The organism is Leptolyngbya sp. FACHB-671, assembly GCF_014695745.1.
In the GTDB taxonomy this organism is placed as follows: Bacteria; Cyanobacteriota; Cyanobacteriia; order Elainellales; family Elainellaceae; genus JAAUTN01.
On sequence record NZ_JACJOV010000170.1, the window covers coordinates 1 to 56,908 of the forward strand.

Consider the following 56,908-nt stretch of genomic DNA (forward strand, 5'->3'; position numbering starts at 1 on the left):
ACTCAAGAGCAGACTGTTATCCCACTATTTGATTGGGCAACTCAAATCACCCACTCTTGCTATGAAATTGGGCTAAGCTGACCACCACATTTAGTACATCTGCGTAAGTCCTGTTGAGAATGTTGCAGATGTGGATAGGAACGCACCGCAGTGGGCCCTTACAGAAATTGATGTGTCGCTTTTTCTAAACGTGCATAGGTGTGCGGCGAAGCCGCACACCTATGCGCGCAGAAGGTCTTATGAGTTGCCACTTTTTCTGATTGATGTCAACGTTAATTAAAAGGTGTTTTAACTCCGTTAGACCCATGCAGACTCAAAGTGACACACCCAAAGTTGGCGATCGTCCCTCCCTAGCTGACTCCCTTCGACAGCGGCGACAAAAACTGGCGGCATTAGTTAATTTTCCGGTGGTGTTGTGGTCGGGGCGCAGCAGTTCTCGCAACTTTCCGGCTAATGTATTTCCGTTTCGGGCGAGTAGTCACTTTCTCTACTTTGCTGGGTTGCCGTTAGAAAATGCTGCTATTCGTCTAGAGGGTGGCAAGTTAGAGCTGTTCATGGATGACGGCACGCCCGAAAGCGCTCTTTGGCATGGGGAAACGCCAAGCCGTGCTCAGGTCGCTGAGCAAATTGGGGCAGATGCCGCTTATCCGTTGGCAGCGTTAAAGTCGCGGACCGAAGAGGCGGCGACGATCGCCGTTCAGGATGCCGCCACTCAGCTGCAACAGTCCCACTGTCTGAACCGAATGCTATCACCCGCCAATCAGCCGCAGGGAATTGATCTTGAGTTGGTAAAGGCGATCGCCAGCCTTCGCCTCACCCACGACGAAGCAGCCCTGACAGAAATGCGTCAGTCCGCAGCCGTCACTGTTCAAGCCCATCAAGCAGGAATGGCTGCAACTGCCAACGCCACAACTGAAGCTGAAGTGCGGGCTGCAATGGAAGGCGTGATTATGGCGAATGGCATGACTTGCGCCTACGCCAGCATTGTTACCGTACAGGGAGAAGTGCTGCACAACAATCACTATCACCATGCCCTGAACCCAGGCGATTTGCTGCTAGCAGACGTGGGCGCAGAGACAGCATCCGGTTGGGCAGCGGATGTGACGCGCACCTGGCCAGTTTCGGGCAAGTTTTCCTCAACTCAACGCGATCTGTATGATGTGGTGCTGGCGGCTCATGATGCCTGTATTGAGCAGGTGTGCCCCGGTGTGGAATATCGCGAAATTCACCTGCTGGCTGCTAAGGTAATTGCCGCTGGACTGGTTGATTTAGGTATTTTGCGCGGACAGGCTGAGGATTTAGTAGACATGGATGCCCACGCGCTATTCTTTCCGCATGGAGTTGGGCACTTGCTTGGCTTAGATGTGCATGATATGGAGGATTTTGGCGATTTAGCAGGGTACGAGGCGGGTAGAGTCAGGAGCGATCGCTTTGGACTGGGCTATTTGCGGCTTGATCGTCCCCTGCGACCCGGTATGGTCGTCACGATTGAACCCGGTTTCTATCAGGTTCCAGCGATTCTCAATGACCCAAAGCGACGAGAAAAGTATCGGCAAGTGGTGAACTGGGAACGGTTAGCTCAATTTGCTGATGTGCGAGGCATTCGCATTGAGGATGATGTATTGGTGACAGAGACAGGTCATGAAGTGCTGACTGCGGCTTTGCCCACGGATGACTACTCATGCGATTAGGCGTAATGCACTAATTCTGTTCTCTATTCACCACTACTTCCCTAATCAACTGACGGTGCTGAGAGACCGAAGCTAGAGTGTTTGCTGCAATCATGCCGCTGGCAGCAACCGCTGGCACCCCAATTCCCGGAAAAGTGGTATCGCCACAGCACAGTAGGTTCTTGAAGGGTGTCTTAGAGCCGGGAAACAATCCTTGTCCTGCCGCTATCGCTGGACCATAGCTGCCTCGATCTCGCCGCAGGAAGCGTTCATGGGTTAACGGGGTTCCCACTAATGTCACGTCGCTGCGATCGTGAATATCAGGAATGACTCGCTCTAATGCTTTCCAGAGAACCTCAGCCCGTTCCTGCTTCAATTGCTGGTAGCGATCGCTGTTGCGATTCACTCCGGACCACAGCTCATAGGGTTCTGTAGCTGGAGTATAGGCATGAATGCAGTGCTTACCAGGTGGTGCAAGGTCAGGGTCGAGCACCGATGGAATGGATACGACAACCACATTTTGAGGTGCATCCACTCCACTCTCCCAATCATTGACAATCAGATAGTGACACTCTAAGTCTGATGGCAGATCAGTGGCATCAATACCCAGATGGAGGTGCATGAAGCTAGGGCAGGCAGGCAAATTTTGCCGTTTTTGTAGAGAGGATGAGCGAGATCCTTCCGGTATTAGCTTGAATGTATCCCAGCTAGACGCGTTCGATACAACGGCATGACGGGCAAGAATCTGCTCTCCCGTTTTCAACTGCACACCCACTGCCTGCTGACGTTCGATTAAAATCTGTTGTACGGTCGTGCTCAAGCGTAGCTGTCCTCCATAGCGCTGCAATCCTCTGATCAGCGCATCGACTAATGCCCCTCCGCCGCCCTTGGGATAGTCCAACCTGACATCAGGGCGATACCAGTCTGCAAACATAAAAGCCATTTCAGCCGCCAGAGTGCCTTTAGCGGGTAAGCCAGAGAGCAAGAAGCAAAGCAAATCCATCCAGTGACGAATGAATGGGTCTTGAACCACTCCCTCTAGCAGTTTGGAGAAAGGTCCTGTTAATTGGAAGATACTTCCAGCTTGTTTAAGCGCATTCGGCAGAAAAGGAGAAAGGGTGTTGAACACGCCCCAGTCCGATCGCACTGCAATAGGAGGAATGGCAGTAGAAGCCGCCTTCAGGGGAGCCATTACCTGTTGCAACCGTTGCCACTCTACGACTGCCTCTGCTCCCCGCCATTCTTGCAAAATCTGCTTAAACGGTTCTGCTCCTACTACTGCCCGAAAGAATCCTTCGGGTAAAAAACAGCCCCAAGCGTTATAGGTTAACCAAGGAATATCTTCTCCAGTCGCATCTAAGACTTGGCGCAGCGGATTGGCAGAGGGGCTATAGGAAAGCCCTGAATAGAGAGAGGGACCAGAATCAAAGTAGAACCCTTGCCGTTCAAACGTATGGGCAGCTCCGCCTGGAATGTTGTGGCTTTCACAAACCACTACCCGAAAGCCGTATCGAGCGAGTAACGCTGCACAACAAAGACCACCGATACCACTGCCAACGACCACGACATCTACAGTTTCCATAACTGGTTAACCCGGCTACCTCAATCACCTTTGTGATTCTATCTCTCCCTCATTGATCAGGTTAATGAAGCGATCGAGTGAGTGCTGGATTACAGATATCTCACGTTTACGGCTTTCCAGTTGGCAAGTTCTCAGTGTTAACTGATAATTCCGTTGCTAAACCTGCCCTTACAGGTATTGTGTTTTCTAACAATCTTCTTAGTCAGTATTGTTTCTCTCAGAACTGGCTTGCAACACAGTTAGAACTGCCTTGGGCGATAGTTTATCCTTAAACCAAATCACCTTAGCGGGAGTCTCGCTGACCTTAACGCCTGCTTTCTCCAGGTTAAGCCGTTCTGAGATTGCCAAAATCAAGTTATCCCGTTCAGATTGGCGCACCTGAGAAAACTTTTTACGCAGATATTCGGGTCGCCAGTAGCCAACAATTTCTAACAGAAAGTCGCGTCCGTCAGGGTGAACCAGCCGAAAGTCAGGAATCATGACGCTACCAGGAATTGGGATCAAATCTACTTCGCGTTCCAAAAGCCACTCCGATTTGAGCGCAGCCCAGCGATCGGCAAAAGATTCCTCTAACATGCTGTCGTAGGTTTTCCCAGGTGGATAGTGAGTTACTAAACCACAGTCTGAGTTGAGGCTGAAGCGACGAGTTTTTTTAGCGTTGGTGTAGCTGTCGCGGATTTGCAGTTCTGCGGTGAGGCTCCACTTCGTGACGTGCAGCAAAGCGGGAATCAATTTGGCAATATCTAATCCATAGCGAGTGCTAGGTTTGAACAGGCTAGTTGGCCCATCAATGGTGATTGTGAAACCGTGATCGGCATCGCCCTCAATGTAAGCCATCAAGCCAAACAGCTTGAGGTAGCGAAACAGCAACTTATATTCACCCGGATCGTTGCGATGGGCGGTAATGATGATGTGGCTGGCTTTGTAGAAAATGCCCTGAACCTGAGACAAGTTGTAGCGATGCAGCAATGCCTCTGATGTGGGAGCTTCAAACTGGGTCAGAATGCGATTTTCTGCCAGGTCAGCATAAAGTCCAGCGCGAATTTGGTCGGGGAGCACTTCGCGGTCTAGCTCTTGAGTAAGGTGATCTGCCAGTTTGGTTAGAGTTGCCTGAGCCGTTTGGGGAAGGGGGGCAGCTTGGGCGGAGAGCGCAAAAACCCGCTGGCGCAAAAGCTGCGGTTCAAGCGGACTGACGACTTCAAAGGTGCTAAAGCTGCTTTTGAGAATGTGGGCTAAGCCGCGCTTAATCCGGTAGTCGGTATCTTCGCCTTCTAACTCCTGAAGCTGGCGATTCAGTTCGCCCTGAGTTTTGCCCTGCATCTGTTGGAAGAGGTTGATCAGGTCAGTGGCGATCGCCCCATACTTTTGCCCGATCCCCAATCGCTTCGGCGTGATTTCTTCTCCGTTTTGCCGACTAATTAAGAGATCGCTGGGCAACATGATGCTTTCTGGCTAACAGCCTTTATCCTAATACTCCTCATCGCTGTAAAGATCGTCGAAACTGTAGCCTCGATTGACCCAATAGTGCCAGTCGGCGATCGCCTCTTGAGTTTGCTCGTTGGCTGCGAGTGGCTCAATGTCATACAACCGCGCCGTAAAAGTATCTTCGCTTTCCCCGTCCTGGTAAAGCACCTCAACATACATTTCAGTCGAGCATTCCTCCTCTGAAGCCATGCCTACAACGCTGACTTTTTCACTTTGGCTGGGCGATTGATGCCCTCCAGTCAGCCATTTCGCCTCAAACGGAAAACCAAGTGCATCTTCCAGGTAGCAATACCAGCCCATTGCTTGCTCTTCTGAGCTATACGCATCTACGACTATTTCCATCTCAATTCGATGCTCCCGCTCGTTGTCTCTCTCAACGGTAGACATAGGACACCGCCTAGCAGGTGAATTAAATGCTGATTATAGTAAGCCAAGACTCAATTCAATTCGCATCTTGAACAAAACTTTGTGACTGAACCTCTTGCCTGAGTCAGTCTTTGGAAGTGTGAATCATTGCGCGGCGAGTCACGCAACGATTCACACAACAGATCGGCGAGGTTGCCGTTTGGGTGTGCTAAAAAAAATGCAGTGGTGAAAGGGTGAGATAAAGATGAGAATCGGTGCAGCAAAATTCCCATTTCTGCTAGGGTTAGGTGCCTTGTTGGCTGTGTTGAGTCAAGGGGCGAGCGCTTCCCCTCCGCCTTCTCCTCATTCTTCATCCCTCCTCCCTGATTCTTTCGGCAGCGATCGCTGGCAGGTTGAGCTTCAAACGCCTGACTTGCCTACTTTAGGAGAACAGACAGAATATTTACCCGAAGAGTTGGCTGTTGTTCACCTGGTTCTAAAACTAGGACAGCGGCGCGTCTACGTGCATCGCGGGGAAGAAATTTTGGCAAGCTACCCCGTAGCGATTGGAACGGCAAATACGCCCACGCCGACAGGCGAATTTGAAGTGTTTCAGATGATTGAAAACCCAGTCTGGCAAAACCCCTGGACAGGTGAAGTGCGATCGCCCGGAGCCAACAGCGCTTTGGGATTGAGATGGATTGCTTTCAACGAGATGCCCCACGGTATTATCGGCTTTCACGGTACGCCAACCATCTCCTCAATCGGTCGAGCCGCCTCTAACGGTTGCGTCAGAATGCACAATGCCGATGTAGTTGCCCTGTTTGAACAAGTAGAAATCGGCACAACCGTCATCGTTGAACCTTGAATAGTCGATCAGTTGACATTCATACCTACAAGTGTGCTACAAATACTACAGGTCCTGAGCGAACCTAATTTGCATGAATGCAAAAGGAGGAACATATGGCTGAGTCGGTCGCAAATTTGATCTCTACAAAAATTCCGGCACAGTCCACAGAGGTTCCTGCCTACTCATTCCTTTCTGCCGAATGATCGTCAGATTTCCTTTGTGAGACTTGCCCCCACACAAGATTTCACATTCAGGAAACTTCAATGAACCTATCAGAATTAGGCTGGAGTGACTTTTTCACTCACAGCTTTGAGGCTTACCGCGTACAGGGCTACACGGTGGGCAGAGTTGCTTTGGAACACAAGCAGGCTTACACGCTTTATGCCGAACAAGGAGAACTCTCAGCCACCGTTTCCGGCAAGCTGAGGCATCAGGCTACCGCAGCAGAAGACTTTCCGGCTGTCGGGGATTGGGTTGTCATTCGCATTCGAGATGAAGGGCAAGCGACCATTCACGCCATCCTGCCGCGAAAGAGTAAATTCTCCCGCAAAACGGTAGGGGGTAAAACTCAGGAACAGATTGTTGCTGCCAACATTGACACCGTGTTTCTGATGGCAGGTTTAGACCACGACTTTAATCTGCGCCGGATTGAGCGCTATCTAGTGCTGGCATGGGAGAGCGGAGCTATTCCAGTGATTTTGCTCAACAAGGCAGACCTTTGTGATGCCGTTGAAGAGCGGGTCTTGGAAGTGGAAGAAGTGGCGATCGCCGTTCCCATTGTGGTGCTGAGTGCTGCCCAAAATCAGGGATTAGACGCTCTCCAGCCCTACCTCAAACCCGGTCAAACCTCAGCCTTACTGGGGTCATCAGGCGTGGGCAAATCCACCTTAACAAATCAGCTTGTCGGCACTGCCCAGCAGTCCGTTCAACCCGTGCGTCAGGGAGATAGCCGAGGTAGACACACGACGACCCATCGAGAGTTGCTTCTGTTGCCTTCCGGTGGCTGCATCATTGATACGCCAGGAATGCGCGAAATCCAGATCTGGTCAGAGGGAGCAGGCTTAGAGGAAACCTTTACCGACATTGAAGCGTTGGCAGAGGAGTGTCGATTTCGAGACTGTCAGCACCAACAAGAACCAGGCTGTGCGGTGCGGCAAGCCCTCGAAGCAGGTGCGCTCGACGAGCAGCGATTTGCCAGTTTCCAAAAACTCCAAAAGGAGTTGAACTATCTGATTCGCAAGCAAGATCAGAGAGCAACCCTGGCAGAAAAGGAGAAGTGGAAGCAAATTACTAAATCTTTGCGGAAAATGAATAACCGCTAAGAGTAGTTTTGCTTATTGCCTGGGTCTCAAGTTCCAGCTTTCTGCTATTTACGCAGGAGGACTACTGAACTGGGGCTTGAGAACCAGGAGCATCCTTTTGTTGTGCAGTTTCTTGAGGAGCTGTATTTTGAACCTGGCGGTTTTCCCCTGTACTTTGCTGGGACTGCTCTGATCCGGCTTCTGCTTCGGGTCCAACTTCTGGTGGGGGAGCAGGCTCAGTTAGGGGGTCAGGGGCAGCAGGTGCTACTGGCTCTTCAGGAGTCGCCGGGGCTGGAGTTGGATCAGTTGGTTCTGCTGTCTCTTGAGACTCTGCTTCTGGAGAAGTTTCCTCGGGAGCGGGTGAGGGCGGCAAGCTATCGGCATCTTCAGGCAAAGTGTCCAAAACTGGCTCATCCGGGGAAACTTCTTCCAGAGGCTCTTCTTCTGAAAGCTGTGGCGTATCTGGCTGCGCCTGAGCAGGTGCTTCAAAGGTGGGGGAAGGAGCCTGCTGGGTAGGCTCAGAGGGGGCGATCGTATCGGGTTCAGATTCAGAGCCTGAAGGCGACAACGCCTGCAAGACACCTACGACTACCGCAGCCGGAACGATTAACGCCATTGCGATTAAACCTGCTGCAAACCACCTGCCTCTTGAATGACTGTTCTCTTTGCCAGGAAGGTTATGAATAGTACGTTGAGGAGTCGCATATTCTGTTGCAACCGAGCGACGACGCTGAGGAATCACCGCCTGAGTTGCCATGTGGCTGATGGTTGCGCTCGCTGCTGCAAGGGTTGAGTTGCCCGACGCAGCCGGAAATAGCGCTAACCAGCGATCGACATTGGCAGGACGGTGCTGTGGCTCAACAGCCATGCCGCGCATCACAGCTTGACTTACTGCTGCACTTAACTCCGGGCGAACGACACGTGGAGCGGGCAGATCAACCCGATCGCGCAAGGCGGCAGCAACAGGGATGCGGGCAGTTAGCAGGGTGTAAAGCGTAGCGGCAAGCCCATAGACATCCGTGGCGGGCGATCGCCGCTCCTGAGAAATGTATTGCTCAATCGGTGCATACCCTGCCGAAATCAGACTCGTGTGCGTCTGAGTAATCCCTGGCGTAAATTCGCGGGCAATGCCAAAGTCAATCAGCACTACCTGGTCAGTGCCCTGGCGCAAAATGATGTTTTGCGGCTTAATGTCTCGATGCAGCAAACCGCTCTGGTGAACAACTTTTAGCGCTTCGCCCACCTGCCGAATGTAGTGAATTGCGGTCTCCTCAGGCAGCGGCTTATCTGGCATTACCAGCGTATCCAGAGTTTGACCGGGAATGTAATCCATGACGATGTTGGGCAAGCCTTCTTCGATGAAGAAGTCTGTCACCCGAACGATATTGGGATGGGAACAGACCGCTAGCCGCCTTGCTTCATCCTGAAACTGACGATAAAAATAAGCAAAATTAGGATCTTGTCGCAGAGATTCATTAATTGTTTTAATCACTACGACTTGAGCCAACGCATGGTTCGTGGCTCTGTAGGTAATGCCAAAACCACCCCGCCCTAGCTCCTGGTCGAGCGTGTATTTGCCATTCTGTAGCGTTTTCTGAATCGGGATAGTCATAAGCGATCGCAGTTTAGATGCAGTTCCTTCACAGGTGTCAAGGGAGGAGCTTAAGTGCAGGTTGGGCAATCATGTAGTCTGAACGGGCTGAACAGGACGTGAAGAGTACAGTCTAACGGCAAACCAGTCGACTGAAAACTGGGGCATTTTGCTCCAGCATATCAGGAAGGCTCAAGGATCGATTGTACTGACAGATAACATCCTGTCTATAGCTTCTTGAATCAGTTGTAGGAGCAGGTTGTGACAGGCGCATCCCTCTCATAACCTTTTTAGGATTGCTATGTCTGTCTATTTATCTACCGACCGGGTTTTAGGAGATGTATAGGTCAAGACATTCCTCACAACAGAGCTTGAGATGAGTCAGACCCATTAGAGGCGATTCATTTTGAGCCAATCGACTCGGTACTCGCTTTTAACTATCTCGACCGCTACTGCGATCTCGACCGCTTTTACAGTGAGCAAGGAATTTTTTCCAGGGCGATCGCCCCTTGCTTGGGAACGGCGCTAGCTAAAGTGCATCGCAGCACATTGAGCGCCAGGACTACAAGCAATTTCTTAGCCACAAGCTCAACTTGGGCGACGATGAAAGGCTTGGACAGGTTCCCGATCTGAGTCAAAATTTGCGGCAAGTTTCTCCTGAGATATTTAGCACAACCGCTGCGGATGGGCTGCAATTTTACGAAACAGAAACTTTATCCGTTAGTGTTCAAAACTCAGTTCACACAAGCTTCTTGATAGGGAGATGAGGCTAGTAGTGAGGCGATCACCCTTCACTCCAAAAGTCTACGGTTCTCCTCACTGTCGATCCAGGTAAGTTTATCTAAAGTGGAACTATCAGCTCCAGTAGAAGTCTGATCTTTGGAGCGAGTTCTAAAATCGTCTCAGCATTCAATGCTGAAAGTACCACTATGTCCAAAACCCTGGAAATGCTTCAACCGCCAGCTTCTCAAGCAGGCGTAGCGCAAAGGCTAGAGGGTGCAATTCAAGCTGCGATCGCCGAAGCTCGTGCAACTTGTGATCTCAAAGGTGCTACCTCAGGTGATTGTGCTGTTGCTTGGGATATTGTCGAAGAGTTGCAGGCTGAATGTTCTCACCGGAAAGCAAAGAAAAATTCCCTGGAACGCTACTGTGATGAGAATCCTGATGCGGTTGAATGTCGAGTTTACGACATTTAAGCTAAACATCAACAGTTTTGAATAGGTAAGCCTGAGCCTACCTTACATCTCAAAGGGCTATTGTTTTGGCAGTAAAATGTTGTCAAAACAGTAGCCTTTTTACGTGAAATACATTGCCCTGGTGCTAGTACTGGTTTTAGCTTTTGCAGTTGCTTTGCCTGCCCAGGCTGCTTTTTGCCGCACGGTGAATGGACATGATATTTGCATTCTGAGCATTAAACGCAGTGCCAAAAATTATTGGGAATACAGAGCGTCTGTGAGCATGGATGGGATTGCAAGACCGATTGAAGTTTATAACTGTCGCGATCGCCAGCGAACTCAAAAAGATGGAACAGTGGCACCTTTTATCGAGAACGGTCCAGGCGAGCTAATTTGCTCCATGCTGAAGTGAACCGTGCTGAAGTGAACTGTTGAAAATTTTGTAGGAAACGGATTTAGGTTGGCGAGGCATATCAGATTTACCGGACGAGTAGAGCCGATCGCTGAAGACTATTGTGAATTTTGATCTCGCTTTAATGGCGATCGCCACCTACCATGCTGAAAATTGTTACCTCTATCGCTTTGTTGACCATCCCGCTGTTGAGCGTTGCTGCAAACGCTGAAGATACTGCCATTCCTGAACTAGACTCAGCGCTGCAAACAAGTATTTGTCAAAACAGCTGGAGTTCATCTATTCGAGCAGTTAGCTTGCTGATTGGCAGCTCAGAAACATCACCCGATTATCGGGAAGACCTGGTTGCATTCCGTTACCAGCTTCAAGATTGGCGGGCAACTGGGGCGATCGCCGCTGAAGTCATTCCGGCCTGTGAAGGCGTTGCAGTCCTTGAAGAAGACGGCATCTCCATTCCTGTCAGCGTTTCATCGCCACCGCTTAACTTTGAGGCAGCCATTCAGTCTGTCGAAGAGATGAACTCTCCCTACAGCAGCTTCGTTCCCTACACAGCACCGGAACCCACCACTTTCAGCCGTGAGTGCTGGGTCGTTGATCAGTCCGGACAGCGATTTGATCTCGCCATGATGTGTAATGGTCAGTAGTTTAACGTCGGAACTGATCTAACGGAACTGATCTAACGCAGCCAAGTCAATAAAGCCAGGACGACAAATCACCTATCTACGATATCCATAGGATTTCACACGATGGCACTCCTGGCTAAAGTTGTTTGCATAACTGGAACTGTGTTTGGCTTGATGACTGTTGGAGCCTTGTCTACCTCAAGCATGGTGCTGGACAGGGGCGAAGCGATGAGCAACAGTGCCTCATCCCACCCCTCAACTTCCCAAGCCGAAATTTTGGTGGCGCAACGTTCCATGCCGGAGGAAATTTTAGAGGCGCACAACAAATATCGTGCAGAGGTAAACGTCGCACCGCTGACCTGGTCAGACACGTTGGCTAGCAATGCTCAAGAGTGGGCAAACCATCTTGCCTCCCTGGGTGGAAATACGTTGCAGCACAGCCCAAACTCAGGTGAGGGGGAAAACCTTTGGCTTGGTACTTCTGGAGCATTCACCTATACCCAGATGGTTGATATGTGGGGCGAGGAAAAGCAATATTTTGTTGATGGCACTTTCCCTGACGTGAGTTCTACGGGAAACTGGTTTGATGTTGGTCACTACACGCAAATGGTGTGGGGAGATACCACAGAAGTCGGGTGTGCGATCGCCAACGCAGGCGGAAATGATATTCTAGTGTGTCGCTACAATCCACCAGGCAACTATTTGGGACAGCCTGTTTTTTAGCGTTGGATAATTCCTAACTATGGAAGTTCGGGTTAGAGAAGGGAATGAGGCTGATGTAGAAGCGCTTGTACTCGTTGCAGCACGCACTTTTGCATTAGCCTGTCCTGCAAACACACCCCAAGAAGACATAGAGAACTATATTGCAACAGAATTTACTCCTGAGAAATTCAAGCAATATATCAATGACCCAAACTTTACTATCTATGTAGCAGAGGTCGCTGGAGAAGCAATAGGATACTGTCTGTTATGCCGCTCCGATCCACCCTTAGAAGAACTGCTTTCAGAGGAATGTGGGAACACCATTGAACTAAAACGTTTGTACATTCTGCCGGAATTTCATGGACTTGGAGTCGCTCAAGGATTAATGCATGCTGCGCTCAACTTTGCTGTGTCCAACGCCTGTACGCAAGTTTGGTTGAGCGTTTCCAACCAAAACATGAGAGCCATCTCCTTTTACAAAAAATCGGGCTTTATCAAAGTCGGTGAACAGAAATTTTACGTCGGCAATGATATTCATGATGATGACATCATGCTCAACTGTCTCATCTAAAGACCGTTGGGGCAGGAGAACCTGTTGAATTAGGGGAAACGGTTGGAGCAGAGGCAAGACCAACACACCCTTCAGACGGTGAGTTTTCATCTACCAAGGGAGTATACCAGCGCAGCGCCAAATCATTGAGTTGGTCAAGGATAACAACGAGTTCTTGTCCTCGCTCTGTTAACCCATAAGTCACCTGGGGCGGCACGGTTGGCTCATAGTGGCGATAGAGAATTTCCTCTTGCTCCAGCATTCGCAACCGCTCAGTCAAGACTTTTGTGGAAATTCCTTCAATTCGGCGTTTTAACGCACCAAATCGGGTCGGGCCATTGGTAGAAAGCACCCACAGCAGATACATCGTCCAGGGTCCAGATAGAACCTCCATCAACATGCTGACTGGACATGGGCTGGGATAGCGAGAACGTGACATAGCTGGTTACCTGAAAGTGCCTATTAGTTACTTTAAAGTGTCTACTTTACTTTAGTAAGTAGTTACTTTTAGCATCTATTCAGTTAACAGAACATTTGCTGAGGTTCCTATGTCAACAGTTGCTATCGTGTATTTTTCCGGTTCCGGCCATACTCACTTGATGGCTGAGGCGATCGCAGCAGGAGCTAGATCCAAGAACGTTGGGGTTGAATTGCTGCAAATCACGGGTGAGCAAATTGAGCAGGGACGCTGGCAAGATGCAGAAATCTTGGAGAAGCTGCATCAGGCAGACGCAATTGTGTTTGGTTCTCCAACTTATATGGGTGGGGTTGCTGCCCAATTCAAGGCATTTTTAGACGCAGGCGGTTCAGTTTGGTTTGCCCAGCAGTGGAAAGACAAGATTGCGGGAGGCTTTACTCACTCCAGTTCTCTGAGCGGAGACAAGCAGGGAACGCTGCTCTACCTGTCGATTAACGCCGCTCAACACGGCATGATTTGGGTGAGTGCAGGTGATTTGCCTAGTCCATACCTTGGCAAAACCGATGGGGTCAATCGGCTAGGTTCATTTCTAGGTGTGATGGGGCAAAGCCCGTTAAATAGGGGCGGAGAAGAGGCAGCTTTGGACGAGGGCGATCGCCTCACTGCTGAAAAATACGGACAGCGGATTGCTGAAGCCGCTCTACGCTGGAGCCGTCAACTTGTAGCTGCTTGATGGCACTCAGAATTGCGAGATAGCTGTCGCTACACAAGTTAGGACAAAAAGGGAGGTATGGCTTCGTCGTACCTCCCTTTTTGTCCTAACTAAGTGACTAGCGCTATATCTAAGATAGGAAACTTATTTTTCGGTGCCATGAAGCTCAAGCGACTCGGACACGTAGCCATTTGTGTCAAAGATCTCGACCAGGCGGCTCAGTTCTACCAGAACTTAGGAATGGATCTAGTGTGGAAAGATCCTGACTGGGCTTATCTCAAAGCCGGTGATGATGGTCTGGCTTTGCTTAGCCCTAGCTATGGTCAGGCTGGTCCTCACTTTGGATTTATTTTTAGCGATCGCTCTGAAGTCAACGCTGCCTACGAGCGACTCAAAACAGAAGGGGTTCACCTCACTCCCATTCACGAACATCGGGATGGCACTGCCTCTTTTTATGGCAAAGACCCAGACGGCAATTGGTTTGAATACCTTTACGAACCCGCCCCTGTTGCTAGTACAGTCTGAATGACGCAATTATTCGCAGTGTTGCAGAAATAAGAGACTGACGCTAATCAAGAATTCAAACCGGATTCGGTAGGGGCGATTGGCAAATCGCCCCACAGGCTTGTCTCTCCTAAGTCTCACGCTTAGCATAAGCAGCTACTGCTGAGAGTCAGGTTAATCCTGGTTCGGTCAGCGCTTGTCCCGCCATAGCTTTCTGTACGGGCAAACCTAATCCGAGAGCCGAAGTGCCAGCCAGATCGGTTCGGCGTGTGGTTGGGTCAAAAATGATGCTGTATGAGCACTCAGGGGAAAGACGCTGCATTCGCTTGAGATGATCTTCAGCATTGTTGCGACGACGAAACCGGGCAACTACAAGCTGTTCAGTAGGTGCAGCCGATTGCGTAGCCTCGGCTGCATGGCGAATAATGCACCAGGGGTGCAGCTGTTCTCTATAAGTCATAAGCCCCTCCCAATGACAAATGCATGGAAGGGGCTTACAAAAATCTGATCTGCGATCGCATCGAAGCGACAGCAGCGGCTCGACAAGATCGGCGGTGGTGCTGATATCATAGTGACTTACCTCCAACTCCGGTTGGTGTGTGTGCGATCGCCCTTCAGTTTTCCAGGCAGGAGGGCGATTGATAGTCTTTACAAGTCCATTAAAGGCTCACGAACTGCCATTTGTCGATAAATGGTTAAGGTTCTGCAATTTTGCATTTCAGCAGGTAGCTGGGCAAAAAAAGGCTGTTGAGCCAAGGCTTGGCTGATATCATTTGTCGCGGTTTTTGCCGCTTCTTCCGGACTGCCAACACGTTATGTAATAGATTCATCACCAACATTGAATTCTGTTGGCTGACAATCCTGTACGAGTAGGTTTAGCAGGCAAAACCCTGATAAAAGGTTCAGCACTGAAACCTACCCCTAATCCCCAATCCTCAACTCCCATTCACTTTGTCAAACCATGCTCCAATGCATAACGCACTAGCTCTGTGCGGCTATTGGTGCCCGTTTTACTAAACAAGCGGCTGACGTATTTCTCTACATTACGAACGCTGGTTTCCAGGCGACGGGCAATTTCCTTATTCATCAGACCCTCTGCCACCAGTTCTAGAACGCTTTGCTCACGCGGGGTAAAATCAAGCCGGACAGGAGCAGGGGTTTGGGCGATTGCCCCTCTCTGAGTCAGCAACGCCCGAATTTCAGCAATTTGTCGAGCCATGTCTGCGATATCGGGAGTATTGCCATCTCCTGCCGCCGCCCGATCTGCGACAGCTCGTCGCTCTAGCAGATTGCTCACGATCGCTACCAATTCATCTGGGTCAAAAGGTTTGGACAGATAGGCATCACAACCCGCCTGGTAGCCCTGAATTCGGTCAGTCGTCATGCCTCTCGCAGTGAGAAACACGACAGGAATCGCCTGAAACCGTTCGTCTTCCCGCATTTGCTTGAGAAACTGGTAGCCATCTACCTGCGGCATCATAATGTCGGAGATTACCAGGTCAGGCGACGTTTGCTGAAGCAACTCCCAACCGTCACGGGCATTGCTGGCAACGTTTACTGTAAACCCGCTGTCTTCGAGGTAGGCCTGCACTGCTTCCCGCAATCCTGGTTCATCATCAACCAGCAACAACCGTCCTTCCATGCTTTTCCCCTACCTAAAATCCTTACTTAAATACCATTACCCATTATCGGATTGCAGAGGAGGATTGGATCGCTCGTTAGTACTTATTCAAACGAAGATCGGAGTTTTAAGTTGAATTTCTTGGTTTAACTAGCATTTGACCAAGCTAGATCTGGTTAGTGCAGCAACAATGCGATCGCTAGCTAACCTTGCGCCTGCCAAGTTACGGGCGGTAGGTCCAATTTGCAGCGCTGCTAGACCGCCCATTAGAAACAATTTGCAGCCCTGCCAGCGTAGATGGTCATCCAGGATGGGCAAGCCGTTCACAATACCAGTCGGAAATTCTTCTAGAACGTCTGCCAGGAGTGGATTTTGGGTTACGTCTAGCTTTGTCCCGGTGGCAAGCCAGATGCGATCGCATTCCAAAACTGCGCCATCTTGACAGCGGACTTGCCAGCGATTGCCCAGCCATTCTGCCCTGACTACCTGACAGCGTTGGTGCAGCGACAGTTTTCCTGTTTGCTGCAACTGGCGTAGATGAGTCATCATGTTGGGAGTCATAGAACCGCCATTACGGGCTTGCTGAATCATTTCCCAACGGGCTTCCCAATCGCGTTCGGCAACAAATTCCTGGCACTCTGGGGAATTGAGCCAATTAGGATCAGCGTCAAACCATTTCTCTAGAAGGCGACGACGAGAGAGCAACTGCACCTCGGCACCCCGCGCGATCGCTCCTACTGCCAGGTGTCCACTCGTTAATCCGCCTCCCACGATCAAAATTCGCTCACCCCGCAAGCGCAACTGGCGCAAATCAACCTCGTGGGAATGGCAAAGTCTATGTTTTGGGTAGGGGGTTGAAACTTTATTCACCCAGGCTGGAAAATTGAGCATTCCGCCACCCATTGCCAGCACGACCCGCTGAGCCACTAACGATTTGCCGCCAGCCAGAGCAATGCTGAGGCAAGGACGATCTTGCATGATCGGCGTGATTCGCTGGACTAGAGCGCGATGCACCTGCTGCTGTAGCTGCCAACGGTAAACGAGAGTCTGGCAAAAATCTTGAAACAGTTTTGCGCCTGGTAGGTCGTGTGGTGAAAACAACTCGTCGAGTCGATGTTTTGCAAACTGACGCAGCGCGTAAGGGTTGGGGTCGGGCTGGTGAATGGCAGGCGATCGCAAATGCGAAATTTCCAGCATTGAAAACAAACGCTGCCACTGATGCATCCAAAAACCGTTTGGATCAAGCACAACGATCTTTTCCTGCATTTGCGATCGCTTTTGCAGCAAATGCGTTGCTAGGGTGAGAGCGTGAGGTCCAGCCCCGATGATGGCTATATCAGTTTGAGTGGGTAGATGCATTACAAAGACCTCCAAAAATGGAAGCGAGAAATATCATGATAATGATTGTCTTTATTATGTAGAACGTGATAAGCAAATTTTATGCGTCGTTAGCAAAGAAGTCTGTCTAGAAATTGAACAATTTATTGCCGATTTATGCATCTCCTTCAGAAACGTCTTAATTCAAGCTGCGCAGGATTATGAAAGTTGAGCGATTGATTCAGAATGGAACCTGCCTGTTAAGACAGCGATTCATCGCGTCTTAGCTCAAAGCATCTGTTACTCATGAAGCCTACTTGTAGAATGCGATTCATCAGGTCTTTACCAAGAATTTTGTAAGATTGGGAATTTTGTATGAATGCGATCGCCCCTCCTCTCAACCCCACTAACCCTGCCGGAATTGGCGGTACTCCCCACGAGTTTGTGTGGAATTGGAAGCAGCAAGCCCACACGGTTGTCTACGAGACGTTAGGACAGGGAAGTCCTGTTTTGCTGCTGCCGGCCTTTAGCACCGTGTCTACCCGTTCCGAAATGCGAGGTTTAGGAGAGCGGCTGTCTACTCAATTTCAAGTCTGGGCAATGGATTGGCTCGGTTTTGGAGAATCTGACCGACCGTCCATCGATTACCGCTCAGCGGTTTATCACCAACTTTTGCAAGATTTTGTCCGCAGCCAATTTGACACGCCCGTAGCAGTGATTGCTGCCGGACACGCAGCGGGCTATGTGATGCAGTTGGCTTCAATGCAGCCCGCAGTCTGGTCAAAAATTGTGCTGGTGGCTCCAACCTGGCGAGGCCCGTTGCCGACGATGGGTGCAAATCAGCAGGTTGCAGGTGCGGTGCGGGAAACGGTGCGATCGCCCCTCCTGGGACAAGCGCTTTATAAGCTCAATACGGTGCCCTCCTTTCTCAATTTGATGTATCGCCGTCACGTCTATACCGATATTGAGAAACTCACGCCTGAATTCATTCAGCAGAAATACCAGATTACTCAACGACCCGGTGCCCGCTTCGCTCCAGCTGCCTTTGTCACAGGTACCCTCGACCCTGCTCAAAACCGCGACGAATTTCTGCAAAACTTTCAATCCCTCTCAATGCCGTTGATGTTAGTTATCAGCGAACAGGCACCTCCAGGCTCAAAGGCAGAAATGGAGGCGATCGCAGCGCAGCCCAACGTGCAATCCCAACGGCTTCCCGGCTCCCTGGGATTGCACGAAGAATATGCTGCAGAAGTGGCTGCGATCGCCCTACCCTTCCTTACGACTAACTAGTAGGTTGGCAATGCTTGAGTAAGAGTGAACACCCGTTTGCCCTTACGAAGGTAAAATCTTCTCCAAAAGCTTCCGAGTTGCACTTTACGTCAATAACCTAGGACTCCACATGACGACTCAACCCGATTCCAAATCACTCAACGTCTGGGATTACAAACCCTGGTGGTGTCAGCCCTGGTCAATCGTTTTGACAGGCATCACCCTCATCAGCGGTAGCTGGCTGCTGCTGCGACTCTGGTGGCTGACTGCGCTGGTCGCTATTCCTGTATTAACTTGGATGGTGTTCTTTGTGCTGATCTACCCCAAGCTGGTTGCCCAAAGCGGTATCCTTTTGGATGAAAAAGCATCGGAGTAGTAGAGTGCGATCGCGATTGATAGGTAGAGGGGCAATCTTTTGTCCAAGATTTGTCCTATTAAAGTGCTTCTGAAAAGTCCGAAGCTGATACTTAACAGCACGCTTCACGCTAGAACTACTCAAATTGCTCAGCCTTAAAAAGAAGCTCAATATGGTAGCTGTTACTGCCTAAATATTTGAGTTTTTATAAGTTCATCCTTTAGGTAGTCCTGTTGTCTTTTAGATCTCTTTCAAAAGACATATCTTCCAACAGAAGTTCTATTAACTCAAAAGTTCACGAACCTTCTGTGTAGAAAAAATATTGTTGAGAAATTGATCGAAAGAATTTTGCCTCTACAGATTTTTATTTCTGTAGGATAAATCCTGCATTCATTCTAGATATTTTCCGACTTTTCGACTAATTGACAGTCGTTCACGTCACATTTACTACCATTTTTGTGTAGAGGTACTTAGATCAAGCAAACTAAATTCCTTCTTTCATCAAATCTAAGGTTCTGAATGTAAACGGATTTAACATAAGATTTTTTAGCGCAATACTTTGCTATGTACGATTAGGTACATTAAATCGAGCTTAAAGCTCTGCAACCCCCATTTGGTAAGGAATGTAGATCAGGTTGAGCATAGAAATAAATCAGCAATAGACTCAAATTCACTTAAACTATTCCCAACGAAATACCTATATACGCCTACAGCCTCCTTCTCTTGATAGACCGAAAAGATTAGGTAAATCGTCTAGTATTTCTGCAGGTGAAACTGTTGAAATATTATTATCCATTGCATATCCATCCCAAAGTGCTTGCTTAAAGTCCTCCTCGTTCTAGAAAGTCGAAAGGTTAGAGATGAACACGATCCGTGTAGCCCTAGTGGAAGACCATACTTTAACTCGCGTTGGTATTCGCACAGCACTACAGCAGCGAGACCAAATTGCGGTAGTTGGTGAAGCAAGTAATGCTTTATCTGCGCTTGAACTTCTTAAAATCACTCCTACCGACGTTGCTATTGTAGATGTTGGTTTACCCGGAATGGATGGGATCGAATTAACTCAGCGCCTCAAGAGCATTCCTCCCGCAGGCGATGTGCCTGAAACGAAAGTTTTAATTATGACAATGCAGGACGATGAAGAAGTCGTCATGTCTGCTTTCGCGGCTGGGGCAGACTCTTACTGCATGAAGGATATCAGCATCAATGATCTGGTAGAAGCTATTCGAGTAACCTCTCAGGGTGATTCCTGGATTGATCCATCTGTTGCTCGTGTTGTCCTGCGACAGACGCGTGAAGCGCAGGCTGAGGCTTTTTCTAAAGCTGAATCTGGCACGATCGCCATTAAAGCAATGGACAATGAGTATGATCAGGTTGTTCAGGCATACCCATTAACAGAGCGAGAATTGGAAGTTTTGGAGTTGATTGTAGACGGATGCAGCAATGCCAAAATTGCTGAACGGCTCTACATCACCGTTGGAACAGTTAAAACTCATGTACGGAATATTTTGAACAAGCTCTGTGCTGATGATCGCACTCAGTTAGCGGTTCGTGCGCTTCGCTCAGGACTTGTGAAATAACTCTACTCCTTTACTTAGCAAGGGACGCAGATCCCCGGCTTCGTAGAGAAGCTGGGGATTTTATTGCTACCTGACTAACGAGTCTGTTAATGAGATGTTTTTGAACGTAAAGGCTTTGTTTCAGTGCAGGGGCGATCGCCCAGATCATCACGTTTGATACCAGATTGACTCGATAGTTTGGGCAATTTCTGTGGCTTGCGATCGCTGCTTAGCTGCATCGCTAATATCCATCAACACAGTCACATGTCCCAACTTACGCCCCGGTCGAGATTCCGTTTTGCCATACCAATGCACCTGAGCCTGGGGAATTTGCGATAACTGCTGGCGTTTCTCTAAGTACTCACTTTGGGAATGCTCGTAACCCAACAAATTCACCATGACAGCCGCCTCAGTCCGCAGGGCCGGATTGCCCAATGGCAAACCACACACTGCACGAAGATGTTGCTCAAACTGAGACGTGACGCAGGCATCTAAAGTGTAATGTCCGGAGTTGTGAGTGCGAGGTGCAATCTCGTTGACCAGCACTTTGCCGTCACGAGTTAGAAACAGTTCAATGCCAAATATGCCGACAACATTGAGTTGAGTGAGTAAGGTGTGGGCGATCGCCTCCACTTCCTCCTCTACTGTCGCCAAATCAGAAGTCACAAATACTCGATGACAAACCTGTGCTTCCTGCTGAGTTTCCACAACTGGGTAGGTGACGATCTTACCTGTCGTGCTACGTGCCGCCATAATTGCCAGTTCACGCTCAAAGGGCACAAATTCTTCGACCAACCAGGCTTGCCTTGCCGAGTTCGCCAAAATTTTCTCTAAATCTGCCCGATCCTTGAGAACAAACGTTCCCTGTCCGTCATAGCCGTGGCGACGCGCCTTCAAAACAATGGGATAGCTGAGCCATCTGGCAGAAAGGGTATCTGCGGCTTCTAAAGTTGAGAATTCAGGAGTGGGTAGCCCAATGTCCCGCAAATAGCAGCGCTGATGATACTTATCCAGCAGCGGAGCCAGGGCTGTGAGTTGAGGATAAAAACGAACGCCCTGCTTTTCTAGTTGAGTCAGGGCTTCCAGGTCAATAAACTCATTCTCAAACGTGATCACGTCACACTGGGCAGCAAGCTGGGCTGTCGCAGCAGCGTCGTCAATCGGAGCAAGAATCGTCTCGGTGGCGATCGCCACTGCCGGATCACTCGCTTCAGGAGTTTGCACAATTAAATCGACTGCTAGCGATCGCGCCGCATCTGCCATCATCCAGGCGAGCTGACCGCCACCAATTACACCAACCCGCATAGTCAAGGGCAACCTAAAGATTCACGTGTATCGATACCTGTTTTGGGATTTGTGCCGCTAGCCCGTGCACATAACTCCTTCACCTGTGCCCCGTCCAAAATGGCATAGCTAAAATCGGCTCCGGCAATATCCACATCCTCGAACGTCGATCGCAGCAAAATGGCTTCGGTAAAAACCGCATCGCTCAAATCGGCTCCCGAAAAGTTTACCTGATCTGCCATTGCATTGGTCAAATCTGCGCCGTGCAGATTAGCTTTAGTCATGACCGACGCGCTAAACACGGCTCCTCGAATATCTGCATCGCTGAAGTTAGTGAACTCCAAATTTGCGTTAGAAAATTCCGATGCCTGTAGACTCTGCCCTGAAAAATCTCGCCCTTTTAGCTCTGCATTACTAAAGGACATCGGCATCGTCCAGTCTGCGTGAGCCGGAAGACTCCAACCCCAAAGCATCAGAGACAGCAAAAAAGCTGCCAGTTTTTGCCAAGTCATGCTCAACCCCAAATAGAGTCACTGACTCTATCTTGCCAGGATTCTGGTTGCGTTGAAGCTGGATTCATAAAAGGGAGACACCTGGGTTAGTAAAATTCGAGGTACCTGGAGGACCAAAGGAATCACAGGGGGAACTAACCAGTTGAGCAAAAGATTAAGAGCTTTGCACGTATCCACCCTGGAATGGGCATGATTCATTATGATGGAGTTAGAGAAATTCACTATTTGTAATAGGTTACGGTTTCATGACCTCTCAAATTCTGGTTGAAAAGAAAAAGCTAGCAAAGCCGCCCCTTCAGCTTCACTACTTGGGCGATCGCGTCTTGCGTCAACCCGCCAAGCGCATTAACAAGGTTGACGAGGAAGTGCGCCAGTTAGCCAAAGAGATGCTGCAAACCATGTACAGCGAAGATGGCATTGGTCTGGCAGCTCCCCAGGTTGGAGTTCATAAGCAACTGATCGTGATCGACTGCGAGTTAGACAACCCCACCACGCCGCCTTTGATCTTGATTAATCCAACTGTTAAGCAGCAAAGCCGAGACGTTTGTGTTGTTCAAGAAGGCTGCCTCAGCATTCCAGGTGTCTTTCTAGACGTGACTCGACCTGAAGTGATCGAGGTTTCCTACAAAGACGAGAATGGACGGCCCCAGAAACTAACCGCAAAGGGTCTGCTGTCGCGGGTAATTCAGCACGAGATGGATCACCTGAATGGGGTAATGTTTGTCGACCGCGTGGATAATGCCCTGTTGCTCAATCAAGAACTCGCCAAGCACGGATTTTCGACTCAGGCCGTTAAGTCTGTGAGCTAGTCCGTTTTCTGCTAAATTAACGAAGTTGGGTGAGCAGAAGCAACGGAGCAAAAATGACCCCAAAAAGTAGTGTGTTTCTGGGCGGTTCCTGTGTTGCAGCGATCGCTGCCGTCGGTTCAATTTTTGAACTTTCTTCTGGCACTCCTCAACTGGGTACGCTGTTGACGAGCATCATCCTGTCCTTGAGTACTCCCGCGGTAGGGCTGCTGTTTTATGCTGCAGTTCGGGATGCAAGAGCAAACCAGTAGCTACCCCGAAATGATCGGAAAATGCTGTCAAAATTCGCAGGGTGTTGAGCTTATAGTTAAGGCAGGATATTTGACTCCTACGTCCTCCCTAGCGCAACATCTTCACTGATGACGGGACAATCTTCTCGAAAGGCAGTTCTTCGACAGGTTTCCACCAGTCAACCCGAAGCCAATTCCCTTTTACATTTTCTCTCTCCTACTTCAGAAGTTCTAATTGGGCGCGATCCGCGTTGTCAGATTGTTCTGGACTCTTTGTCTTATGGCAGTGTTTCCCGTCAACATGCCAAGGTTCACATTGCTCCAAATCAGGTATCTGGGCAACCGCTAAGCTGGCAGCTTTGCGATCTGGGTAGCGCTAATGGCACTTACTTAAATGGGCAAAGATTACAGGGATGTCGTACCTTGCGAGAGGGCGATCGCATCGTGCTGGGTCAAAATGGGGCTCAGTTTATTTTCGAGTATCAGGTAATAGAAGGAAGCCCTACCGCAGACTTTCCCCCAATTCCTCAACCAGTTGTCTTTCCGGGAGCCTATTCAGCCACAGCTCGCCCTGATACACAGGCGGGTCTGAATGCGACCCCGGCGGCTGATGGCGTTACATTGAGTCAGCTTTTTCCGATTGTTTCAACGGGGCGAGATTTGACTCGCAAAGCATACCTGATACCGGGCAGCATTATCGTTTGCGCCGTGGTGTTGATGTTTGCCTCGATTGGCAACACGATTCTGTTTAATCTGCTGCTGGCGCTGCTGTTAGCAGGTGGTGCGTACTACTTTATCTACCAGCTTTGCGGCAAACACAAACCTTGGTGGCTGCTAGTAGGGTCGGCTATTCTGACGATGCTGCTGTTGCTTAGCCCGGTGTTGAATGTTTTTATTTTTGTGTTTCGCGGTGTGCTTCCAGGTAATGTGCCGGAGGACATTGAGTCAATTAGCTTTCCAGTCCTGCTAATCAGGATGTTCTTTGGAGCTGGCTTGATGGAGGAGTTGCTGAAGGCGATTCCAATATTCGTGGCCTATGCCTGGGGAAATCGACTGCGATCGCCCCAACGAGAACGCATTGGTGTTTGGGAGCCTCTGGACGGCATTCTGCTGGGAGCAGCCTCAGCAGCAGGTTTCACAATCTTGGAAACCTTAGGGCAATACGTTCCGGGAATTGTGAATCAGGTGTCAATTCAGTTTGGAGACGGTCTGGCTGAAGTGTACGCGATTCAGCTATTGATTCCTCGCATTCTTGGTTCTGTTGCAGGGCACATGGCTTACAGCGGCTACTTTGGCTATTTTATTGGGCTAAGTATTCTCAAGCCTTCAAAGCGCTGGCAAATTTTGGGTGTCGGCTATCTCACTGCCTCTGCCCTTCACGCATTGTGGAATGCAACAGGAGTGTTGAATTTGCTGATATTGACACTGGTAGGGGTAATGTCCTACGCGTTTTTGGCTGCGGCAATTTTGAAAGCTAGAACTTTGTCTCCGACGCGATCGCAAAACTTTGCGACTCGCTTCTCACGACTTCCTTAATTTGCAGCATACACACCAACTTCTATACCCCTCAAACGCCCTATTCTAGGGACTTGTCGTTACTGCTCAAAGTCCTCCAAAACGGGAGATTTGAGGGGCGAAATGCGGTGTTCTAAGAGCGATCAGAAAATCAGTGTACAAGGCAGATCCCGGAGTGGGAGATGGGGGATGAAGCAATCCTGTACAGGCTGATTCTTTCGTCTTGGCAAAGAATCATGAGTTTGAAACGGAGTTTTGATAATTTTTTGTGTAGCTACTCTTGTATAGAGGGGCTAGGAAGCTGGGCGATCGCATAGCGAGCAATGGCTAGACTTAGGCGGGCTTGCTCAATTCCTGATAGCTCTGTCCAGGCTGCACAACGAACTGAGCGTAGAGCAGCTTCTAACATTTCTGTTTCTGCACCTCGCATCGCATAAGCAAATGGGCGGGCAAGCACCTGGAGATCATCTTCATCCCAGTCGGGTAAAAGCTCTTGCACGCACTGCACCAGCTGATCAGCCAGGGAAAGATTGGTTGCAATAATCTGGTTCGCGCGACCAATAATTCTATCTAACAAAGCTTTAGGCACCTGAGCCGAAAACTGTCCAAATAGGTCTGTACTGAGTGACTCAGCAGCTGTTTCCTGAATTGTGGTCGGTAAAACAGTTTCCCAAAGCTGCTCTAGCTTGTTGGACAGTGCTTGCCCTTGAGCTGCCAGTTCGACAGCCGACCAACTTGCCTCCACTTCCTGCTCAAGCTCAGCAAAGTAAGCTTCTGCACTTGGTTCGGCTGGATTCCAGGGGTAGGAAGCTTCTGACTGCAAAATGAGCTGCAGTAGCTCTCGCTCTGCTTGGGCATGAAAAGATGAGGAGTGGGGACGAGCCTGATCGTTTGCCATGAGTTGCTCCTGAATGCAATAGCTAACCAGATCTGAACACCGATATCTACAAGGGGGAGTGGGACTGTTCCGTAATTGGCTAAAATCTCAGCCAATTGGCTGAGATTTATCGGGCGGCAAAAGGATCTTCGATCGAAAACTCTAAAGCTTGACTTTGAGAACTGCCAAACTTGAGCTGAGTCTTTGATTTCAAAGGAACTTCCTGATGGTGAATCTTGTGCCAGCCGTTGGCATCCAGCACCAGCGTGCCAAAGCGAGAAAAATCTCGGAGGAAGTAGGTTGGCTCTGCAGTGCCCTCCAGGAAAGCATCTCGGTAGAAAATCTCAGCATGCTTACGGGAAACTCCAGGTTCACCTCGCAGCACCAGATCGTTGCCATCCTGACTGCCAATTCGCATTCTGCCACCGTGAATGCGCCAAACTCGGCTGGGAGCTGCTAATGAGCGCAAAGATGCTTCGGGTGTCTGCCGTCCAATCCAACTAGGGGAATGGTCGGGGATTTCGGTGACGTTTTCGGCTAATGGCTTGATTAACTCGCCGTTAAACTCTGGATGCATGTAGAGGACGGGCAACGTCCAGGCGGGCTGGTTGAATTTGTAAAGGGTCAGCAGGTGCTGTCGAGCGATCGCCATAGCCTCGTCAATCGGTGCTCGTTCAGCTAGCGATCGGGCAAATGCCTGAATAAAGCTGAGTGCTTCCCGATCGGCGATCGAGTCACGCATGGCCAACACCGCCGGAACGCCATGATGAATCAGCACCTCCGCCAGGCTGCTGCGGGGAATCGCCTGCTGACTCTGCTGGTCGGGCTGTGCCCCCCAACAGGCATTGAACACCGCCAGCTTGACGTGGCAGCGAGTTAACACTTGAGCCAGTTCTGTTCCATTTAGGGTGGCATCAGAGCGCAAAAACAGTAAACCTCCATCTGGAGCGGGTATCCCGTGTCCAGAGTAAAACAAGACGTTGTAGGTTTCTGTTTCCAAATGATCAATCAGAGCCGCTGCGGTGGGCTGTAAGAGTGTAGTCACCTCGCAGGGCACAGGCATGGTAAACCCATCACTTGCGTCTACCTCTCCCGATGACTCCAGGATTTTTGACAGCGCCTCTGCCTCTTGCTGCAGTTTTAGGGCTGGCTGTCCCAGTGAGCCTGAACGGGCTGAGTTGCCTGAGGCAGATGGATCTGCATCCTGCCCTAAAACCAGCAAAATCTTGAGTGCTTGCTCCGGACGCAGGGAAGGAAGCGGGTCTACGTCGCTGGTGGTGCGGCTAAATAAGATCTGCTGGCTGAGGGAAATGGCCTGCTTTCCGGGCTGCGGCTGCATAATTTCCCAGGGAAGCTCGATCAGGTCGGGGTCACGAATCTCCAGTCGCAGTCGCAGAGGATTTCCCTGTCCGATGGCGATTCCTTGACTCTGGTCAAGGCTACTTTGAATCGGACCGTCAAACAGCCAGCGCCACAGGCTAATCCCTAAATGTTGCATTAAACGGCTGCTGTAGCTGGTTCCTTGTGTGGAGGAAGATGGCGTTGCCATCATGGGAGTCAATGACGGAGCAGACTGGGGCAGCTGAGCCGGAGAAATTCGAGGGACATCGGGTAGCCCACGTAGCGAAAACAATCCTTGCCAAGCCTGCCAGGTTTGGGTGAGTTCGCCAGACCACATGCAGTCGTGATGAACATACCCTCCTGGAAAAGGCGCTTGTAAAACCCAAATCGCATAATGCTCAGGCTCAGCAGCCTTTAGGCGGGCGATCGCCAAGCTCAAGCAAGGACTCTCAGACACAAACATGTAAAACTGCTGATTCTAGACCCGAACAGATTAATTTCCTACTAGTCTATATGGTTCTTTTAGAACAAACACACTTTCAAATTGGTTTGATTGTTCCTGAGCAGTAGGCGATCGCTTAAATTCTCTACTGCATTACTGTGCTAGTACGGTTTTGGGCGATCGCCCTACTTCAATCAATTTGGCAGACGCTCAGGCGATTAGCGATCGCTTCCATTGTAAAAATGCCAAACTTGTCTCCCAGGAACGGCAAATGTCCGACTGGGGCACTGAGCGAAAAAGTAATTTCGTCGTAGCGCTTCCATCGGCGGTCTATTAAAAAGCTGGTGGTACGCCAACCGACCCGACCCCCAAATCTATTCCAGACCTCAGTTTTGTCCCACAGCAGGTTTTGTAGCGGTTGCCAAATCGATGCCTGAACGCTGAAGCCAAAGCGATCGCCACTGTGTTTGCGCCAAAGCCGATCGATAATTTCTAAGTCTTCACAGGGAATGTCATCAATCCGGTAGCTGGGAAACTGCTTGGTTAGCGTCAGCCCACAGGCTTTGAATAAAGCAAGTTTCGTCTCCTGATCTGCCTCTTGCCATTGTCCTTGAGACAAGACGCTCTCTAGCCGAGTGTAGTGCGATCGCTGATAAAACTGCTGCACTGCCTGCTGCACTCGTGGCTCTGGTCTATCCTGCAACAGCTGATAGGCTTCCTGCTGAACCTCAATAGAAGGATCATTCAACGCTCGAACTACTAAAAACAGTCCCTTTTGTCCATACTTAAGGGATTCCGGGAGAGCTTCCAGGCGATGCTCGGACACTGGGCTAGCTAATCGTCGCTTCACTCCTTCAAATCCACCTAAAACAACACTGCTTGCTGGAATTGCACCCTGACCGCCCAGGACAGCATCATGGTTTTGAGGTTGATTGAAACTGCTGGTCATAGGGCGATCGCGTACCAAGTTTAGGGATCTAAGCGGAAGGAAACATCTTTTAGAAAAACTCTACCTGCTTCTTTCTTAGCTTATTCCCCAGACTCGCAGAGTTCTATCTTCGCTGCCGCTCAGGAGAATTTGCCGCTTGGGGGCGATCGCCACTGCTGTCACCAGGCTGGTGTGTCCTCTGAGGATGCAGACTTCTCGCCCCGTTTTAAGATTCCAGATCTTGATCGTGTTTTGGCTGCCGCTGATCAGGTGTTGGGTGGTGCGGTGGCGATTGGGGCTGACGGTGACGGATGAAATGCTGCGAGTGGGTAGGTCATCTGCATCGATTTGCTGTCCAGTTCGCATATCCCAAGCTTTGAAGACCCGTTCTCTAGTTTTGATCACGAACATGCGGCTGTCAGGAGTGATGGCGATCGCATACACAAAACTTGGTTCTATGACCTGCATCACTTCCTCCCTCGCCTGCAAATCCCAAACTCTTAGGGTTGCATCGCGACTGCCGCTAATAGCGATTTGCCCATCAGGGCTGAGGGCAACGGCAGTAATGCCACCTGCATGACCTGTGAGTGGATAAAGGCATTCAAATAATGGATAAGTATCGTAATGGCGTAAGGCGTTTTTTACGACTGGTTCTTGGTGTTGGCGCAGCAGTGCATAGGCTGCTCTTTGTACCTGAATGGACGGATCTTGAAGTGCCTGGATGAGCAGATTTAAGCCTGTCTGACCGTGTTGAGACAGTTGGGCGATCGCTCCTATCCGTTCCTCGGTCAAACTGCTGGACAGTCGCCGCTGGATTCCTACCAAGCCGCCTAAAACTGCACCGCTAACCGGAGGTGGATTTTGTCCGCCCAACACAACATCGTATTCTTTGGGTTGTTCAGGTTTGGAGTGTTCGGATTTGTATGGATTGGAGCTTTGCACCACAGCTAGACGAATGCATCTGTTCTAGTGTGACGGATTTTGCTGAATAGATAGGAGGCGCTATTCTGCAAAGTACCTGTTCACGATTTGGTTTTAGGACTGCTGTAGTTTGCCACTAGACGCGCCAACACATCCAACGCTACAGGTTTAGGTAAATATGCTGCGGCTCCGGCTTGCAGACAGGTCTCGCGATCGCCCGCCATCACCATTGCAGTCTGTACCACAACGGGAATCGACTTATACTTGGGGTTAGCCCGAAGCTGCTTGATGAGCGTAAGTCCGTCTACATCAGGCAATCCGACATCCATCAGGATCAGAGCAGGCAGCGTATTTTTCAAGCAAACCCAAAATTCTTCTGGATTTTTTGCCCAAAGCACCTGGTAGCCCAGCTTTGCTAGATAAGTCAGGATAAGTCTGGCACTCGACACATTGTCTTCCACGACTAAAATCGGCTTGCCCAAGGTTGGAGGAGGAGTTCTGCTGCTAGGGCTAATGGGTACAGTCGGGCGATGGGTTGCGTCACTGGGGTTTGAGGTTGGTCGAGGACTGGGAATAGAAGGCGGGGTCGGTCGGGAAATTTCCGGTGTTGGGGTTTCTGGAGGCGATTGGCGATCGCCCACCGCTGGGGTCAGCGGCAACACTAATGTAAATTGAGAACCGTGATTCAGTTCAGAGTGAACTTCGATCCGCCCACCATGAAGTTGTGCGAGCTTTTGGCTCACTGCTAACCCCAAACCCGTTCCTTCATGCGTTCCTACGACTTCATTGAGATGGGTATAGGGTCGAAACAGCTTTGCCTGCTGCTCTTTGCTTATGCCTGCACCCGTATCCCAAACGCTGAAATGTAGAAACACCCCAACCAGATTTACTCTTAAGCCGACGGTTCCAGATGGGGTAAATTTCACCGCGTTAGACAGCAGATTCAACAGCATTTGCTTCAGACGCAGTGGGTCTGCAACAAAAGTTGTAACGCTGGAATCAAGATCTATCCGAAGTTGTAGCCCTTTTGCATGGGCTTTCTCTGCAATCAAGGTCATCAGGTTATGGCACAGATCTGGAACGTGAACCGTTTCCCTTTGCAGATCAAGCCGATCTGCCTCGACTTTTGATAGGTCAAGGATGTCGTTGACTAGCGCCAAGAGATACTGACCGCTGCTGAGAATGGTATTTAAGTAGTCTTGATGGGCAGTCAGGTCAGAACTGTGGTTTTGGTGAAGCAACTGCACAAACCCCAACATGGAGTTGAGTGGTGTACGAATTTCATGGCTGGTGCTGGCTAAAAACTCGCTTTTAAGCTGATTGATCCTTTCTAGCTCTCGAATCCGGTTTTCTAGTTTGTGACACTGAGGGCAGTCCAGTTGCAGCAGTTGAATTTGGCTGATGGCGATCGCACATTGTTGGACGACTCGCTCGATTAAGTCCAACCAGGCTTGGTGCAGCAGAGGGGCGTCTGGCAGAGTGGCAGGGGAGACAATCAACCAACCCACTAAGCCGCGACTCGTTTGAATCTTCCAGGCAGTCTGCCAGTCAGATGACCCCTGCTGAAAATCTTGGAGAAACAACGTTTCTCCTGGACTGAGCCGTGCCTGTAGCCCTTGGAGCCAGGATGCATTTGCCGGTTGGCTATGACGACGAGACTCTAGCGGGGCAACATGACAAACCTGAAAAACGGTTGTTGAAGGGGAAGGAGTGGTGTCAAACCGCGAATCAGGATCATGCCAGGGCAGCGCGATCGCCACAACGCCATTTCCTAGAGCAGCTCTTAGCTCATTCACGACAATGTGAAAAAGCTCAGCCGCAATCATGTCCTTTTGCCCCGATTGAAGCGGGCGATCGCGAGACAACAAGCGTAAAAGCTGATTGTTAATCTGCTGAGTTAGCTGGTTGCTGTGACGCTCCAGCCACAGCTGTGTCTCAAGCTGGTCTTTAGGATTAGGTAGTTCTGTACTAGGAGCTTGCCCATGAGGTGCAGACGGCTCAGGGGTTGACAGGTTTGAATGCTGGTTCATAGTCTCAGGCTGGGATGTGCAACGTTGACATGGCACAATTCACCCTGCTGCGAGTCTAATCGATCACCATAGCCTCAGCCCGAACAGTGAAACTCGCTCATCAAAAGCTTACAGAAATTTGCCTCTGATTAAGCTGCTTACGGGCGAAATTAAAGCTTTCTAAAACTCTCGACGAGAAAATAAAAGACTGGCGATCGCCAAAAGCAGCACGGTATAAAGTAAACCGTAGGCGGCGTGGCCCAGCAAATCTAGGGGCACAGGTAAAGCTGCACTGCCGTAGACTGCCTGATTCTTCAAATCTAGTCGAGACAGGTCAGGTAAAATCAGGTAAAGCGCTTGCGTCACCCGTTGAATACTGGGATTTTCAGACAAATTTCCAAGTGCCACCAGATCTCGGCTAAAGTGACCCATCAAATACACGGCAAAGGTTAGCAGCGTTGCCAATAAAGAACTGGTAAACACACCAAACAAAATCGCTACTGCAATAATCAGAGACAGCTCCAGTAGCAGGTAAACCGCCGCCAAGAGCGTACTGCTAAGCGGATAAGGCACCTGATAAAAACCTAAAACTGCCAGGTAAATCAGCGTCATTGCGGACACTAACACTGCCAGCACCATCGTCAGTCCTAAATGCTTGCCGATGATAAATTCAACTCGGCTGATGGGTTTAGCAATTAAAACAAAGACAGTGCGCTTTTCAATCTCTTTGTTCACTAACCCGGTGCCGACAAATACAGCGATCACCAGACTGAGCAGGGCGATCGCCGCTAATCCCAAATCTTGCAAAATTTTGTCTTCCGTACCAGCCGCTATCTCTGGCAAAAGTGCTGCTGCCGCGACAAACAGCAACGCAAACACGCCGATTAAATAAAGGACGCGATCGCGAATCACTTCACGAAACACATTGATAGCGACGACCAGAATTCGACCCAGACTCACCAACTTTCTCCTTCTAACTCCCTTGAGACGACGCTGTAATAGGGTTAAGCGGAATCAAATCACTAATTGGATTACATTCAATCTGACTCACAGTAGGCGGAGAAGCTGCGGGTGGATTTCGCACAGGCTGCTGGGTAATTGAGCAAGGCTTCTGCAAAAAATAGCCTCCTGTTTGAGAACTTGGTCCTTGCCAAATTGCCTGCAAATTCAGCGTATAGCGTGGAGCATTTCCAGAAACTGAGCCTTCCAGGTTCCACAAAACATTTTCTTCTAGAAAAGAAATTCTGTCCAAAACTTGCTTTTCTATGTCAGCAACCCGCGATTGGACATTAAATAGCCAAAGTTCAGTTTCCGCTAGAGAGCGACCTTCTAACTCATCGATGACAATTGACTCTGCCAGATTCAAAATCAGAACGCCTCTAGAATCGCTGACTCTTGGGCTAGCAGTGTTGATCACAAAAGCACTTCTGTCAAAGCGATCTGCCAGAATGCTGGGATAGTCACCTAGCCAGTCTTGCAACAGAAAATGAAAGCTAAACCAGCAGCTCAAGATAATGCTGACTAGAAACAAAATGACTAGCTCTTGTCGCCCCTTTGCATCAGGCACTTTAAATTCGGGACCGCGCTTTAGAAACTTGGGCACAGCAGCGATCGCCGCCGAGATCAGTGGCCAGCTAACAAACGGCAATGCCGGAAACTCTTCACGCAAGCCTTCAAATAAAAACGTGCAGGTCAATGCCCCTGTAATCCACGGCCCGGGATAAATTTTGAGTCCCAAAAACTCAATCTTGAAGTCTGCTAACGCCCAGCCCACCCCCAGCGTCAGAAAAAACCAGCCCATCGTTGCCAGAAAATCTTGCACAAACTCGGTGTCGGTCAAAACCGAGTTCAACAACGACATGCCCCAGGAAAACAAACTCAGAAAAATCAGAGTTTGCCAGGAGAATGAGCGAGGCGGCTTGAACTGCGTCCAGAATTGCTCAAAAAAGCGTTTGATTGCTTCCAGCACAGGGGAGGCTCCAGAGGGGTGACGTTAAAGGCGAATGTCAGCAGGTACGATAATCCGAATGAAGAGGACAAGCAGGATAGCCGTATAGCTTAAGGCATTGGCAATGAGAACGGCGTTGGCCCGACTTGGACCTTCACGAGCATTTTTTCTGGCACGGATTGTATTCTGATAGCGCTTGGACTTGTCAGCTTGAATTTCTTGCTCTGACCGTTTTTCCTCCTTGTCTTGCAGCAAGAGCTTGAGCAAATCTAACCCCGAAAGTTTGACTAAAAAGCTGATAAAAAAGGTCACAAACCCCGCAAAAATGATCCAGGCTGCAATACCGCTTGACCACTGATCAAAAAAAATGCAGTTAATCAGTTGAAACTTCAGATTCGTTGGAACCAATGGCTCGATGCTAAAGAAGATCAGCCAGCCAATTGCAGTCGAGAGTAAATTGATCGAGGCTGCATACTCCACGCTTTTGCGGTATGGCAGCTTTAGTCCTTCATGTAGAACTGCTGCTTCAATGGCGATCGCCAGCAGCAGAAACAAACATTGAAATGCGATCGCTCTTAACGGCAGCACAGAAAACATCTAAGCCCTCACCCCGCCCCAGATACGGCACGTTCTATCTAGATTGATATCAGTAAAATCGAGAAATTGAAGCCCCACTCGACCAAGTCTTTAAAATCCTATAGCAAACCTCAACAAGTTGTAAGAATCGCGCTTCAGATAAGGGGTTAAGTCTCTTACAACCTTTGTAGAGAATTTCTGACGCTAGAATCTGGTCAAACTCTCCAGTACGGAGTGATCCATGTCAGCCTCCGATCTTCAAGCTTTGCCCCTAGTCCAGACGTTGGAGCGAATTCTTTACTGTTGGCAAGTCAAAGCACCGACAGTTGCCCAATCCCTCCAACCCGGACTCACCCGCGAGCAGATCGAAACACAGCTTCAAACCCTGTCGTTTCATTTGCCAGAGGAGGTGTATCAGCTTTATCAGTGGCGCAATGGCAGAGAGGATAGGTACAACCCAACGCCCCAAGTTGAATTCATGCCAGGGTACCAAATGCTGTCCTTGGAGGAGGCGATCGTTGAATACGAAATAATTCGACAACTGCTTCTCGAAGACGAAGAAGTGAAAGAGAATGAAACCTATTGGTTCCCTCTATTCGCTGAAGGTGGTAATTATTACGTTATTCAAGGCGATATTGCATCTAAAGCAACTGCACCTATTTTCGTTTTTTTTGTACAGGTTGGCTTAGAGCTAAGGTTCAATAGCTTGACCGATATGATGCTGGCGATCGCCGAATGCTTCGAGGCAGGCGCTTACTCTATAGATGACTACTCTTACCTAGATTGGGATGACCTTAGAGCAGATCGAATTTGGTTTAAGCATCAGCCTCACCGTGTTGCTAAAGCTGAGGCAACCCTAAATAGTGCTGCCGCAATTCTCAGTAATCAAGCGCAGCATTTATCTTACAAGGAGCAGGGGGAAGGCTATTCTGCTTTAGCTAAAATGCGCATTCAGAGGCGTTGTCTCTGCTAATTCAAGCAGTTGAAGAGCTTGAGCCTGAAGTTAAACGATTTTTATTGCAACTTCGCAGTGCCTCAACTCCATCCGAGAAAGCTGACGCACTCGAAGCGCCACCTTCAGAGCAAGGTATGCTTTACTACTCGCTAATCGCAAATATTCGCAGAATCGACACCATCGAGGCAGTTCAATATTTGTGGGATTTAATGAAAAGGAATGATTCTGAGATCCGAGATAATGTGGCTTTAATGCTAGCTAGTTATGGAATTAGTGACAGCGTTAGATCTGTACAGGACACAGAGGATATAAAAGTAACTGATCTCCTATTCCAAGTTATACAGCAATCCTCATATTGGGATTTCGACAAGATCAAGCTGTTAGGAAGTTTAGGAGATTCTAGAGCTGTAGAGATATTGCTTAATTTTCTACGACAAATTCCTTTAGGCTCTTTCAATATGAGTAAGCAGATTCTCACTGAGCTAGAGACTCCTCTGCAAATAAATTGTCAATCCTATGAATGGAGAACACTACTGACAGTCATTGAAATGCTAGGGACTTTAGGAGCCTCTCGCGCTGTAGAGCCTCTGTTTCAACTTGCTCAGCAACAGCAAGACCCAACCATACGCTTAGCTGCTGGTCGAGCCTTAAAAACGCTGGGAGATTCTAGATCAAGAGAAATCTTTACTCAACTTTTGGAAGAAGGAAGCTATACCCCACTCCACTTTGAGCAAATGGGATTGGATGTTTGAGTATGAAGCAGTATGGAATTGCTCATTAGCAGGTTAACCGTCATAATGAGGCAATCATGAGACACTATAGGTGGGTTTTAGAATTTGAGCGATCGCCTCTAAAACGCTATCAGTAGCGCAGACAACAGTAGACAGGTGAAACTTGTTCACTGTCTACACCTTCTTTCCATTCACTTTCCCGGAGCCACATCACCAGAGCTATGACGAGGACAGGCATCGGTATTCGTACCGCTCAAACCCGCTCTGAGCGCATGACGGGTCAAATTCACGTTTACGACGGCGCAGGCAAGGGCAAATCTCAAGCAGCGCTAGGCGTAGTGTTGCGCTCGATTGGCTTAGGCATCCGGACATCCTGGCAAACTCGCGTACTGCTGCTGCGATTTCTCAAAGGCCCAGGCTGTACCTATGACGAAGATGCGGCGATCGAGGCGCTTCAGCGTGGCTTTCCGCACCTGATTGATCAGGTACGGACGGGCAGAGCAGAATTTTTTGGTGCAGACGATATCACCCGATTCGACCGCATGGAAGCGCAGCGAGGTTGGGATGTAGCCAAAGGGGCGATCGCCTCGGGTCTCTATTCGGTTGTTGTACTAGACGAACTCAATCCGGTGCTAGACCTGGGGTTGCTACCAATTGATGAAGTCGTGCAAACCCTCAAGCGCAAACCAGAAGACCTGGAAATCATTGCCACTGGGCGGGGTGCGCCTCAGCCTTTGCTTGATGTCGCCGACCTGCACTCTGAGATGAAGCCTCATCACCACCCGTCTGCCCTAGAGCATGGGATTGAAGGGGTCGAGATTTATACGGGGGCAGGCAAAGGCAAGTCTACCAGCGCTTTGGGCAAAGCACTTCAGGCGATCGGACGGGGCATCAGCCAGGATAAATCCCATCGGGTGCTGATTATGCAGTGGCTTAAAGGCGGCACGGGCTACACCGAAGACGCAGCGATCGCTGCTCTCCAACAAAGTTATCCCAGCCTGGTTGATCACCAACGCTGTGGTCGAGATGCGATCGTCTGGCGCGGACAGCAACAAGAACTTGACTATGTAGAAGCAGAGCGGGGTTGGGAAATTGCGCGAGCGGCGATCGCCTCTGGACTTTACAAAACTATTATTCTGGATGAGCTAAACCCAACTGTCGATTTAGAACTACTGCCCCAACAGCCAATTATTCAGGCACTGCTACGCAAACCTCGTGACACAGAAGTGATCATCACAGGTCGCTGCAAGAACCCGCCCGCTTACTTTGACCTCGCCAGTATTCACTCGGAAGTCTACTGTCACAAACACTACGCCGAGAAGGGAATTGACTTAAAGCGGGGCGTGGATTTTTAAGTTACTCCTACCCGTCGTGCTGATTCCCTGAGTTATTCCAAAAAGGGAGGAAGGGCTCAACCCCTCCTCCCTTTTTTGTCCTACCCAATGCAGCTGTAGAAAAAGACTTCTAGAGAAAAAGACTTCTAAAAGATTTGCTGCATTTCGCGCTCAAGCACGTTGACTAAGTTTTGGTCGCCTCTTTCCCTTGCAACTTCAATTCTGTGCTGCAAACTGCGCTCAATGTTTTGGCGATGAACCTTTGCAACTTCGCTCAAAATTTCCTGCCTTGCCCGAATTGCAGAACGAGCTTGATCCATCCCACTGGGACGAAAGACATCGCGAACTGCTGCCTTTGCTGCACGAATCGCTGGCGAAATGGATTCAACTCCACCAGTCGCATTCGTCTGGTAGGCAACACCCCGATACTTTAGCTCCAATACAGGCTGTCGAACGGGAATGTGTCTGGGATAGGTAAAGTGAAAGTTGCTTCCACGGTAGTTCCCAGTACCTTCACTTTCAACCATGTTTATAGGGGTAGAAACACTGTCATAACGGACACCGCGATAAGAAAGTTTCATAATGACGATCGCCTCCTGCAAAGGATAATCCTGTAATCTCGGAATGAGGCGCGTTCCTTCGGGACAAAACTCCCTACTTCCGTCTCTACTAGAACCCTACCTGAAGGCGGGGAACTTGGGAGATGAACGAAATTTGTTTTCTGTCTGTATCTTATTTTACGGTTTTGCCTTTTGTCTTGCCAATTAAGTAAGATTTAAGATCCTGTGAAGATACTTCAAAGTTATGCCGTAGGACTGTTGCAATAAGTTGAAGTTAAACTTCTGTAACGGACGAGAAGTGGACTTGAGGTAAGGAATCTGCCCCTGCCCCTACACCCTGCAATAGCACTTATTAAGATTTGCAATGAAAACTTTACGTAATGCAATCAACATTTTTATCAGCGTGGCGCTGATTGCCTTTATTGGCTTGAATCTGTTTCGACTGGCAGTTTTCTTTTTACATCCCAATCTGCCTCTTTAGGTCAGCAATCCTTTTGAGATTCAATTTGGAGACTATCAAAATTTGAAGTTTCCCAAGAGGAAAGCGTCAGTTCCTAAAACTGGCTTAGATTGAAGTAACTTTAAAGTAAGCACTGTACAGCTTGAAATTTGGTAGGAAGCTTAAGTATGGCTGATGCCCTTTCTCCTGAAATTAGCGATCGCATTTGCAAGCACATGAATGATGACCATGCAGATGCAGTGGCACTTTATGCCAGAGTTTTTGGCGATGTTCCTCAAGCAACAGCCGCACAAATGCTCAAAATCGATGCTCAAGGCATGGATTTGTCTGCCCAAGTAAATGGCACTACTCTTCCAGTCAGAGTTGTGTTTGACCATGAACTTGTAGATTCAGAAGATGCTCACCACACTCTAATTGCAATGGTTAAGCAAGCTAGATCTTAGGAGATTTCTGAGAAAAAATTTACCCCTGGGTAGGGGCAGGTTTTGACAAAATCTTTGCAATTGACCGACAGCTTTAATGCTAAACCTGCCCCTACAGGTATCTTGTTTGCTAGAAATCTCCTTAGTCTTAGAAATGCAGGGAGTCTAATCTAAGGATTGTTGGAATGGGCGATCGCTCCAATTTTGTTTGATTTCTTTCCTAGAGAAGCGATCCAACGAAAGGAGGATTCAATCTACCACTTCAATAAGTATCTTTTATAGAGTGGTACGCATAGGACGAAGATGCAGTGATTAAAAAACTACTGCAAGCTGCCTTGATTACTTTTTTGCTTTATCTAACCGCAGGTGCTGGTTGGCAACCTGCTAGTTTGGATTCTATCAACTCGGACTTGAGACGAATTTCAGACCCGATGAGCTTTCCTGTGAACTGATCTTTTCAGATGCTTGTCTCTCCAAGAAGTCAGTTCAGAAAGCTAATTCAGGAGCATAAACTGCGTCAGTCTGAAATAAAGGATTACATCCTTTTGCTAATAGCTTCAGTCAGTCCAGTCCTAACGTAATAGACTTCCTACATGAATACTGTTTTGGAAGCGTGAATCGTTGTGCGGCTCCGCCGCGCAACGATTCACGCAGGAAGTTAAATATGATGCTACTGCGGCAATGGGCAAATCGCATCCTTTTAATTGCAGTTTCTAGCCTGCTGCTGCTGGTTAGCTCAGCGTACGCTGAAAACTTGAATCCTTTAGTACGTTTGAGCGAGACAGAAGTTTCTGATCGTCTACAGCAGCTACCAGGTTGGACAATTCGTGATCAACAGCTTGTTTGCACCTACCAACTTGGTAGCTTTGTGGAGGCGATCGCATTTGTCAATCGTTTGGTAGACCCTGCGGAAGCGGCAGAACACCATCCTGACTTACTAATTTCCTACAACCGAGTTACGGTCACTCTAACAACTCATGATGCGGGTGGACTAACAGCGTTAGATTTTGCTTTAGCAGAGGCGATCGCTCAACTTCATAACGAAATTCCTTCCTCTACTCCAGGCTGTCAGCCCAACTAAAATTTAGCAAACAGTCGCAACACTTTCATCCCAACTGAGAGAAATGAGTGCATTTCTTCGAGTGGAACTTTAGCACTAGCGCGGTAAAAGATTAACCGTGAGTCACTCGCCTCAGTACAAAGCCCTCTGCTATCTTCATAGAAAGCAATTGCTTCAGAATGAAAGGCTTTGCGAATCGATGCCTCGTCCTCGCCGCGCAGTAGATAACGGCTGGAAAATTCCGGGTAGCTCGTAAAATCGATGTCGTGATAGCCCAAGAAATCGCCCATCTTGTGAAACAGATTTTCAGGGTACAGCGAGAATTTGGGCATCTGCAAGCGATCAGAACGTAGCAAAATAACCGTCTGGGAATGAGTGTGCGAGTTTTTTCCGCTCCCGGTTGTGTAAAGGTAGTCAAAAATAGCAACGAATGCTTCTTCAACTTGTCCCTGAATTAAATTCCTAACTCGTCGGTTGCGGCCTCTAGAGAAGAGTTGAAAGTCATGAACGAGCCCCATAACTTGTCCATTGCCGTTCTTGTAAAACTCCAGGTTTAGGTCTGCGGCGATCGCTTCTAGTTTTTTAGTTCTCTGCCGCTCAAAATAAATAGAAAGTGCGACGCCAACAATCGCCAGCACAATGAAAAACAGAATAAAGGGAAAATCCATAAGGTTTTACTGACCTTTCTTAGCTTGGTAACAGAACAATAATTTGCCCTGTTTAGTATGCACAGAGAGGGAATTATACCTTTTCGGCAAAAACGAACTAGAGGCGGGAAGGTACCTTCCCGCCTCTAGTTCGTTTTTTTGGAATTGGAATTAACTAGCTTTTAGGCAAGTTTAGCCGAGGTTCATGGATGCCATGATGGATCGTTTTTACCCACTTCAGACGTTTTCGTCGCAGCGAAACACGGAAGGTCATGCTAGCAACGATGGGTAGCCAGTGGAACATGTAGACTGTGCCCTGCAATGTCTGGAAAAACAGCAGAAAGAGCGATTGAACTGTCACCTTGCTGGCGTTTCCATCAGGTTCTGTTCGTCGTAGTCCTATGACCATGCCGATAATAAACAGCACGATGGTTAGGCTGGCGATAGGGCTAAAAATCGGCACCCGATTGCGGGCGATCGCCATCAAAAAGTCAGGCACTGCGGCAGTTGGCATGACATATTGAGTTACCCAAAACATGAATAAATCAACGGTCTTGCGAGTTCCCATCCGGTTCGATAAAATCAGCCGCCAATAGTCCAAATAGCGCTGATAGCCACCCTCTGCCCATCGGTTTCGCTGGTGCCACAGCCCCAGTGGACGGGTTACCCCTTCCTCTCCAACGGGTGGAAATGACAGAAAATCAATATCCCACTGGTCCAGGTGCAGTTTGAAGGTTAAATCCAGGTCGTCTGTAATCGTTTCTTCGTTCCAGCCGCCGCAGCAATCAAGTGCCTCTCGTCGCACAAACTGGCCATTGCCGCGCAGTTCTCCAATGCCGCCGATCGCTAATCGCTGCTGCTGAAGGTAGGAATCCAGCGCCATTTCTGCAACCTGATTACGGGTCCAAAAATTAGCCGAAGCATTGGCGATCGCCTTCCTGACCTGCACTGCTCCAACCTTCTTGCGCTCAAACATGGGTAGAACGCGCCGCAGCAAATCCCCCGGTACCTGAGCATCGGCATCAAATACTGCGATGATCTCCCCTTTCGTAATGGGATAAACCTCGTTTAGTGCGCCAGACTTACCGCCCCCAGCGCTCGCAGAACGATGAATCACCCGAAGCTGGGGATACTCCTCCGCCAAGTGGTCTAACAAAATGGGAGTGCGATCGCTGCTATTGTCATCAATTACCCAGAGGTCATAGCGACAGTCCGGATAATCAAGATTGCACAGCGTTTTAACCAACGGCACCACGACCGCTTCCTCATTTTTCGCCGCGACCAACAGCGAAACATAAGGACAAGCTTCAGGGTCAGTTTCTGCAAGCGGCTCAGGCATAGCGATTGGCCGGGCAAACAAAATCCGTAGAGCATGAATGCCCATTAGAGTCGTTAAGCCCAAGACAAACCAATAGCCCCAGGAAACCAGGTGAAGTGCAACAGTACCACTCCAGACGAGCGTTAAGACTACAACTGCCTTACGCCTGCGACCTTTCAACCCTCGATGTAAAGAATTGCTTGTAGCAGAAGCCTCATGCTTTGAGTCCGTCAGGTCAGTTAAAAGTGAGCTGATAGGCTCTAGTTCGCTATAGGAGTCGTTTTCGAGCCAGGAATTCTCCGGCATAGATTGCTTAATTTAACCACCAAAATTAACCACTACTCACAGGGGAGCAAAATAAAGCCGTACCAAACAGCACAACTTAATCCCCAATAGCTTTCCCTACGACAACCAAAATCACCTATTCCACCTTAGACGGTTTGCAAATCAAATTCCTAAATTGCTAGAGCGACAAAGCCGCCATTCACATCGGTCTAATAGGGGTTCTTGGGCTATCTTTAGTTGCAGTAGAAAAATCGTACAGCCGCTCCTGGCCGAGTACACCGATAAGTACACCTACCTGGAAAAGTAGCTGAGCAGTAGCAGTTTATCATCTTCTTCACGGTCAGCTAGTCAACTGTGCCTGGACATGCACTAGAAAATGTAGTGCGTAAAGATTCATTTGGGATAGATAGGAATGCGGCAGAACTGACTGCCCAACGCCAATGCAAGCGTTGTACTAGCCTTTTTATCATCATTCTAAGCGCATCTATGACCTACAGTCTTAGAGTGGCAGACCTGCCCGCCACCGAGCGACCTCGCGAACGACTGCTCACGCAAGGAGCTAAAATTCTCTCTACAGCCGAGTTAATTGCCATTTTGCTAGGCACGGGGCAAGGTCCTGGCCGCCTCTCAGCCGTAGGTTTAGGGCAGTACATTTTGCAAAAGTTGGGGGAAGATCAGCGAGATTCTCTTGCGGTCTTAAGAGACGTAAATGCCCAAGAATTGATGCAAATTCCGGGTGTAGGTCCAGCCAAAGCAACCACCATTTTGGCGGCGATCGAGCTTGGTAAACGAGTCTTACAGGTGCGCCCGTCAGAACGCACCGTGATTGATGATCCGGCTGTGGCAGCAGCAACCCTCAGCCACGACCTGATGTGGCAATCTCAGGAGCGGTTTGCAGTACTGCTACTAGACATCAAACATCGGCTACTGGGAACTCGCGTCATCACAATCGGGACAGCGACAGAAACTCTCGCTCACCCTCGCGACATTTTTCGGGAAGCGATTCGTCAGGGTGCGGTGAGGGTGATTGTGGCTCACAATCATCCCTCTGGGAACGTTGAACCCAGTCCAGAAGATATTTCTCTAACTCGTCAACTTCTTGCAGGAGCGCAGCTTCTAGGAATTCCGGTACTCGATCACTTGATTTTGGGTGATGGAAATCACTTGAGTCTCCGGCAGACGACCAGCCTTTGGAATGAATTAGCTCAAGGGGATTAATTTTTGGGTTGCAGACGGACTCATCCTGACTTATACTGAAGCCTCGAATTAAGCAATATTATTGTTAGACAGTATCTGGTATAGGAGGTTTTTATTCCTGAATCACTAACCCTGACCGTAAGTTTAAGAGGCACCCGCGAAGTCAGGGAAAATTGCCAGCTTTTTCGCCTTGCCGGCCTTTTAGATGCCTTCTCAGAGCCAACGTTTCGCAAGGTGTTCGACAAGTTTGTAGAGGAAGGTCCAAAGAATTTTATTCTGGATCTATCTCAAATAGACTTTGTCGATAGCTCTGGGCTGGGTGCTCTCGTGCAGCTTGTCAAGAAAACGCAAACTGCTGGAGGAACTTTGCAAGTCGTAACTAACCCTCGCGTTACGCAGACGGTCAAGCTCGTTCGGCTTGAGCAGTTCCTGTCTCTCCAGCCATCGGTTGAGGCCGCTCTAGAAAACGTCAAGTCGGCTTGATTTAGATTCAACAGAACGGTTGAATTATGTGACCAGATTGGCTTCTGGCACTCTAAGCTGTCTATGCGATCGCAGAAAGTAGATGCGATCGCATTTTGCTATGGCATACGTCCTTAATCGCATTTGGGGCTACTATGCAAGTGAAGGAAGGTAAAGAAAAACAAAGGTTTATAACAGTGAGGGAGCCCTTGCGTGGCACCGAAGGATGAAACAGGTTTAGACTACTTCGCTACTCGGCTGCTGGAGCAGACTCATTTGTCTAGCCCAACGTCTTTGCCTGTCTTGACCCCTGACCAGGTTAAGCAGCTTTCACCTGCTGCCCTAGCTTATATTGGAGATGCGGTTTACGAACTTCATGTCCGGTTGTCCTACCTGATGCCGCCCAAGCGCTTGCAGACTTATCATAGTCAAGTGGTGGCTCAAGTTAGGGCGGAAAGTCAAGCTAACCATCTGCGATCGCTTGAACCTTACCTGACGACGGCTGAATTAGAAATCTCAAAGCGGGGCCGTAATGCTGCCTCCAACCGTCCCCGAAGAGTTGCTTTAGAGGTTTATCAGTCTGCTACCAGTCTGGAGACTTTAATGGGTTATCTATATCTCACTGATCCCCAGCGGCTTGCCCAACTATTCGCAAAATTAGATCTAGAAAAGCTATCAGAGTAACGATCTAAATTCTTGTAAGGACTTTCGGTCAGACCATCCAAGTAGATAGGTGGATGGTCCTTTATAGGTCCCCTAAATCAGCATTTTTACGGCAAGGTCGAATACCTTGCACAATTTTGAGCAATTCAGAGGAATTTGTACCATGGCTCCTAAACATCGCAACGCATCCCAGGATCGCTCTCCTCGAAAAGGTGCAGCTAAGTCAAAAGACAAACGTGTTCATTTAAAACCCAGTCGTTCTCAACCAGATACAGAGCGTCGGGGTGAACGCAGAGTTGCTAAGCCCGATGCAGAAGGTCGGGGTGAGCGCAAAGTTGCCAAGTCAGATACAGAAGGTCGGCGTGAGCGCAGAGTTATCAAGTCAGATACAGAGCGCCGGGGTGAGCGCAGAGTTATCGGTGGCAGAAAAATTAAACAGCGCTCTGTGATTCAGATCCAACCTATGAAGCGATCGCCCATTGCTGAAAAGCCAGGACGGGAGCAACAGGAGCAACAGGCAAATATTGCCGATCCCCAGTTTGAAACGGCTAATTCGGTTGGTGTGACGGATGTGCCTGATACAGATAACGATCTGATTTATGGTCGTCATCCAGTTTTGGCTGCACTGGAGAGCCAACGACAGCTCAATCGCCTCTGGATTACTCCAAGGTTGCGCTATGACTCTCGCTTTCATTCTCTTTTGCTTCAGGCTAAAGCCAACGGAACGGTCATTGATGAAGTTGATCACCGACGGCTAGATCAGCTCACTCAAGCGGCAAACCATCAGGGGATCGCGGCTCAGGTTACCTCCTACGTCTATGCTGATCTGCAAGAAATGATCGAGCGGGCTAAGGCAACATCTGAGCAACCTGTCATTGTGGTTGCCGATAGTATTACAGATCCTCACAATTTGGGAGCAATTATCCGCACCGCAGAAGCGCTGGGATCGCAAGGGATGGTGATCCCGCAGCGGCGGGCCGTGGGGATCACATCATCTGTGGTTAAAGTTGCGGCAGGAGCTTTAGAAACTTTTCCAGTTGCAAGGGTTGTCAATTTAAGCCGGGCATTGGAAGAATTAAAGAAAGCTGGCTTTTGGGTTTACGGTACAGCGGTAACGGCCAGTGAAGATTTGGACACTGTTAAATTCACGGGGCCGATCGCTCTGGTGATTGGCTCAGAAGGTGAAGGGTTAAGTCTTCTCACGCAGCGCTGTTGCGATACCTTAGTCTCGATTCCGCTGAGAGGCAATACACCTAGCCTGAATGCCTCTGTAGCAGCCGGAATGGCACTTTACGAAATTTACCGACAGCGACGAGCTAGCACTGTACACCTTGGTGGATGTTTTGCAAAAAAAAGTGCGACAGAGTATAACAAAACTTGAAACTTCTTAAGGGCAGTTGACAATTCGCTTAGCGTTTACCCAGCACACCCTGTTATTCAGCAGAGACAATTCGGTAAAACTATGAAAGAACTTTGGACAAATCTACTTCAAACCGTTGGTCTGGCTTGGTGGGTTGAGATCCTTACTGACAATCCGCGTTGCACCTACTATTTTGGACCTTTTGCTAGCGCTAGTGAGGCTGAGGCTGAGAAAGCTGGCTACATTGAGGATCTGGAGCAAGAAGGCGCTCAGGGCATCAAGGTTGCTGTGAAGCGATGCAAGCCAGACAATCTGACGATTTATGAAGAGATTGCAGATCGTCCTAGCCGTGGCGGCCCAGCTCCCGTTTTTAGCGGTCAGGTTTAATTAGCAGGTTTGTTGTCCTTCTGCATCTAGCTTAGAGCGTTTGACCTTTTGTCTACAACGTCAGGGTTGCTCTCAATCCAATTGTCAATGTCCCGGAGTACCTGATTGGGGATCTCCCAGGGGAAGAGGTGTGCGACATCAGGGTAGCTGAGCCAATGGCATTTTGGCAGATGTTGAGCAGTTTCCAGACTAGATTCAAGCGTAATGTGTCGATCTGCCGTTCCAGCCATAACCAAGCTGGAGCACTTAACCTGATTGAGGTCTGCGAGTCGATTGTAGTCTTGCCTAAGAGCATCGTTTAGAGCTTGACGAGCACTAAGTGATGTCTGAAAGTAGGCTGGCATTCCTTCAATGGCAAGGTGCTGGTAGGCGATCGCTGTGTGTTGCTGAATCAGGTAACGATAGAGCGATCGCTTGCCAAAGGTGTCAATGTTCCACCGCCAGCCTGGTTGCAGCCAGTTGATTACCGATGCCAGCCCCGTGTAGAGGTTATCTTCCCAGCTAATGGGTGGGTGACTGCTGCGAGGACGCATTGCTGAAGCAATCAGGATCAGTCCGCTGATTCGCTCTGGTTGTCTTAGTGCTAGCTCCGTCGCCAAAATTCCTCCCAGTGACCAGCCCAAGACTAAGCATCGCTCAATTTGATAGCGATCGAGTAACGCATCTAGATCGACCAGGTGATCCTGCATGGCAAACGCTGTCTTAGCCTGGCTCTTGCCATAGCCCCGCAGATCAGGCGCAAAGGTTTTGAAACGCCGAGAAAAATGCTGAGTAAAGACCGACATACTGGCCCCAGTGCCAGGGTGCCCATGCAAACAGAGCATCGGGAAACCGCTTCCCTGCACCTGAACTGAGAGTGAAATGGCTGGAGGATCAGACTGCTGCATAGGTCGAAACTGCGCTTAACTAAAGGGCTTTATGGCTGAGCCGATGAGCTAGACCAAACTTTGATGTTGCCTTCCGTCACAGCAACAAAGAGTCGTCCGTTGGGACTAAACGCACCATTAGTTGCATTCTCCTCAAAAGTTTGAAGCGTTTGCCCGGTAACCATATCTAGCAGGTTGATGTCTTCCTCATAATTAATAACAGCCAGGATTTTGCCATCTGCACTTGGGATTAACCAGTCCTGCTCGACGAACTCCGTTGCTGTATTTACAAGCTCTCCTGTGTTGATATTCCAGGTTGCGACCTGACGGGGCACAACTGCGCCATTGCGACTTACTGTAAAAGTACCCGTGACAGTCTCACTGTCTGGACTGAAGGCTATCTTAAAGGCATCTATGCCACCCTCAAAGGTGCGTTTGATCTGCCCAGAAGCAAGGTCAATCAAAGTTAATTCGCCATCCACATGGGTACTAGCGAGCATTTGCCCATCTGAACTGACTTTCAGAGTTCGAATGGTTTCCCGATGCCCGACTAAGCTGCGCTGAAGTGTTCCTTGGTTGACATCCCAAACCTGAATCAGAGGACTAGTAGCACTGCTGTAGAGCGTTTGGCTGTCAGGGCTAAAGGCCAAAACACTGCTGAAGTAATAACCTCCCCCCGCTTCCATAAACTTAGGGGTGATAGCTCGTCTAAGCGTGCGGAGCGTTTGACCACTACTCACATTTCGCAGGCGGATGGTCAGCATTCGGTTGTCAAAGTCATAATCGGCAGTAGCAAGGAGTTGACCATCAGGGCTAAAGGCGATCGCCGAAACCATTGCAGCATGATCACTCAATGTGTAGAGCGCTTCGCCTGTTGTCAGATCCCACACTCTAACGGAGTCTGCGTACTCGTTGGGATCAGTCGTAACGGCACCGGCAACCACCCTCCCATCTGGGCTAATAGCAATAGTGTCAGTCCCCCCAAGACTCACCTGATCATCCGAAATAGTCAGAACAGGTTCGGTAGTCCAGTTAACCTGAGCAGATGAAGACTGAGCTAGAGAGACAGCTGCGGGAACTGAATAATTTTGAGCATAAGCAGGGCGATTGAGTTCTTGCCTGCTGGCAGTTGCAATAGGGGCGATCGCTCCAGAAATGATTGTGGCAGCAGCAAGAGCAATCCCTGGCAGCAACTGGGCTAGGCGTAACCTGACAAAATTTTGAGAAGAGTCTTGAGCAACCATATTCTGGGCAAGAGACGCGATGAATTACGTCTGTACAAGTAGGCTACGCACTATTGTTGACTGCGGCACCGCTTTTCGGATGCGAGGGTAAGCCGATTCTGTATCTGGCTACCCTAACCTCTTAGAAACCTTTTAGAGCTTTTCCTCAAGCGGTTTGCAAAAATCTTCTAGACCCGTTTTAAGCACATAAATGATCACTGGAGTTGCCAGACTGGGGGGAAGCTCTGTTGCTTTGGTTAGCGATCGCATTGCGTCCTGAAGTGATCCTGCTGCCAAATTTGCTCTGAGATCAGACTGACACAACACAGCTCGACAACGTTTGGCGAGACCTTCTAACCAACGGTCTGACGTGTCAGGTTCTTGCCTTGCCTGAAGTGCCAGGGCGATCGCTGCATCTTCCAAATCGCCTTCGCAATCTTCGATCATATCTAGCGCTCTAAGCGCTTCTGGACTCGCTGATAGCTCAGATCGGTACTGAGCAATTTCCTCAAATGTGACTGTAATCATGCTGCCAATTTAACATTTTGACAAAAGGTGAGAGGTGGTAAAAAGCGGGGGAATTTTGCCTCACGGTTTCGCGATTTGGCTAAGCTAGGTAGGCTAGTAAAAGTCGTAAATTTGCAAAATCTCCCAGATTCCTTAAGGCAAGATCTACATGACCACAACAGCTCAGGTAAAGCATGAAGTTAAAGACCTCTCCTTAGCAGCACAGGGGAGACAGCGAATCGAGTGGGCAGGGCGGGAAATGCCCGTCTTGCGGCGAATTCAAGAGCGTTTTGCTCAAGAAAAGCCTTTGGCTGGAATTCGTTTGGTAGCTTGCTGCCACGTCACGACTGAAACTGCTCATCTAGCGATCGCCCTCAAAGCGGCCGGAGCCGATGCTCTGCTCATTGCTAGCAACCCTCTATCTACTCAAGATGACGTAGCTGCCAGTTTAGTTGCAGATCATGGCATTCCAGTTTTTGCTCAAAAAGGTGAAGACAACGAGACCTACCACCGCCACGTCCAGATTGCGCTAGATCACCGCCCCAACCTGATCATTGATGACGGCAGCGACGTAGTTGCCACATTAATTCAAGAGCGGCAAGACCAAATTGCTGACCTGATTGGCACCACCGAGGAAACCACCACCGGGATCGTGCGCCTGCAAGCCATGCTCAAAGATGGCGTACTCACCTTCCCAGCGATGAACGTTAACGATGCTGACACCAAGCATTTCTTTGACAATCGCTATGGAACAGGACAATCCACACTAGATGGAATCATCCGGGCAACCAACATTCTTCTCGCAGGTAAAACGATCGTTGTTGCGGGCTATGGCTGGTGCGGCAAGGGTACAGCCCTGCGGGCACGAGGCATGGGTGCAAGCGTGATCGTGACGGAAATCAATCCTACCCGCGCCCTCGAAGCGGCAATGGATGGATTCCGCGTACTGCCAATGACCGTTGCAGCGCCTCAAGGTGATATCTTCATCACCGTGACGGGCAACAAGCACGTCATCCGAGCAGAGCATTTTGAAACTATGAAAGACGGGGCGATCGTTTGCAACTCTGGTCACTTTGACATTGAGATTGACCTCAAATCGCTCAAAGAAATGGCAACTGAAGTGAAGCAAGTCCGCAACTTCACTGAGCAATATCGTATGCCAAGCGGCAAATCCGTTGTCGTTTTGGGTGAAGGTCGACTGATCAATCTGGCTGCTGCTGAAGGACACCCCAGCGCCGTTATGGATATGAGCTTTGCCAACCAAGCGCTTGCCTGTGAATATTTGGTGAAGAACAAAGGCAATCTAGAACCTGGAATTCACACCATTCCTGCTGAAGTTGATCAGGAAATTGCGCGGTTGAAGCTCCAGGCGATGGGAATTGCGATTGACGCGCTCACGCCTGAGCAGACCGAATACATCAATTCCTGGACATCAGGCACTTAAACTAAGCTAGAGCCATCTATTTTGAGCGGGGGCGTTGCTTGCAGCGCCCCCGCTCTTTAAGAAAACGCACGAGTGAAAACGCACGGGTGAACCCCGCAACTTATGTAAAGAGATATAGCAATCTCAAATGGTCATGAGCCCGCACCCCAAGGGGAGTGGAGATCACAGCCACAACTTCATTCTTGCCTGTACTACTACAACGATGGGGCAATCAGTCTAGCTGGGTTAGGGATATGCCCGATAGCAGGGGTGCTTTCTGATTGAAATTTGTTAGCTATTCTTAATGAGGGCTCTAGCCTGTCAGATTGGCTCAATGCTTCGCTTTAATGGGACTTTGCAAGGAACAGCTTTATGGTCGAATGGATTACTAACACGATCAACAGCCTGGGTTACGTTGGTATTGGTTTTCTGATGTTCATGGAAAATCTGTTTCCACCGATTCCTTCTGAGCTAATCATGCCGTTGGCAGGTTTTACTGCGGCTCAGGGCGAAATGAACGTCTTTTATGCGGTCCTAGCAGGAGTCATTGGCACTGTTTTAGGAGCGCTGCCCTGGTATTTTGCCGGAAAGTTTTTGGGAGCCGATCGCCTTAAAGCTTGGGCTGACCGCTATGGCAAATGGCTGGGGATCAGCAGCAAAGAAATGGACGAAGCCACAAAATGGTTCGTCAAGCACGGCGGCAGGACTGTATTGCTTTGTCGCCTCGTGCCTGGAGTCCGGACGCTGATTTCGATTCCAGCGGGCACCTGCAACATGCCTTTCATCCCCTTTTTGGTCTACTCAACGATTGGGACTGTAGCATGGGTTAGCTTACTGACAGGAGCCGGGTATCTGCTGGGCGACAACTACGAGTTGGTTGAAGTCTATATTGGACCACTTTCTAAACTGATAGTCGGAGGTTTACTCGTTGCCTTCATTGTTTGGGTTGTGATCAACCGTCGGAAGCAAAACAGCAAACGTCGGCTTAGATGAAGCATGATAACAAGTGCAGCGATGAACACTATTGCTCATGCTTTTTCCTACCACTAACTATCTCTTACTTGAGAATCTAATCTTCTTTGCGATCGCCACTGCTTTCTTTGCGATCGCCGGTTGGTCCTGGCGAGACACAGCCCCTTATGAGCTTCCTAAACCGCTTCCAGGCTGGTTTAGAATCTGGTTTTTGTCAGTTCAGTTTTTGGGTATCGTTCCACCCTTGGTCGCTTTGCTGGTGTGGGGAATATGGCAGGGCAACTTCGATGTAGTCGCAATCTTTGCTGCTTACTTTCTCATGTTGGGGCTACAAATTTTGTCTGAAAGTTTGTCGTTAAGACGCTTTCAATCCACAGTATTTGTCATGGTTCCCTATCTGTATTTGCCCTATCGGTTTTGGCAGCTTTACGAGGGGCTGAATCTCTTGAGTTCTGATCCAACACTGGTTTGGGTTCGATACATTCTTATCCTGGAAATTGTAGTCTGGATCATAAATTATGGTTTGGATTTAGCGCAACTTCCAAGGTTATTCCATTGGAATGGCGCAAACATCGACGATTGAATAGGACGGGGCGATCGCTCCGTCCTATTCAATCGTTTTATTACTTTCTAGGCGATCGCCCAGCGATAGAGGCGTTTTTCTCTGACACCGATAAGATAGCTAGAGGTTCTGTCTGCTGTTGAGGCTTCCGCCTGAAAGGGAAGGGAAGCCATGATAGGATTCAGTCAGTTTCAGGAGGTTTTTGTGGATTTTCGCCAGATTGTTAACTTCAGACTGGTCAAGCAAGAGGCAAATGACCTATATCGCTCTCTAACTTCCATCTTGGAGTTAGACGAACGGTTTGCAGATCTAATATTAGTTGACTTGGCGAAAGTCGTAAGAATTTGTGGACGTAGCAACAAAGAAATTAGCTCTGCTGAACTGCTAGCCTATTTAGTAATTTATGCGCTGATTAAAAAAGATAGAGAAAAACTGAACGTTGCTGTCAATTCATGGGAATTTTCTAGCGAAGAACGGCTTAAATATCAAAAAATTACTATTCAAATTTTGCTTGATTTAACAGGGGGCGATCAGCAAACTGACCAACTTGTATTGCCCTCTATTCTGAACAAGCTAGATGAGGAAAAAGGCACAGAATATCTAGGTCATGCTGTCAACGCCATCTATAAGTTTGCTCAAGTAATTACTAAAGCGGATGGTGTCGTGACGATGCAAGAAATGGAGGCATTATCAAAAGTTTGGCAACTGCTGCACTCCTATCAGAAGTTAGATAGCTATCAGGCAGGTTTAGCGTCTGTTCCTATTCCTAAACTGACTCAGGCATCGGCTCCAAAACCTGAGCGAACTTCTGAATCTAAACAGCCTCAAAACTCCGGTGAACCTAAGCCTCAAAGTTCTGAACCCACTCCGAAGGAAGACCCAACCAAGATTTTAGAGCAAGCTCTAGCTGACCTGAACGAGCTAGTTGGGATGGAGAATATTAAGGAGGAAGTGCAAACTCTAACCAACTTCCTGAAGGTGCAGAAGATTCGAGCAGAACGAGGTTTAGCAAAAACGCCAGTTTCACTTCATGCGGTCTTTTGTGGACCTCCAGGTACGGGTAAAACGACCGTTGCTCGCCTGATGAGCAAAATCTATGAAGGGCTAGAGTTTCTCAGTAAAGGGCATTTGGTGGAAACCGATCGCTCTGGCATGGTGGCAGGTTATGTCGGACAAACGGCTAAAAAAGTAGATGAAATGGTGGATTCTGCTCTGGATGGCGTGCTGTTCATTGATGAAGCCTATGCTTTGGTGCCACGAGAGGCGGGGCGTGATTTTGGGCAGGAGGCGATCGACGTTCTGCTGAAGCGAATGGAAGACTATCGCGATCGCCTCGTCGTCATCGTGGCAGGCTACACCGATGAGATGGAAGCCTTTATCGAATCAAATCCTGGCTTAAAATCACGCTTTAACCGTTACTTCTATTTCAACGACTATACACCCGAAGAGCTGCTAGCAATTTTTGAGCGAATGGCTGGAAAAAGTCACTTCAAGTTGACACCAGAAGCAAGAGAGAAACTGCTCAAAATCTTCAATCAGCTTTACGATAATCGAGACAAAAACTTTGGCAATGCTCGCATGGTTCGTAATCTGTTTGAGAAGAGCATTGAAAAGCAGGCAAATAGACTGGCTGTACTTTCTTCTTTGACCGATGAGGTATTAACAACACTCATTCCTGAAGACATTCCCAGCAACTATTCAGAAACTGCCAGAGTTTAGAGGCTGTTTGAGTAGTCTAATTTGTAGCCTACCTCAGGGAAAATATCTGTGATTTTGAATCCTGCTAAACAACCCAACACTGTACGGGTAGGTTTAGCAGACCGAATATTAACAGAGCCGAGGCCCAACGGCAAAATCTCCCCACCAGGAATTACGGTTAATCGAACGGATTTGGTCTTACTTTCCAACCTCCTCTCGAACTGCTCAAAGTCATTCAAAAACCGTTTGAGTAATCTTGCTCACTCTATTTACTCATTCTTTGATTCATCGTTCGGAGTGTTTATATCACTTTATCAAAGCTACCTCTTTGGTTGGGGCGGATGACAGGCAATAGGTATGACGTTTTGTTGGAAAAGATTGCTGAGAATGGAGGCAATCAAGCGGAAATCCGTTCTCAAGTAGCAAGATCCATTCAAAGTAATTTTGGGGCGTGACAATCTTAAATCCCCTTACGAACAGACTTAGTGGAAATTAAGAGCTTAAGCTGCTTGTCCTTTGAAGCAAGGTGTTCGTAAGCAATTCAGGATTGTTCAAGTTTATTGAGCTAGTTGATTTTTAAGCGGCTTGATTGGAGATATCAGAAGTCAAATTTATCTGAGTGAGTTTGTTCTGTGTCCAGATTACTTCTGAAACGGTGATAAACAAGTTCGTCCGAGATGAACTGTTATCCGTTGCCTTGGAACCTAGCTTCTGAGCAAATTCTGAGCAGATTAGTAACAACGCAATTAGGAGATTTAACAAAGTGTTTTTTCACAACAAACGGATGCAGTATTTCACCAAACCGGAACAACCGGATGCGGTTTATGCCAAGAAGATTCAAGAGCTGATCGGCGGACCCTTTGGTGAAATGACTGTGATGATGCAGTACCTCTTCCAGGGTTGGAACTGCCGAGGTCCTGCTCGTTACAAAGATATGTTGCTCGACATCGGCACCGAGGAAATCGGACACGTTGAGATGTTGGCGACTATGATTGCCCATCTACTAGATGAAGCACCCCTAAAGATGCAGGAAGATGGTGCAAAAGATCCAATCGTCGGCGCTGTGATGGGTGGTGTAAATCCACGAGACGTAATTGCAGCAAGCATGAATCCTCAACATGCGATCGTTTCCGGCTTGGGTGCAACACCTAACGATAGCGTGGGCTATCCCTGGAATGGTCGATACATTATCGCTAGTGGCAACCTGCTAGCAGATTTCCGCTCTAACTTGCACGCAGAGTCTCAGGGCAGATTACAGGCTGTGCGAATGTATGAAATGTCGGATGACCCAGGTGTGAAGGATACCCTCAGCTACATGATTGCACGGGATACTATGCACCAAAACCAGTGGCTGGCGGCGATCGAAGACCTGGAAAGCTCTGGATTGGAGACAACCCCTGTTCCTAGTTCTTTCCCACTGGAGCTGGAGAAACGGGATGCAGCCTACCAGTTCTGGAATCTGTCTGATGGCGAGGACAGCCGCGAAGGACGTTGGGCAAAAGGTCCATCAATGGACGGCAAAGGTGAGTTTGAGTACCTGGCAAATCCTCAACCTCTGGGGCCAGAGCCAGAACCCCCCATTCCCGACCCTCGTCTGCACGGCACAGGCAAGAAATAGGAGTGAGTAACCGTGGAGCAGGCAAACTGCTTGCTCCATTAAAGGATGCCTAAGAAGTCTGGATTTTTAGCCCAATACGGTAGGGGCGTAGCATTCGGTAGATGGGTCTTGGAATACACCGAAAGTCTCTGACCGAATGCTACGCCCTACAGGGCATTGTCTTCTTCCTAAACGTTCTTGAGAACGAGCAAGCTGTTTATTCAAAAGCTTAGTGAGTCGTGGGCAAAGCATTTACAAGTTGGTGGAGGTCAGGATCTAATTATGAACACTGCTAAAGAATTGGTTTTACCTGGAGACAACACGAACCCCGACCTAGAAAATGGTTCGGTTTTCTTTGTGGGTACGGCAACTGTGATTCTGCGATATGCAGGATTTACAATCCTGACTGACCCTAACTTTTTGCATCAAGGCGACCATGTGCATTTGGGATATGGGTTGCGATCGCAGCGTGTCACCGATCCGGCGATCGCCATCGAAGAATTGCCGCCGCTTGACCTGGTTGTGCTGTCTCACATGCACGAAGACCACTTTGATCGAGTGGCAGAACAAAAGTTAGATAAATCACTCCCCATTGTCAGCACTCCTCATGCCACAAAATCATTGAAAAAGAAGGGATTCAACGCAGCGCAGGCAATTGATACCTGGGAATCCATAACAGTACGTAAAGGGGAGCAATCCCTCAAAATTACTTCAATGCCAGGACGACATGGGCCAGGTATTCTGGCGGCTGCATTGCCCCCCGTAATGGGCAGTATGTTGGAGTTTCAGTCTGCTGGGCAAACTCACTTTTGTCTTTACATCACTGGAGACACACTGGTGTATGAGCAGCTTAAGGAAATTCCAAAACGCTATCCCGATATTGATTTAGCGCTGCTGCACCTGGGTGGGACAAAGGTATTTGGGATTCTGTTAACTATGAATGGCAGACAAGGTGTGGAAGCAATTCAACTAATTTCCCCTCAGACCGCAATCCCGATTCATTACAACGATTACACTGTGTTCAAATCTCCACTTGAGGACTTTAAAGCCGCTGTGGTGTTGGCAGAGTTAGAAGATCGAGTGAAGTATCTGAAGCATGGTGATACCTACAACTTTCAGGTAAGGACTCAAATTGCAAAGGAGAACTGAGCATGAGTGAGCAAACAAGCCCAAACTCTGATGTAACGGATCAAGATAAAGCGGGGCAGGGTCGGATGTACTGATACTACTGATATAGGTAGAAATGCTGCTCAAATCACTCTTAAGAGGAAGGCGATCGCCTTCCTCTTTCTTGATTATGGGGAATAGTTTGGCGATCGTAGTCCCACCGAAGCTGATCTGGCATTAAACCCTACTTCACTCAAATACTATGGCGTTCCCCAAGCAACTATTGCAGAAATGGAAGTCCTTTAAGAGTTGGCTCTTTTACCTGGGTTACGCGCCCCATGCGTATGTCTACTCGCGGACTCGCGATCGCCTTGAGCGTGAGTATGCTCCCCCACCTACCTCTGAGGGCTTTGACCAACCAGGGAAACTGCTTCAGGCAGAACCGAGTGAACGAGGCGCTCGCTTTTACTTTGAGCAGGCTGAGCTTGACATCACATTTCTTACGGCTGATTTGGTGCGGCTAAGTTGGCAGCCGGGAATTCCTCCAATGCCCTACGGAATTGCCCGTCAACAATGGGATGCAGTAGAAACCACACTAGAAGAAACGACAGAAGGGTGGGCTTTGTCCAGTCAGGGAGAGGGCGCTACTAAAGTCACCGTTAGCTTTGAGGGAAGCATTAAGTTCTATGGCAGCGAAGGGCAGTTACTCCGAACTGAACTGCCGCCAAAACTTGAGGGAGAATCCTGGACACATCAGGCGGAACTGTTACCCGACGAAGGAATATACGGTTTGGGGGAACGGGCAGCACCGTTGAATTTGCGGGTTCCTCGAAAGATAGTTGAGAAGGACAAAACTACATTTAGCCGCTCCTACCGGATGTGGAATTTTGATGCGGCAGGCAAGTATAGTCCTGGTAGCGATCCGCTCTATATCTGCATTCCGGTCTATTTGGGGCTACATCGGCAAGGTAGCTACTTAGTGTTTTATGAAAACACCTTTGAAGCAACTTTTAGCTTTGAAGATACTGCTACTGCTGCCTTTACAGGAGGCGCATTACGGTATTACTTTGCTGCGGGTACTCCTGATCAACTGGTAGAGCGGTATACGGAACTGACCGGGCGATCGCCCCTCCCTCCTCGTTGGGCGTTGGGCTATCACCAATCCCGGTGGGGATATGAGACAGAGGAAGCGGTTCGGACAACGGCTAAGGGGTTTCAGGAACACGATTTACCCCTGAGTGCAATTCATCTAGACATCGATGTACAGGTAGATTACCGCGCCTTCACCATTGACCCCGATCGCTTTCCCAAGTTGCCAGAGTTTATTAAAGAATTGGGTGAACTGGGAGTGCAGTTCATTGCCATCCTCAACCCCGGAATCAAATACAGCCGCAAAAGTCATCTTTTCTTGGAAGGTCGGTTGCTGGACGCATTCTGCAAATATCCCGATGGTGAGATTGCGATCGCTCCCGTTTGGCCCGGTTTGACTGTCTTTCCTGATTACACCAATCCAGCTGTGCGAAAGTGGTGGAGCCGCCAATATGCCTACCTTTTAGACGTGGGAGTGGCTGGCTTTTGGCATGATATGAATGAGCCTGCTGCCTTTGTGGCTTGGGGCGATCGCTCTCTACCCAAACCCATGTTGCACCACATGGAGGGCAGAGGTGGCACTCACTTAGAGG

Annotated in this window: 59 protein-coding genes and 1 riboswitch (1 of these 60 cut by a window edge); of the genes, 34 read left to right on the forward strand and 25 right to left on the reverse strand. The window is 49.0% G+C overall.

Annotation, left to right across the window (positions count from 1 at the left end):
* Positions 1-305: 305 nt before the first annotated feature.
* The gene (locus H6F93_RS32410) at positions 306-1,691 is read left to right on the forward strand and encodes an aminopeptidase P family protein (RefSeq protein WP_190690257.1); all 1,386 of its coding nucleotides are present in this window, start codon (positions 306-308) and stop codon (positions 1,689-1,691) included.
* 10 nt (positions 1,692-1,701) lie between these two features.
* Here the strand turns inward: H6F93_RS32410 and H6F93_RS32415 are convergent, their stop codons facing one another.
* The 3 genes from H6F93_RS32415 to H6F93_RS32425 all read right to left on the reverse strand — a co-directional run bounded on the left by H6F93_RS32415 (position 1,702) and on the right by H6F93_RS32425 (position 5,124).
* Positions 1,702-3,252, reverse strand: coding sequence for a phytoene desaturase family protein (locus H6F93_RS32415; RefSeq protein WP_190690261.1), 1,551 nt, complete (start codon positions 3,250-3,252; stop codon positions 1,702-1,704).
* A 198-nt stretch (positions 3,253-3,450) separates the two neighbouring features.
* Entirely contained in the window at positions 3,451-4,692 is a 1,242-nt protein-coding gene (locus tag H6F93_RS32420) for a DUF790 family protein (protein WP_190690264.1), read from the reverse strand.
* Positions 4,693-4,719: 27 nt separating this feature from the next.
* Positions 4,720-5,124 (reverse strand): calcium-binding protein, encoded by a 405-nt coding sequence (locus H6F93_RS32425; RefSeq protein ID WP_190690268.1) that lies wholly within the window; start codon positions 5,122-5,124, stop codon positions 4,720-4,722.
* A gap of 223 nt (positions 5,125-5,347) precedes the next feature.
* Between H6F93_RS32425 and H6F93_RS32430 the strand changes: the two genes are divergently transcribed.
* Together H6F93_RS32430 and rsgA are read left to right on the forward strand one after the other, a co-directional pair.
* Positions 5,348-5,950, forward strand: a complete 603-nt coding sequence (locus H6F93_RS32430; protein ID WP_190690271.1) for a L,D-transpeptidase — start codon at positions 5,348-5,350, stop codon at positions 5,948-5,950.
* A gap of 245 nt (positions 5,951-6,195) precedes the next feature.
* Entirely contained in the window at positions 6,196-7,254 is a 1,059-nt protein-coding gene (rsgA, locus tag H6F93_RS32435) for a ribosome small subunit-dependent GTPase A (RefSeq protein ID WP_190690274.1), read from the forward strand.
* Positions 7,255-7,315: 61 nt separating this feature from the next.
* Here the strand turns inward: rsgA and H6F93_RS32440 are convergent, their stop codons facing one another.
* Both H6F93_RS32440 and H6F93_RS32445 read right to left on the reverse strand, forming a co-directional pair.
* Positions 7,316-8,845 carry a serine/threonine protein kinase gene (locus H6F93_RS32440; protein WP_190690278.1) on the reverse strand — a complete coding sequence of 510 codons (1,530 nt, stop codon included), beginning with the start codon at positions 8,843-8,845 and terminating at the stop codon, positions 7,316-7,318.
* A gap of 449 nt (positions 8,846-9,294) precedes the next feature.
* Positions 9,295-9,462, reverse strand: a complete 168-nt coding sequence (locus H6F93_RS32445) for a hypothetical protein (RefSeq protein ID WP_190795972.1) — start codon at positions 9,460-9,462, stop codon at positions 9,295-9,297.
* Between the two features lie 291 nt (positions 9,463-9,753).
* On the opposite strand from H6F93_RS32445, the gene H6F93_RS32450 reads away from it, so the two are divergent.
* The 5 genes from H6F93_RS32450 (at position 9,754) to H6F93_RS32470 (ending at position 12,307) form a co-directional block, all read left to right on the forward strand.
* Positions 9,754-10,020 (forward strand): Calvin cycle protein CP12, encoded by a 267-nt coding sequence (locus tag H6F93_RS32450; RefSeq protein ID WP_190643505.1) that lies wholly within the window; start codon positions 9,754-9,756, stop codon positions 10,018-10,020.
* 103 nt (positions 10,021-10,123) lie between these two features.
* Positions 10,124-10,411: a hypothetical protein gene (locus H6F93_RS32455; protein ID WP_190690284.1), complete on the forward strand. Its 288-nt coding sequence runs from the start codon at positions 10,124-10,126 to the stop codon at positions 10,409-10,411.
* 143 nt (positions 10,412-10,554) lie between these two features.
* Positions 10,555-11,055 (forward strand): hypothetical protein, encoded by a 501-nt coding sequence (locus H6F93_RS32460; RefSeq protein ID WP_190690287.1) that lies wholly within the window; start codon positions 10,555-10,557, stop codon positions 11,053-11,055.
* A 102-nt stretch (positions 11,056-11,157) separates the two neighbouring features.
* The gene (locus tag H6F93_RS32465; RefSeq protein ID WP_242043731.1) at positions 11,158-11,757 is read left to right on the forward strand and encodes a CAP family protein; all 600 of its coding nucleotides are present in this window, start codon (positions 11,158-11,160) and stop codon (positions 11,755-11,757) included.
* 19 nt (positions 11,758-11,776) lie between these two features.
* Entirely contained in the window at positions 11,777-12,307 is a 531-nt protein-coding gene (locus H6F93_RS32470) for a GNAT family N-acetyltransferase (protein WP_190690290.1), read from the forward strand.
* On the opposite strand, the gene H6F93_RS32475 is transcribed toward H6F93_RS32470, so the two are convergent.
* Complete coding sequence (locus H6F93_RS32475; protein ID WP_190690293.1) at positions 12,300-12,725, reverse strand: winged helix-turn-helix transcriptional regulator; 426 nt, start codon at positions 12,723-12,725, stop codon at positions 12,300-12,302. The genes H6F93_RS32470 and H6F93_RS32475 overlap by 8 nt on opposite strands.
* 109 nt (positions 12,726-12,834) lie before the next feature.
* On the opposite strand from H6F93_RS32475, the gene H6F93_RS32480 reads away from it, so the two are divergent.
* Positions 12,835-13,437, forward strand: a complete 603-nt coding sequence (locus tag H6F93_RS32480; protein WP_190690295.1) for a flavodoxin family protein — start codon at positions 12,835-12,837, stop codon at positions 13,435-13,437.
* Positions 13,438-13,575: 138 nt separating this feature from the next.
* Positions 13,576-13,941 (forward strand): VOC family protein, encoded by a 366-nt coding sequence (locus tag H6F93_RS32485; RefSeq protein WP_190643499.1) that lies wholly within the window; start codon positions 13,576-13,578, stop codon positions 13,939-13,941.
* 148 nt (positions 13,942-14,089) lie between these two features.
* Here H6F93_RS32485 and H6F93_RS32490 read toward each other — a convergent pair whose 3' ends face one another.
* From H6F93_RS32490 to H6F93_RS32500, 3 genes are all read right to left on the reverse strand, one after another.
* Entirely contained in the window at positions 14,090-14,380 is a 291-nt protein-coding gene (locus tag H6F93_RS32490) for a hypothetical protein (protein ID WP_190690298.1), read from the reverse strand.
* A 486-nt stretch (positions 14,381-14,866) separates the two neighbouring features.
* The gene (locus tag H6F93_RS32495) at positions 14,867-15,562 is read right to left on the reverse strand and encodes a response regulator transcription factor (RefSeq protein ID WP_190690301.1); all 696 of its coding nucleotides are present in this window, start codon (positions 15,560-15,562) and stop codon (positions 14,867-14,869) included.
* Between the two features lie 129 nt (positions 15,563-15,691).
* On the reverse strand, positions 15,692-16,900 hold the full coding sequence (locus H6F93_RS32500) for an FAD/NAD(P)-binding protein (RefSeq protein ID WP_190690304.1): 1,209 nt from the start codon (positions 16,898-16,900) through the stop codon (positions 15,692-15,694).
* A 333-nt stretch (positions 16,901-17,233) separates the two neighbouring features.
* Here H6F93_RS32500 and H6F93_RS32505 point away from each other — a divergent pair, with 333 nt between their 5' ends.
* The 3 genes from H6F93_RS32505 to H6F93_RS32515 all read left to right on the forward strand — a co-directional run bounded on the left by H6F93_RS32505 (position 17,234) and on the right by H6F93_RS32515 (position 20,062).
* Complete coding sequence (locus tag H6F93_RS32505; RefSeq protein ID WP_190690307.1) at positions 17,234-18,148, forward strand: alpha/beta fold hydrolase; 915 nt, start codon at positions 17,234-17,236, stop codon at positions 18,146-18,148.
* 109 nt (positions 18,149-18,257) lie between these two features.
* Entirely contained in the window at positions 18,258-18,503 is a 246-nt protein-coding gene (locus H6F93_RS32510; RefSeq protein ID WP_190690310.1) for a DUF6737 family protein, read from the forward strand.
* Between the two features lie 839 nt (positions 18,504-19,342).
* The gene (locus H6F93_RS32515; protein WP_190643493.1) at positions 19,343-20,062 is read left to right on the forward strand and encodes a response regulator; all 720 of its coding nucleotides are present in this window, start codon (positions 19,343-19,345) and stop codon (positions 20,060-20,062) included.
* 147 nt (positions 20,063-20,209) lie between these two features.
* On the opposite strand, the gene H6F93_RS32520 is transcribed toward H6F93_RS32515, so the two are convergent.
* Complete coding sequence (locus H6F93_RS32520) at positions 20,210-21,346, reverse strand: 5-(carboxyamino)imidazole ribonucleotide synthase (protein ID WP_190690497.1); 1,137 nt, start codon at positions 21,344-21,346, stop codon at positions 20,210-20,212.
* 2 nt (positions 21,347-21,348) lie between these two features.
* A complete protein-coding gene (locus H6F93_RS32525) occupies positions 21,349-21,837 on the reverse strand; it encodes a pentapeptide repeat-containing protein (protein WP_190690313.1) in 489 nt (162 codons plus the stop codon).
* 245 nt (positions 21,838-22,082) lie between these two features.
* On the opposite strand from H6F93_RS32525, the gene def reads away from it, so the two are divergent.
* From def to H6F93_RS32540, 3 genes are all read left to right on the forward strand, one after another.
* Positions 22,083-22,646: a peptide deformylase gene (gene def, locus H6F93_RS32530; RefSeq protein ID WP_190690315.1), complete on the forward strand. Its 564-nt coding sequence runs from the start codon at positions 22,083-22,085 to the stop codon at positions 22,644-22,646.
* A 53-nt stretch (positions 22,647-22,699) separates the two neighbouring features.
* Entirely contained in the window at positions 22,700-22,894 is a 195-nt protein-coding gene (locus H6F93_RS32535; protein ID WP_190690318.1) for a hypothetical protein, read from the forward strand.
* Positions 22,895-23,002: 108 nt separating this feature from the next.
* Positions 23,003-24,409: a PrsW family glutamic-type intramembrane protease gene (locus H6F93_RS32540; RefSeq protein ID WP_190690321.1), complete on the forward strand. Its 1,407-nt coding sequence runs from the start codon at positions 23,003-23,005 to the stop codon at positions 24,407-24,409.
* A gap of 253 nt (positions 24,410-24,662) precedes the next feature.
* On the opposite strand, the gene H6F93_RS32545 is transcribed toward H6F93_RS32540, so the two are convergent.
* The 8 genes from H6F93_RS32545 to fraC form a co-directional block, all read right to left on the reverse strand.
* Positions 24,663-25,286 (reverse strand): hypothetical protein, encoded by a 624-nt coding sequence (locus H6F93_RS32545; protein ID WP_190690324.1) that lies wholly within the window; start codon positions 25,284-25,286, stop codon positions 24,663-24,665.
* 106 nt (positions 25,287-25,392) lie between these two features.
* On the reverse strand, positions 25,393-27,069 hold the full coding sequence (locus H6F93_RS32550; protein WP_190690327.1) for a CHAT domain-containing protein: 1,677 nt from the start codon (positions 27,067-27,069) through the stop codon (positions 25,393-25,395).
* Positions 27,070-27,238: 169 nt separating this feature from the next.
* Positions 27,239-27,997 carry a GUN4 domain-containing protein gene (locus H6F93_RS32555; protein WP_190690330.1) on the reverse strand — a complete coding sequence of 253 codons (759 nt, stop codon included), beginning with the start codon at positions 27,995-27,997 and terminating at the stop codon, positions 27,239-27,241.
* A gap of 75 nt (positions 27,998-28,072) precedes the next feature.
* Positions 28,073-28,921, reverse strand: coding sequence for a hypothetical protein (locus tag H6F93_RS32560; RefSeq protein WP_190690333.1), 849 nt, complete (start codon positions 28,919-28,921; stop codon positions 28,073-28,075).
* A 77-nt stretch (positions 28,922-28,998) separates the two neighbouring features.
* Positions 28,999-30,927, reverse strand: a complete 1,929-nt coding sequence (locus H6F93_RS32565) for an ATP-binding protein (RefSeq protein WP_190690336.1) — start codon at positions 30,925-30,927, stop codon at positions 28,999-29,001.
* Between the two features lie 159 nt (positions 30,928-31,086).
* Complete coding sequence (locus H6F93_RS32570) at positions 31,087-31,866, reverse strand: ABC transporter permease subunit (RefSeq protein ID WP_190643483.1); 780 nt, start codon at positions 31,864-31,866, stop codon at positions 31,087-31,089.
* A gap of 13 nt (positions 31,867-31,879) precedes the next feature.
* Positions 31,880-32,875 carry a DUF5357 family protein gene (locus tag H6F93_RS32575; protein WP_190643482.1) on the reverse strand — a complete coding sequence of 332 codons (996 nt, stop codon included), beginning with the start codon at positions 32,873-32,875 and terminating at the stop codon, positions 31,880-31,882.
* 24 nt (positions 32,876-32,899) lie between these two features.
* Positions 32,900-33,451 carry a filament integrity protein FraC gene (gene fraC / locus H6F93_RS32580; protein WP_190643481.1) on the reverse strand — a complete coding sequence of 184 codons (552 nt, stop codon included), beginning with the start codon at positions 33,449-33,451 and terminating at the stop codon, positions 32,900-32,902.
* Between the two features lie 220 nt (positions 33,452-33,671).
* Here fraC and H6F93_RS32585 point away from each other — a divergent pair, with 220 nt between their 5' ends.
* The 3 genes from H6F93_RS32585 to H6F93_RS32595 all read left to right on the forward strand — a co-directional run bounded on the left by H6F93_RS32585 (position 33,672) and on the right by H6F93_RS32595 (position 36,471).
* Positions 33,672-34,403 (forward strand): SMI1/KNR4 family protein, encoded by a 732-nt coding sequence (locus H6F93_RS32585; RefSeq protein ID WP_190690338.1) that lies wholly within the window; start codon positions 33,672-33,674, stop codon positions 34,401-34,403.
* A 440-nt stretch (positions 34,404-34,843) separates the two neighbouring features.
* Entirely contained in the window at positions 34,844-35,137 is a 294-nt protein-coding gene (locus H6F93_RS32590) for a HEAT repeat domain-containing protein (protein WP_190690341.1), read from the forward strand.
* Positions 35,138-35,337: 200 nt separating this feature from the next.
* On the forward strand, positions 35,338-36,471 hold the full coding sequence (locus H6F93_RS32595; protein ID WP_190690344.1) for a cob(I)yrinic acid a,c-diamide adenosyltransferase: 1,134 nt from the start codon (positions 35,338-35,340) through the stop codon (positions 36,469-36,471).
* A 125-nt stretch (positions 36,472-36,596) separates the two neighbouring features.
* Here the strand turns inward: H6F93_RS32595 and pirA are convergent, their stop codons facing one another.
* The gene (gene pirA, locus H6F93_RS32600; protein WP_190690347.1) at positions 36,597-37,031 is read right to left on the reverse strand and encodes an arginine synthesis PII-interacting regulator PirA; all 435 of its coding nucleotides are present in this window, start codon (positions 37,029-37,031) and stop codon (positions 36,597-36,599) included.
* Between the two features lie 47 nt (positions 37,032-37,078).
* A riboswitch (Glutamine riboswitch) is annotated at positions 37,079-37,162 on the reverse strand.
* Between the two features lie 475 nt (positions 37,163-37,637).
* Here pirA and H6F93_RS32605 point away from each other — a divergent pair.
* The 3 genes from H6F93_RS32605 (at position 37,638) to H6F93_RS32610 (ending at position 38,973) form a co-directional block, all read left to right on the forward strand.
* Positions 37,638-37,913, forward strand: coding sequence for a DUF2470 domain-containing protein (locus tag H6F93_RS32605; protein WP_190643477.1), 276 nt, complete (start codon positions 37,638-37,640; stop codon positions 37,911-37,913).
* 287 nt (positions 37,914-38,200) lie between these two features.
* Positions 38,201-38,344, forward strand: coding sequence for a QAALIT motif small membrane protein (locus H6F93_RS36025; protein ID WP_524538056.1), 144 nt, complete (start codon positions 38,201-38,203; stop codon positions 38,342-38,344).
* Positions 38,345-38,556: 212 nt separating this feature from the next.
* On the forward strand, positions 38,557-38,973 hold the full coding sequence (locus H6F93_RS32610; protein ID WP_242043732.1) for a 4a-hydroxytetrahydrobiopterin dehydratase: 417 nt from the start codon (positions 38,557-38,559) through the stop codon (positions 38,971-38,973).
* Here H6F93_RS32610 and H6F93_RS32615 read toward each other — a convergent pair.
* Together H6F93_RS32615 and H6F93_RS32620 are read right to left on the reverse strand one after the other, a co-directional pair.
* Entirely contained in the window at positions 38,970-39,620 is a 651-nt protein-coding gene (locus H6F93_RS32615; protein WP_190690350.1) for a hypothetical protein, read from the reverse strand. The two genes, H6F93_RS32610 and H6F93_RS32615, sit on opposite strands and share 4 nt — an antisense overlap.
* 154 nt (positions 39,621-39,774) lie before the next feature.
* Complete coding sequence (locus tag H6F93_RS32620; RefSeq protein WP_190690353.1) at positions 39,775-41,223, reverse strand: glycosyltransferase family 2 protein; 1,449 nt, start codon at positions 41,221-41,223, stop codon at positions 39,775-39,777.
* Positions 41,224-41,688: 465 nt separating this feature from the next.
* Between H6F93_RS32620 and radC the strand changes: the two genes are divergently transcribed.
* The 5 genes from radC (at position 41,689) to H6F93_RS32645 (ending at position 45,271) form a co-directional block, all read left to right on the forward strand.
* Complete coding sequence (gene radC / locus H6F93_RS32625) at positions 41,689-42,420, forward strand: RadC family protein (RefSeq protein ID WP_190643474.1); 732 nt, start codon at positions 41,689-41,691, stop codon at positions 42,418-42,420.
* A gap of 111 nt (positions 42,421-42,531) precedes the next feature.
* Complete coding sequence (locus tag H6F93_RS32630; protein WP_199314324.1) at positions 42,532-42,882, forward strand: STAS domain-containing protein; 351 nt, start codon at positions 42,532-42,534, stop codon at positions 42,880-42,882.
* A 192-nt stretch (positions 42,883-43,074) separates the two neighbouring features.
* On the forward strand, positions 43,075-43,545 hold the full coding sequence (locus tag H6F93_RS32635) for a ribonuclease III domain-containing protein (protein WP_190643473.1): 471 nt from the start codon (positions 43,075-43,077) through the stop codon (positions 43,543-43,545).
* 142 nt (positions 43,546-43,687) lie between these two features.
* On the forward strand, positions 43,688-44,905 hold the full coding sequence (gene rlmB / locus H6F93_RS32640; protein ID WP_190690356.1) for a 23S rRNA (guanosine(2251)-2'-O)-methyltransferase RlmB: 1,218 nt from the start codon (positions 43,688-43,690) through the stop codon (positions 44,903-44,905).
* A gap of 81 nt (positions 44,906-44,986) precedes the next feature.
* Positions 44,987-45,271, forward strand: a complete 285-nt coding sequence (locus H6F93_RS32645; protein ID WP_190690359.1) for a DUF1816 domain-containing protein — start codon at positions 44,987-44,989, stop codon at positions 45,269-45,271.
* Between the two features lie 26 nt (positions 45,272-45,297).
* Here the strand turns inward: H6F93_RS32645 and H6F93_RS32650 are convergent, their stop codons facing one another.
* The 3 genes from H6F93_RS32650 to H6F93_RS32660 form a co-directional block, all read right to left on the reverse strand.
* A complete protein-coding gene (locus tag H6F93_RS32650) occupies positions 45,298-46,158 on the reverse strand; it encodes an alpha/beta fold hydrolase (protein ID WP_190690362.1) in 861 nt (286 codons plus the stop codon).
* Between the two features lie 29 nt (positions 46,159-46,187).
* Positions 46,188-47,381 (reverse strand): WD40 repeat domain-containing protein, encoded by a 1,194-nt coding sequence (locus H6F93_RS32655; RefSeq protein WP_190690365.1) that lies wholly within the window; start codon positions 47,379-47,381, stop codon positions 46,188-46,190.
* A 132-nt stretch (positions 47,382-47,513) separates the two neighbouring features.
* Positions 47,514-47,888, reverse strand: a complete 375-nt coding sequence (locus H6F93_RS32660; RefSeq protein ID WP_190690368.1) for a hypothetical protein — start codon at positions 47,886-47,888, stop codon at positions 47,514-47,516.
* 148 nt (positions 47,889-48,036) lie between these two features.
* Here H6F93_RS32660 and ahcY point away from each other — a divergent pair, with 148 nt between their 5' ends.
* From ahcY to H6F93_RS32695, 7 genes are all read left to right on the forward strand, one after another.
* Complete coding sequence (gene ahcY, locus H6F93_RS32665; protein WP_190690370.1) at positions 48,037-49,311, forward strand: adenosylhomocysteinase; 1,275 nt, start codon at positions 48,037-48,039, stop codon at positions 49,309-49,311.
* Between the two features lie 351 nt (positions 49,312-49,662).
* Positions 49,663-50,283 carry a DedA family protein gene (locus tag H6F93_RS32670; protein WP_190643466.1) on the forward strand — a complete coding sequence of 207 codons (621 nt, stop codon included), beginning with the start codon at positions 49,663-49,665 and terminating at the stop codon, positions 50,281-50,283.
* A gap of 37 nt (positions 50,284-50,320) precedes the next feature.
* Positions 50,321-50,845, forward strand: a complete 525-nt coding sequence (locus tag H6F93_RS32675) for a hypothetical protein (protein WP_190643465.1) — start codon at positions 50,321-50,323, stop codon at positions 50,843-50,845.
* A 150-nt stretch (positions 50,846-50,995) separates the two neighbouring features.
* A complete protein-coding gene (locus H6F93_RS36030) occupies positions 50,996-52,543 on the forward strand; it encodes an AAA family ATPase (protein WP_199314310.1) in 1,548 nt (515 codons plus the stop codon).
* 742 nt (positions 52,544-53,285) lie between these two features.
* Positions 53,286-54,140, forward strand: coding sequence for a manganese catalase (locus H6F93_RS32685; protein ID WP_190690373.1), 855 nt, complete (start codon positions 53,286-53,288; stop codon positions 54,138-54,140).
* A 261-nt stretch (positions 54,141-54,401) separates the two neighbouring features.
* Positions 54,402-55,268, forward strand: a complete 867-nt coding sequence (locus H6F93_RS32690; protein WP_190690376.1) for an MBL fold metallo-hydrolase — start codon at positions 54,402-54,404, stop codon at positions 55,266-55,268.
* A gap of 220 nt (positions 55,269-55,488) precedes the next feature.
* Positions 55,489-56,908, forward strand: the 5' portion of a protein-coding gene (locus H6F93_RS32695; RefSeq protein WP_190690379.1) for a glycoside hydrolase family 31 protein. It continues 1,028 nt past the right edge of the window; the window shows 1,420 of its 2,448 coding nt (coding positions 1-1,420); it begins with the start codon at positions 55,489-55,491; the stop codon falls past the right edge of the window.

Coding starts and splice junctions, on each gene's coding strand:
- H6F93_RS32410 (WP_190690257.1), top strand. CDS start 306: ATGCAGACTCAAAGTGACACACCCAAAGTTGGCGATCGTCCCTCCCTA.
- H6F93_RS32415 (WP_190690261.1), bottom strand. CDS start 3,252: ATGGAAACTGTAGATGTCGTGGTCGTTGGCAGTGGTATCGGTGGTCTT.
- H6F93_RS32420 (WP_190690264.1), bottom strand. CDS start 4,692: ATGTTGCCCAGCGATCTCTTAATTAGTCGGCAAAACGGAGAAGAAATC.
- H6F93_RS32425 (WP_190690268.1), bottom strand. CDS start 5,124: ATGTCTACCGTTGAGAGAGACAACGAGCGGGAGCATCGAATTGAGATG.
- H6F93_RS32430 (WP_190690271.1), top strand. CDS start 5,348: ATGAGAATCGGTGCAGCAAAATTCCCATTTCTGCTAGGGTTAGGTGCC.
- rsgA (WP_190690274.1), top strand. CDS start 6,196: ATGAACCTATCAGAATTAGGCTGGAGTGACTTTTTCACTCACAGCTTT.
- H6F93_RS32440 (WP_190690278.1), bottom strand. CDS start 8,845: ATGACTATCCCGATTCAGAAAACGCTACAGAATGGCAAATACACGCTC.
- H6F93_RS32450 (WP_190643505.1), top strand. CDS start 9,754: ATGTCCAAAACCCTGGAAATGCTTCAACCGCCAGCTTCTCAAGCAGGC.
- H6F93_RS32460 (WP_190690287.1), top strand. CDS start 10,555: ATGCTGAAAATTGTTACCTCTATCGCTTTGTTGACCATCCCGCTGTTG.
- H6F93_RS32465 (WP_242043731.1), top strand. CDS start 11,158: ATGGCACTCCTGGCTAAAGTTGTTTGCATAACTGGAACTGTGTTTGGC.
- H6F93_RS32470 (WP_190690290.1), top strand. CDS start 11,777: ATGGAAGTTCGGGTTAGAGAAGGGAATGAGGCTGATGTAGAAGCGCTT.
- H6F93_RS32475 (WP_190690293.1), bottom strand. CDS start 12,725: ATGTCACGTTCTCGCTATCCCAGCCCATGTCCAGTCAGCATGTTGATG.
- H6F93_RS32480 (WP_190690295.1), top strand. CDS start 12,835: ATGTCAACAGTTGCTATCGTGTATTTTTCCGGTTCCGGCCATACTCAC.
- H6F93_RS32485 (WP_190643499.1), top strand. CDS start 13,576: ATGAAGCTCAAGCGACTCGGACACGTAGCCATTTGTGTCAAAGATCTC.
- H6F93_RS32490 (WP_190690298.1), bottom strand. CDS start 14,380: ATGACTTATAGAGAACAGCTGCACCCCTGGTGCATTATTCGCCATGCA.
- H6F93_RS32495 (WP_190690301.1), bottom strand. CDS start 15,562: ATGGAAGGACGGTTGTTGCTGGTTGATGATGAACCAGGATTGCGGGAA.
- H6F93_RS32500 (WP_190690304.1), bottom strand. CDS start 16,900: ATGCATCTACCCACTCAAACTGATATAGCCATCATCGGGGCTGGACCT.
- H6F93_RS32505 (WP_190690307.1), top strand. CDS start 17,234: ATGAATGCGATCGCCCCTCCTCTCAACCCCACTAACCCTGCCGGAATT.
- H6F93_RS32510 (WP_190690310.1), top strand. CDS start 18,258: ATGACGACTCAACCCGATTCCAAATCACTCAACGTCTGGGATTACAAA.
- H6F93_RS32515 (WP_190643493.1), top strand. CDS start 19,343: ATGAACACGATCCGTGTAGCCCTAGTGGAAGACCATACTTTAACTCGC.
- H6F93_RS32520 (WP_190690497.1), bottom strand. CDS start 21,346: ATGCGGGTTGGTGTAATTGGTGGCGGTCAGCTCGCCTGGATGATGGCA.
- H6F93_RS32525 (WP_190690313.1), bottom strand. CDS start 21,837: ATGACTTGGCAAAAACTGGCAGCTTTTTTGCTGTCTCTGATGCTTTGG.
- def (WP_190690315.1), top strand. CDS start 22,083: ATGACCTCTCAAATTCTGGTTGAAAAGAAAAAGCTAGCAAAGCCGCCC.
- H6F93_RS32535 (WP_190690318.1), top strand. CDS start 22,700: ATGACCCCAAAAAGTAGTGTGTTTCTGGGCGGTTCCTGTGTTGCAGCG.
- H6F93_RS32540 (WP_190690321.1), top strand. CDS start 23,003: ATGACGGGACAATCTTCTCGAAAGGCAGTTCTTCGACAGGTTTCCACC.
- H6F93_RS32545 (WP_190690324.1), bottom strand. CDS start 25,286: ATGGCAAACGATCAGGCTCGTCCCCACTCCTCATCTTTTCATGCCCAA.
- H6F93_RS32550 (WP_190690327.1), bottom strand. CDS start 27,069: ATGTTTGTGTCTGAGAGTCCTTGCTTGAGCTTGGCGATCGCCCGCCTA.
- H6F93_RS32555 (WP_190690330.1), bottom strand. CDS start 27,997: ATGACCAGCAGTTTCAATCAACCTCAAAACCATGATGCTGTCCTGGGC.
- H6F93_RS32565 (WP_190690336.1), bottom strand. CDS start 30,927: ATGAACCAGCATTCAAACCTGTCAACCCCTGAGCCGTCTGCACCTCAT.
- fraC (WP_190643481.1), bottom strand. CDS start 33,451: ATGTTTTCTGTGCTGCCGTTAAGAGCGATCGCATTTCAATGTTTGTTT.
- H6F93_RS32585 (WP_190690338.1), top strand. CDS start 33,672: ATGTCAGCCTCCGATCTTCAAGCTTTGCCCCTAGTCCAGACGTTGGAG.
- H6F93_RS32590 (WP_190690341.1), top strand. CDS start 34,844: ATGAGTAAGCAGATTCTCACTGAGCTAGAGACTCCTCTGCAAATAAAT.
- H6F93_RS32595 (WP_190690344.1), top strand. CDS start 35,338: ATGACGAGGACAGGCATCGGTATTCGTACCGCTCAAACCCGCTCTGAG.
- pirA (WP_190690347.1), bottom strand. CDS start 37,031: ATGAAACTTTCTTATCGCGGTGTCCGTTATGACAGTGTTTCTACCCCT.
- H6F93_RS32605 (WP_190643477.1), top strand. CDS start 37,638: ATGGCTGATGCCCTTTCTCCTGAAATTAGCGATCGCATTTGCAAGCAC.
- H6F93_RS32610 (WP_242043732.1), top strand. CDS start 38,557: ATGATGCTACTGCGGCAATGGGCAAATCGCATCCTTTTAATTGCAGTT.
- H6F93_RS32615 (WP_190690350.1), bottom strand. CDS start 39,620: ATGGATTTTCCCTTTATTCTGTTTTTCATTGTGCTGGCGATTGTTGGC.
- H6F93_RS32620 (WP_190690353.1), bottom strand. CDS start 41,223: ATGCCGGAGAATTCCTGGCTCGAAAACGACTCCTATAGCGAACTAGAG.
- radC (WP_190643474.1), top strand. CDS start 41,689: ATGACCTACAGTCTTAGAGTGGCAGACCTGCCCGCCACCGAGCGACCT.
- rlmB (WP_190690356.1), top strand. CDS start 43,688: ATGGCTCCTAAACATCGCAACGCATCCCAGGATCGCTCTCCTCGAAAA.
- H6F93_RS32645 (WP_190690359.1), top strand. CDS start 44,987: ATGAAAGAACTTTGGACAAATCTACTTCAAACCGTTGGTCTGGCTTGG.
- H6F93_RS32650 (WP_190690362.1), bottom strand. CDS start 46,158: ATGCAGCAGTCTGATCCTCCAGCCATTTCACTCTCAGTTCAGGTGCAG.
- H6F93_RS32655 (WP_190690365.1), bottom strand. CDS start 47,381: ATGGTTGCTCAAGACTCTTCTCAAAATTTTGTCAGGTTACGCCTAGCC.
- H6F93_RS32660 (WP_190690368.1), bottom strand. CDS start 47,888: ATGATTACAGTCACATTTGAGGAAATTGCTCAGTACCGATCTGAGCTA.
- ahcY (WP_190690370.1), top strand. CDS start 48,037: ATGACCACAACAGCTCAGGTAAAGCATGAAGTTAAAGACCTCTCCTTA.
- H6F93_RS32670 (WP_190643466.1), top strand. CDS start 49,663: ATGGTCGAATGGATTACTAACACGATCAACAGCCTGGGTTACGTTGGT.
- H6F93_RS32675 (WP_190643465.1), top strand. CDS start 50,321: ATGCTTTTTCCTACCACTAACTATCTCTTACTTGAGAATCTAATCTTC.
- H6F93_RS36030 (WP_199314310.1), top strand. CDS start 50,996: ATGATAGGATTCAGTCAGTTTCAGGAGGTTTTTGTGGATTTTCGCCAG.
- H6F93_RS32690 (WP_190690376.1), top strand. CDS start 54,402: ATGAACACTGCTAAAGAATTGGTTTTACCTGGAGACAACACGAACCCC.